At 67.2% G+C, this 52409-nt stretch carries 58 protein-coding genes and 1 pseudogene (1 of these 59 cut by a window edge); 37 read left to right on the top strand and 22 right to left on the bottom strand.

Features of this window, described 5'->3' with window-relative positions; translation table 11 throughout:
• From WC326_12005 to WC326_12030, 6 genes are all read left to right on the top strand, one after another.
• Window positions 1–997, top strand: partial view of a DUF262 domain-containing protein gene (locus tag WC326_12005; GenBank protein ID MFA7331784.1) — the 3' portion only. It extends 74 nt beyond the left edge of the window; 997 of the gene's 1071 nt are visible here — the last part of the coding sequence; the start codon falls outside the window, past its left edge; the stop codon is at window positions 995–997.
• Window positions 998–1389: 392 nt separating this feature from the next.
• The gene (locus tag WC326_12010; protein MFA7331785.1) at window positions 1390–1812 is read left to right on the top strand and encodes a PIN domain-containing protein; all 423 of its coding nucleotides are present in this window, start codon (window positions 1390–1392) and stop codon (window positions 1810–1812) included.
• Window positions 1809–2069, top strand: a complete 261-nt coding sequence (locus tag WC326_12015) for a toxin-antitoxin system HicB family antitoxin (GenBank protein MFA7331786.1) — start codon at window positions 1809–1811, stop codon at window positions 2067–2069. The genes WC326_12010 and WC326_12015 overlap by 4 nt, the downstream gene beginning before the upstream one ends.
• A 206-nt stretch (window positions 2070–2275) precedes the next feature.
• A complete protein-coding gene (locus tag WC326_12020) occupies window positions 2276–2497 on the top strand; it encodes a ribbon-helix-helix domain-containing protein (GenBank protein ID MFA7331787.1) in 222 nt (73 codons plus the stop codon).
• Complete coding sequence (locus WC326_12025) at window positions 2484–2750, top strand: type II toxin-antitoxin system RelE/ParE family toxin (GenBank protein MFA7331788.1); 267 nt, start codon at window positions 2484–2486, stop codon at window positions 2748–2750. The genes WC326_12020 and WC326_12025 overlap by 14 nt, the downstream gene beginning before the upstream one ends.
• 7 nt (window positions 2751–2757) lie before the next feature.
• Window positions 2758–2979, top strand: a complete 222-nt coding sequence (locus tag WC326_12030) for a hypothetical protein (GenBank protein ID MFA7331789.1) — start codon at window positions 2758–2760, stop codon at window positions 2977–2979.
• On the opposite strand, the gene WC326_12035 is transcribed toward WC326_12030, so the two are convergent.
• The 5 genes and pseudogenes from WC326_12035 to WC326_12055 form a co-directional block, all read right to left on the bottom strand.
• Entirely contained in the window at window positions 2895–3200 is a 306-nt protein-coding gene (locus tag WC326_12035) for a CopG family transcriptional regulator (GenBank protein MFA7331790.1), read from the bottom strand. The genes WC326_12030 and WC326_12035 overlap by 85 nt on opposite strands.
• Window positions 3181–3502: pseudogene (locus tag WC326_12040) on the bottom strand (BrnT family toxin). Before WC326_12040 ends, WC326_12035 begins: the two are co-directional and overlap by 20 nt.
• Window positions 3503–3694: 192 nt before the next feature.
• Complete coding sequence (locus WC326_12045) at window positions 3695–4468, bottom strand: hypothetical protein (GenBank protein ID MFA7331791.1); 774 nt, start codon at window positions 4466–4468, stop codon at window positions 3695–3697.
• A 1-nt stretch (window position 4469) separates the two neighbouring features.
• Entirely contained in the window at window positions 4470–4895 is a 426-nt protein-coding gene (locus WC326_12050) for a hypothetical protein (protein MFA7331792.1), read from the bottom strand.
• Entirely contained in the window at window positions 4885–5403 is a 519-nt protein-coding gene (locus tag WC326_12055) for an RNA polymerase sigma factor (protein ID MFA7331793.1), read from the bottom strand. The genes WC326_12050 and WC326_12055 overlap by 11 nt, the downstream gene beginning before the upstream one ends.
• A 261-nt stretch (window positions 5404–5664) precedes the next feature.
• Here WC326_12055 and WC326_12060 point away from each other — a divergent pair, with 261 nt between their 5' ends.
• The 8 genes from WC326_12060 to WC326_12095 all read left to right on the top strand — a co-directional run bounded on the left by WC326_12060 (window position 5665) and on the right by WC326_12095 (window position 12065).
• Complete coding sequence (locus WC326_12060) at window positions 5665–5880, top strand: hypothetical protein (protein MFA7331794.1); 216 nt, start codon at window positions 5665–5667, stop codon at window positions 5878–5880.
• A 103-nt stretch (window positions 5881–5983) separates the two neighbouring features.
• A complete protein-coding gene (locus tag WC326_12065; protein MFA7331795.1) occupies window positions 5984–6481 on the top strand; it encodes a rubrerythrin family protein in 498 nt (165 codons plus the stop codon).
• 4 nt (window positions 6482–6485) lie between these two features.
• Window positions 6486–6947, top strand: a complete 462-nt coding sequence (locus WC326_12070; GenBank protein MFA7331796.1) for a hypothetical protein — start codon at window positions 6486–6488, stop codon at window positions 6945–6947.
• 34 nt (window positions 6948–6981) lie between these two features.
• On the top strand, window positions 6982–8043 hold the full coding sequence (locus tag WC326_12075) for a zinc-binding dehydrogenase (protein ID MFA7331797.1): 1062 nt from the start codon (window positions 6982–6984) through the stop codon (window positions 8041–8043).
• A gap of 121 nt (window positions 8044–8164) precedes the next feature.
• The gene (locus tag WC326_12080) at window positions 8165–9967 is read left to right on the top strand and encodes a peptidylprolyl isomerase (GenBank protein MFA7331798.1); all 1803 of its coding nucleotides are present in this window, start codon (window positions 8165–8167) and stop codon (window positions 9965–9967) included.
• 223 nt (window positions 9968–10190) lie between these two features.
• Window positions 10191–10919 carry a CHRD domain-containing protein gene (locus tag WC326_12085; GenBank protein ID MFA7331799.1) on the top strand — a complete coding sequence of 243 codons (729 nt, stop codon included), beginning with the start codon at window positions 10191–10193 and terminating at the stop codon, window positions 10917–10919.
• Between the two features lie 193 nt (window positions 10920–11112).
• On the top strand, window positions 11113–11685 hold the full coding sequence (locus tag WC326_12090; protein MFA7331800.1) for a hypothetical protein: 573 nt from the start codon (window positions 11113–11115) through the stop codon (window positions 11683–11685).
• 11 nt (window positions 11686–11696) lie between these two features.
• Complete coding sequence (locus WC326_12095; protein MFA7331801.1) at window positions 11697–12065, top strand: hypothetical protein; 369 nt, start codon at window positions 11697–11699, stop codon at window positions 12063–12065.
• A 5-nt stretch (window positions 12066–12070) separates the two neighbouring features.
• Here WC326_12095 and mfd read toward each other — a convergent pair whose 3' ends face one another.
• The 7 genes from mfd to rpmH all read right to left on the bottom strand — a co-directional run bounded on the left by mfd (window position 12071) and on the right by rpmH (window position 21857).
• Window positions 12071–15379, bottom strand: a complete 3309-nt coding sequence (gene mfd / locus WC326_12100; protein MFA7331802.1) for a transcription-repair coupling factor — start codon at window positions 15377–15379, stop codon at window positions 12071–12073.
• The gene (locus tag WC326_12105; GenBank protein ID MFA7331803.1) at window positions 15360–15932 is read right to left on the bottom strand and encodes an RsmG family class I SAM-dependent methyltransferase; all 573 of its coding nucleotides are present in this window, start codon (window positions 15930–15932) and stop codon (window positions 15360–15362) included. Before WC326_12105 ends, mfd begins: the two co-directional genes overlap by 20 nt.
• Before the next feature lie 16 nt (window positions 15933–15948).
• A complete protein-coding gene (gene mnmG / locus WC326_12110; protein ID MFA7331804.1) occupies window positions 15949–17982 on the bottom strand; it encodes a tRNA uridine-5-carboxymethylaminomethyl(34) synthesis enzyme MnmG in 2034 nt (677 codons plus the stop codon).
• Window positions 17979–19316: a tRNA uridine-5-carboxymethylaminomethyl(34) synthesis GTPase MnmE gene (mnmE, locus tag WC326_12115; protein MFA7331805.1), complete on the bottom strand. Its 1338-nt coding sequence runs from the start codon at window positions 19314–19316 to the stop codon at window positions 17979–17981. The genes mnmG and mnmE overlap by 4 nt, the downstream gene beginning before the upstream one ends.
• A gap of 6 nt (window positions 19317–19322) precedes the next feature.
• Entirely contained in the window at window positions 19323–21149 is a 1827-nt protein-coding gene (gene yidC / locus WC326_12120; GenBank protein ID MFA7331806.1) for a membrane protein insertase YidC, read from the bottom strand.
• A 13-nt stretch (window positions 21150–21162) separates the two neighbouring features.
• Window positions 21163–21384: a membrane protein insertion efficiency factor YidD gene (yidD, locus tag WC326_12125; GenBank protein ID MFA7331807.1), complete on the bottom strand. Its 222-nt coding sequence runs from the start codon at window positions 21382–21384 to the stop codon at window positions 21163–21165.
• 326 nt (window positions 21385–21710) lie between these two features.
• Entirely contained in the window at window positions 21711–21857 is a 147-nt protein-coding gene (gene rpmH, locus WC326_12130; GenBank protein MFA7331808.1) for a 50S ribosomal protein L34, read from the bottom strand.
• Window positions 21858–22014: 157 nt separating this feature from the next.
• Here rpmH and hrcA point away from each other — a divergent pair, with 157 nt between their 5' ends.
• From hrcA to WC326_12170, 8 genes are read left to right on the top strand one after another with little or no spacing between them, the layout of a single operon-like run.
• Window positions 22015–23100 (top strand): heat-inducible transcriptional repressor HrcA, encoded by a 1086-nt coding sequence (hrcA, locus tag WC326_12135; GenBank protein ID MFA7331809.1) that lies wholly within the window; start codon window positions 22015–22017, stop codon window positions 23098–23100.
• Window positions 23097–23711: a nucleotide exchange factor GrpE gene (locus tag WC326_12140; GenBank protein ID MFA7331810.1), complete on the top strand. Its 615-nt coding sequence runs from the start codon at window positions 23097–23099 to the stop codon at window positions 23709–23711. The genes hrcA and WC326_12140 overlap by 4 nt, the downstream gene beginning before the upstream one ends.
• Complete coding sequence (dnaJ, locus tag WC326_12145) at window positions 23708–24844, top strand: molecular chaperone DnaJ (GenBank protein ID MFA7331811.1); 1137 nt, start codon at window positions 23708–23710, stop codon at window positions 24842–24844. The genes WC326_12140 and dnaJ overlap by 4 nt, the downstream gene beginning before the upstream one ends.
• 6 nt (window positions 24845–24850) lie before the next feature.
• Entirely contained in the window at window positions 24851–25369 is a 519-nt protein-coding gene (locus WC326_12150) for a helix-hairpin-helix domain-containing protein (protein ID MFA7331812.1), read from the top strand.
• A gap of 11 nt (window positions 25370–25380) precedes the next feature.
• Entirely contained in the window at window positions 25381–26766 is a 1386-nt protein-coding gene (locus tag WC326_12155) for a hypothetical protein (protein ID MFA7331813.1), read from the top strand.
• Window positions 26767–26804: 38 nt separating this feature from the next.
• Window positions 26805–27983, top strand: a complete 1179-nt coding sequence (locus WC326_12160; GenBank protein ID MFA7331814.1) for a hypothetical protein — start codon at window positions 26805–26807, stop codon at window positions 27981–27983.
• Window positions 27983–28555: a 16S rRNA (guanine(966)-N(2))-methyltransferase RsmD gene (gene rsmD, locus WC326_12165; protein ID MFA7331815.1), complete on the top strand. Its 573-nt coding sequence runs from the start codon at window positions 27983–27985 to the stop codon at window positions 28553–28555. The genes WC326_12160 and rsmD overlap by 1 nt, the downstream gene beginning before the upstream one ends.
• Entirely contained in the window at window positions 28485–30044 is a 1560-nt protein-coding gene (locus WC326_12170) for a GGDEF domain-containing protein (protein MFA7331816.1), read from the top strand. Before rsmD ends, WC326_12170 begins: the two co-directional genes overlap by 71 nt.
• Window positions 30045–30099: 55 nt before the next feature.
• On the opposite strand, the gene WC326_12175 is transcribed toward WC326_12170, so the two are convergent.
• From WC326_12175 to WC326_12200, 6 genes are all read right to left on the bottom strand, one after another.
• Window positions 30100–30741: a transposase gene (locus WC326_12175; protein MFA7331817.1), complete on the bottom strand. Its 642-nt coding sequence runs from the start codon at window positions 30739–30741 to the stop codon at window positions 30100–30102.
• 168 nt (window positions 30742–30909) lie between these two features.
• Window positions 30910–31896: a cysteine synthase family protein gene (locus WC326_12180; protein MFA7331818.1), complete on the bottom strand. Its 987-nt coding sequence runs from the start codon at window positions 31894–31896 to the stop codon at window positions 30910–30912.
• On the bottom strand, window positions 31893–33533 hold the full coding sequence (locus WC326_12185; GenBank protein ID MFA7331819.1) for a SpoIID/LytB domain-containing protein: 1641 nt from the start codon (window positions 33531–33533) through the stop codon (window positions 31893–31895). Before WC326_12185 ends, WC326_12180 begins: the two co-directional genes overlap by 4 nt.
• Window positions 33534–33606: 73 nt before the next feature.
• Window positions 33607–34254, bottom strand: a complete 648-nt coding sequence (locus WC326_12190; protein MFA7331820.1) for a type II CAAX endopeptidase family protein — start codon at window positions 34252–34254, stop codon at window positions 33607–33609.
• A complete protein-coding gene (locus WC326_12195; protein MFA7331821.1) occupies window positions 34241–35005 on the bottom strand; it encodes an RNA methyltransferase in 765 nt (254 codons plus the stop codon). Before WC326_12195 ends, WC326_12190 begins: the two co-directional genes overlap by 14 nt.
• A 117-nt stretch (window positions 35006–35122) precedes the next feature.
• Complete coding sequence (locus WC326_12200; protein MFA7331822.1) at window positions 35123–35587, bottom strand: PTS sugar transporter subunit IIA; 465 nt, start codon at window positions 35585–35587, stop codon at window positions 35123–35125.
• 62 nt (window positions 35588–35649) lie between these two features.
• On the opposite strand from WC326_12200, the gene cutA reads away from it, so the two are divergent.
• The 9 genes from cutA to WC326_12245 all read left to right on the top strand — a co-directional run bounded on the left by cutA (window position 35650) and on the right by WC326_12245 (window position 42389).
• Complete coding sequence (gene cutA, locus WC326_12205) at window positions 35650–35976, top strand: divalent-cation tolerance protein CutA (protein ID MFA7331823.1); 327 nt, start codon at window positions 35650–35652, stop codon at window positions 35974–35976.
• A gap of 62 nt (window positions 35977–36038) precedes the next feature.
• Window positions 36039–36719, top strand: coding sequence for a hypothetical protein (locus WC326_12210; GenBank protein ID MFA7331824.1), 681 nt, complete (start codon window positions 36039–36041; stop codon window positions 36717–36719).
• A gap of 8 nt (window positions 36720–36727) precedes the next feature.
• Complete coding sequence (gene trxA, locus WC326_12215; GenBank protein MFA7331825.1) at window positions 36728–37042, top strand: thioredoxin; 315 nt, start codon at window positions 36728–36730, stop codon at window positions 37040–37042.
• Between the two features lie 132 nt (window positions 37043–37174).
• Entirely contained in the window at window positions 37175–38284 is a 1110-nt protein-coding gene (locus WC326_12220) for a DUF6588 family protein (GenBank protein MFA7331826.1), read from the top strand.
• Between the two features lie 121 nt (window positions 38285–38405).
• Window positions 38406–38570 (top strand): hypothetical protein, encoded by a 165-nt coding sequence (locus tag WC326_12225; GenBank protein MFA7331827.1) that lies wholly within the window; start codon window positions 38406–38408, stop codon window positions 38568–38570.
• A 67-nt stretch (window positions 38571–38637) separates the two neighbouring features.
• Window positions 38638–39642 (top strand): WYL domain-containing protein, encoded by a 1005-nt coding sequence (locus tag WC326_12230; protein MFA7331828.1) that lies wholly within the window; start codon window positions 38638–38640, stop codon window positions 39640–39642.
• Window positions 39639–40607 carry a WYL domain-containing protein gene (locus tag WC326_12235; protein ID MFA7331829.1) on the top strand — a complete coding sequence of 323 codons (969 nt, stop codon included), beginning with the start codon at window positions 39639–39641 and terminating at the stop codon, window positions 40605–40607. The genes WC326_12230 and WC326_12235 overlap by 4 nt, the downstream gene beginning before the upstream one ends.
• Before the next feature lie 40 nt (window positions 40608–40647).
• A complete protein-coding gene (locus WC326_12240) occupies window positions 40648–41763 on the top strand; it encodes an acyltransferase (GenBank protein MFA7331830.1) in 1116 nt (371 codons plus the stop codon).
• A gap of 14 nt (window positions 41764–41777) precedes the next feature.
• A complete protein-coding gene (locus tag WC326_12245; GenBank protein ID MFA7331831.1) occupies window positions 41778–42389 on the top strand; it encodes a class I SAM-dependent methyltransferase in 612 nt (203 codons plus the stop codon).
• A 34-nt stretch (window positions 42390–42423) separates the two neighbouring features.
• Here WC326_12245 and WC326_12250 read toward each other — a convergent pair whose 3' ends face one another.
• Window positions 42424–43587, bottom strand: coding sequence for an acyl-CoA dehydrogenase family protein (locus WC326_12250; GenBank protein MFA7331832.1), 1164 nt, complete (start codon window positions 43585–43587; stop codon window positions 42424–42426).
• Window positions 43588–44069: 482 nt separating this feature from the next.
• Between WC326_12250 and WC326_12255 the strand changes: the two genes are divergently transcribed.
• The 4 genes from WC326_12255 to WC326_12270 are packed head-to-tail and all read left to right on the top strand — an operon-like array spanning window position 44070 to window position 48407.
• Window positions 44070–45215, top strand: a complete 1146-nt coding sequence (locus tag WC326_12255) for a HAMP domain-containing sensor histidine kinase (GenBank protein MFA7331833.1) — start codon at window positions 44070–44072, stop codon at window positions 45213–45215.
• Window position 45216: 1 nt separating this feature from the next.
• Window positions 45217–45924, top strand: coding sequence for a response regulator transcription factor (locus tag WC326_12260; protein MFA7331834.1), 708 nt, complete (start codon window positions 45217–45219; stop codon window positions 45922–45924).
• A gap of 8 nt (window positions 45925–45932) precedes the next feature.
• Window positions 45933–47798, top strand: a complete 1866-nt coding sequence (locus WC326_12265) for a cytochrome c biogenesis protein CcdA (protein ID MFA7331835.1) — start codon at window positions 45933–45935, stop codon at window positions 47796–47798.
• Window positions 47799–47801: 3 nt separating this feature from the next.
• Entirely contained in the window at window positions 47802–48407 is a 606-nt protein-coding gene (locus tag WC326_12270) for a DinB family protein (GenBank protein MFA7331836.1), read from the top strand.
• A gap of 5 nt (window positions 48408–48412) precedes the next feature.
• On the opposite strand, the gene WC326_12275 is transcribed toward WC326_12270, so the two are convergent.
• Window positions 48413–48913 carry a hypothetical protein gene (locus WC326_12275; GenBank protein MFA7331837.1) on the bottom strand — a complete coding sequence of 167 codons (501 nt, stop codon included), beginning with the start codon at window positions 48911–48913 and terminating at the stop codon, window positions 48413–48415.
• Window positions 48914–49073: 160 nt separating this feature from the next.
• On the opposite strand from WC326_12275, the gene WC326_12280 reads away from it, so the two are divergent.
• A complete protein-coding gene (locus WC326_12280) occupies window positions 49074–49709 on the top strand; it encodes a radical SAM protein (protein ID MFA7331838.1) in 636 nt (211 codons plus the stop codon).
• Window positions 49706–50401, top strand: a complete 696-nt coding sequence (gene queC / locus WC326_12285) for a 7-cyano-7-deazaguanine synthase QueC (GenBank protein MFA7331839.1) — start codon at window positions 49706–49708, stop codon at window positions 50399–50401. The genes WC326_12280 and queC overlap by 4 nt, the downstream gene beginning before the upstream one ends.
• Before the next feature lie 12 nt (window positions 50402–50413).
• On the opposite strand, the gene WC326_12290 is transcribed toward queC, so the two are convergent.
• Window positions 50414–50680 carry a hypothetical protein gene (locus WC326_12290; GenBank protein ID MFA7331840.1) on the bottom strand — a complete coding sequence of 89 codons (267 nt, stop codon included), beginning with the start codon at window positions 50678–50680 and terminating at the stop codon, window positions 50414–50416.
• A gap of 89 nt (window positions 50681–50769) precedes the next feature.
• Window positions 50770–52409 (bottom strand): C10 family peptidase (locus WC326_12295; protein MFA7331841.1); only part of this gene is annotated, 1640 nt, incomplete at its 5' end.

Consider the following 52409-nt stretch of genomic DNA (forward strand, 5'->3'; position numbering starts at 1 on the left):
TACCAATCCAGAATACCAGAGGGGTAGCGATGTTTGGACACTTGAAAAGAAGCAGCTACTAATTGACTCGATTTTAAATGATTTCGATGTGCCTAAGCTTTATTTCCACGCACACATAAAAGCCGGAGGTACGGAGAAAACGAACTTTGATTACTCAATTGTTGACGGTAGACAACGAATAGAAACTATATGGGCGTTTATCGACGATAGGTTTGCACTATCTGATGACTTTGAATATTTCCAGGACGAGGATATAAAAGCGGCGTCTATGAGGTACTCTGATCTGGCAAAGAGTTTTCCGCGACTAAAAATCAAATTCGATTCCTTTACGCTGCCAATAATCTGCATTGAAACAAGCGACAATGAATTGATAGAGGAGATGTTTTCGAGGCTAAACGAAGCGGTGCCGCTAAATGGCGCAGAGAAGCGAAATGCGCTTGGAGGGCCGATGGCTTCTGCCATTAGGACAATTGCGCAGCACAGATTTTTTGTTCATTTTGTTAGATTTCCAAACCAAAGACAACAACACAGCGAGAGCGCGGCAAAACTAATATTTTTGGAACACACCAAAACGCATGTTGGTCGAATTGTGGACACAAAAAAGCCATATTTGGATGATATGGTTAGAGCATATAGGCTTGGAAAGTTCGCAGACCATGAATTTTTAGTGAGCCGCGTTCAGGCGGTATTGGATGAGATGATAAAGATATTTGACCAAGAAGACCCTTTGCTAAGAGCTCAAGCGAGAGTACCGATATTTTACCTGGTGGTTTCCGCAGCGATGGATTTTGGCCGAATAAATAATGTTCGTCGAGAGAGGCTTGTTGGATTCTACGAGGAAATAAGGGCAAACAAGAGCGCCGCAGAATTAGATCTTGCCGACGCGCGATTTGATTTCCTGGAATATGATCGCCTATCTCAGCAAGGAACAAACGACGCAGCATCAATCATAGAAAGAGTCAAGATTGTAGTAGATTACTTGGGTATTTGCAATTAGTGTTTTTGTGACGACATGGCGGAGTTATAAGATCTCATCCTTATGTGGCCAAGAATTTCGGGCTCTTCCGCAGCCGAAATTGAGCGCAAACTGAATCGCATCAACGAGGTGCGGGCGGCAACATGGCAAGAAGTAGTCCGCCAAGCCAATCGCCAGCTCGAATCCGCAGCGAAAGAATGAGAATCGCGGGAAGGCGCGTAGAATTCCAAGGACGACATGCTGGTGTCGGGCTGTCTGGAGGCAACAAAAAGCCCGCCCAGTTTGGATTTCTTCGCGCCTTCCCGTGCGCCCCACCTCCGGCAGTGCCCGGATTCTTGGACCCGCCGCGCAGTCAGCGCACACAGCAACCATTCCGGGCTTGACTCTCTGGTTGGTATCGCCTATGATACCACATGCACCGAGTCGTCCTCGACACCAACGTGATCGTTTCCGGGTTGCGCTCGCGCGGCAGCGCCTCGCATGAAGTGTTGCGCCGTGTGGCAGACGGTTCGTTCGCGCTGGTCTTGTCCGTGCCGCTGGCCATCGAGTACGAGTCCGTGCTGAAGCGCGACACGGGCGGCTTGGGCTTTCGCGCCCAGGATGTGGATGTCGTGGTGGATTACTTGTGCTCCGTGGCGGAGCATCGCAGCATCTGGTTCCTCTGGCGGCCCATCTTGCCGGACCCCAAGGATGACATGCTGCTGGAGCTGGCCGTGGAGGCGGGTTGCGACACCATCATCACGTTCAACACCCGGCATTTCGGCTTGACCGCGCGGTTCGGCGTCCGCACCGTGACACCCCGGGAATTCCTGACAGCCTTGAGGAGCTCCACATGAGTACCATCAGCCTGCGTCTCTCCGACAGCCTGCACGAACAGGTGAAGCTCATGGCCGCGCGGGACAAGGTGTCCATCAATCAGTTCGTGGCCACGGCGCTGGCCGAAAAGCTCTCTGCCCTGCTCACCGAGGAGTATCTGGGCGCCCGCGCCGCCCGCGGCAATCGTGCCGCCTATGATGAGGTGCTGGGCCGCGTGGCCGAGGCTCCGCCTCCCCCGGGCGACGCCTGGCCTCCGGATCCGGCGGGCAAGGGCTGACCGGCACGGACTCTGCCACGCCGGTCGCCAATTCGATTCCGCATGGACACGTCGCGTCTTCCCGTGAGCCCCGCCCCGCCCGGTTGCGGCCCGGCACCGACCGAAGGGTTGAACACAGCCGGGGGTGATTGTGAGCGTGCACTAAAAACGTCTTGACGTCATGGCGCCCAAGCGCTACTCTGCCGCCTCCAAACTTGGAGAGTGGCATGAAGCGCGCAACCATCTACCTCGATCCCGACCTGCATCAGGCGCTGAAGGTCAAATCCGCCTACACGCGGCAGCCCGTTTCCCTGCTGGTCAATGAGGCCGTCCGCTCCTTTTTGTCCGAGGACGCCGAGGACCTGGCAGCCTTTGAAGAGCGCGCCAGCGAGCCCGTGTTGAGCTACGAGGATCTGCTCAAGGACTTGCAGGCCCATGGCAAGTTATGAGCTGGTGGTGCGCGAATCGGTCGCCAAGGACTTGCGCGCACTGCCCAAAGTCGACGTGGAGCGCGTCCTCCATCGCATCAACGCACTGCGAGAAGATCCTCGGCCCGTGGGCTGCGAGAAGCTCTCCGGCCTGGAGCGCTACCGCATCCGCCAGGGTTCCTACCGGATCATCTACGAGATCGAGGACAGGATTCTGGTGGTGTGCGTTGTCAAGGTGGGCCATCGGCGCGACGTGTATCGCCCGGCGCGTTGATCTGGCCGTGGACGCGAACGGCGACACCATCGTCACGTTCAACACTCGGCATTTCGGCTTGATCGTGCGTTTCGGCGTCCGCGCCGCGACACCCCGGGAATTCCTGACAACCTTGAGGAGCTCCACGCGCGCCAACCGGGCCGCCTATGACGAGGTGCTGGGCCGCGTGGCCGAGGCTCCGCCTCCCCCGGGCGACGCCTGGCCGCCGGATCCGCTGGGCAAGGGCTGAGGAGTGCGCTCCAGCATTTGGGCGATCCACACTTTGATGATCGATTGGCGCGTGACACCCACGCGGCGCGCCTCCTGGTCCAGGGATTCGATCATCCAGACCGGGAAGTCCACGTTCACCCGGCGCAATTCCTGCCCCGGGCGCCGGGCGCGCGTCAGGTCCAGGGCCGGAGCTACGTTTTCACCCCGATCGAATTTCCTGTCAAGCGTTTTCGCCTTCATACCACGCCCTTTCCTCCGCGCGTGCCCTTCGCACGGAAATGATGCGGATTCCTCCGGCGCGGCGCGCATAGATCGCCGCCCAGTGCTTTCCATCTACCTTCGCCACCAGTAGCCAGTGCGCCTCGTCCTCGGTGCGGGCAGGGATTTCCAGCCGCATTTCATCCAGCCACAGATCCTGTGCCCGCAGGAAATCGATCCCGTGCTTCTGGGCATTGGCGATACTCTTGGCGGCATCGAATTCGAACTCCACCTCTCGCCTCGCGTGAGTAAAAATGACACCGAAATGGGGTGGAAACAAGCATTGCATCGACTCAGATGAAAGGGAAGGTTCTGGCAGTTGGAAAAGAAAGACGGTGTCCGTCAAGCCGATTTGACCAACCGAGGCAGATCGCCACGGCGGAGGACGCGGATGACAGTAAGTGAATGAGCGAACAGCGAGCGCCCCGACCGGGGCGCTCGTCATTCGTTATGTCGAAGAAAGAGGTGGTCTACGGTCAGGGCAGACGGTAGACCACGGTCGTCGGAGCAACCTCGCCTTGCCAGTACAGGCGCCGCCACATCAGGTAGGGCGTGCCGTCGTGGTCGAAACGGGCCGTGGGGGCGGGATCCGTGCGCAGGATTTGGGCGCCCTTGGGCAGCCGCACTTTGCGCCAGACCAGGCGATCATCGGGAAAGTCGCCGGCGAAGCTTAAGGAAAGGCCTTCGGCGGTCTTGCGCACGCCCCCCTGGGCGCGGCGGCTGGTCAAGCGCGCCGATTCACCCGGCGCCACCGGCACCGCCAAGGCGATGGTCAGCATGCGCCGCTTGGCCTTGGGGTTTTCGGCCAGCCCGGGCTCGAGCTTGGTCTTCAGGCGATTTCCGAAACCATCCAGGTACTCCACGGCCAGGGCGCCCTCCGCTTCGTGGGGCGCGATGCCGAAGCTCACCTCGGTGAGGGCCTGCGGTCCCGGGTTGCTGATGTCGAAACTATCCCAGGCCAGCACACTACCATCGCTGCGCACCTCTTCGTACTTGTGCAGACTGCGCAGATTCTCCGGCTTCGTGGCTGCGCTCAGGTCGCCCTTGCGGCCGTCCACGGTCTGGATCTCATCCTCGCCGAGTTCCAGCAGTTCGGCCCCGGACTGAAGCAGGTAGCTACCCGGCGTGATCCGCACCAGTTGGCCCTTAATGGTCTTGCCGCTCGCGAGTTGCACACTGTGCTGCGGGGGCGTCGCCAGCGCCAGCGTTGCCGCCAGCGCCAGCATCAGGCTCATCGACAAATACCGCATTTCACTCTCCTCCCATGTTGAAATAGCCATCGGGCAGCTCCAGTCGGCCGGGAGCCAGCTCGCGCACCACGCCCACCCGCTCGCCCAGGCGCGGGGCGGTCACCAACCCGCGGGACCCGGCGGGACGGATCAGGCCCGTCTCGTCCGCGCCGGGTCCACTTAGCCGGAACACCATCAGCGCCAGCACGGCCGCGGCTGCCAGGGCCAGCCAGCGGCGCCGCCTCGGCCGGGCCAGCGGAATGGACAATCCCGCGGGCAGCTCGCCCAGCGCGGCCCGGGCCAATTCGCGCAGGGCCAGCCGCTGCTCCTGCAAGTGGCGCAGTTCCGGATCCGCCGCACATTCTTGTCGGAAAGCCTCGGCTGCCGCCGGCTCCAGCTCGCCATCCAGGTAGGCCTCCAGCTCGATGGGCCAGTTTTCACGCGCCATGACCGCGTCTCCTCAGTTCGATTTGCAGCCGCCGGACGGCGTGGTGCTTGCGCGAGGCCACGGTGCCGACGCTGATTCCCAGCACAGCGGCCACCTCCAGGTAGCGCAACCCTTCGATTTCCGTCAGGTGGAAGACCGTGCGCTGTTCCTCCGACAAGCCGGCCAGCGCCGCGCGCAGGTCCGCCCGCAGGTCCTTCGCCTCCAGTCGCCGATCCGGCCACTCTGCCTCCGGCGCCAACGCTGTTTCAGCCAGATCCTGATTCTCGCCCAGCGCCATCACCACGCGTTGCCGGACAGTCCGGTGCCGCAAGTGGGACAAGCCAAGGTTCCGCGCGACGGTGAACACCAGCGCCAGGCCCGCGCCGGGCTGGTCGTGCAGCTTGAGCAGGAGGTCCTGGGTCAGGTCGCGTGCCGCGTCGGCGTCCCCCACCAACGAGCGCAGGTAGCGATAGACCCGTCCGGCAAGCTGGACCGTGCTCGGCGCGCGGGGCTCGGAATTCTCTGGCAAAACGACGACCTCACTTGCTTGCTCATAGGAAAGGACGCGGGTCGGCGGATTTTCTTCAATCCGCGGGGCAGGGTCGGCGCCCGCGGGCCCGCGCAGGGGCCTCCCGTGTCCAGCGCTCTTGACAAGATCCTCGCATCTACCGAAACTGCAATCACTTCCAGGCGCCGGGTTCCGCCAAGTCCCCGCCGCCCCGCGCCAGGTCCCCGCTGGCGGCACTTCGAACAACCAGCGCGACAGGCATCCAAGGGTCGGGAGGCTCAGGTGTCGTGGTTCAACGTCAACCGTCCCAAGACGGTGAAGCCGGGCCGGAAGGAGCGCCCTTCCGGCAAGGGCGGCTCGGCCTTTATCCGTGCCAAGGAGCCGCGCACACTGCCCGGATTCCCGGACGCCCCGGATGACCGACAGGCCCCCGCGCGCGAGCCCCGCCCCCCGGCGCAATCGCCCCCCGACGCCCCCGACGGCAACGTGTTCCGCTGATCCTCCTCCCGCAGTGCTTCCGCCCGCTCTTCCGCGCCCCTGCTTTGCCACATTTCCGCGGCCGCGGGAACCCCTGTCCGTGGCCCATCCAACAGGAGACAGCATGAGCGACACCACCCACGACCTGAAGGAGGCCTTCGGCGGCGAGAGCCAGGCCAACCAGAAGTACCGGGCCTTCGCCCGGCAGGCGGACAAGGACGGTTTCCCCAACGTGGCCCGGCTGTTCCGCACCACGGCGGAGGCGGAGCGCATCCACGCGGAAGGCCACCTGGCCTCCCTGGGCGGCATCCAGGGCACGGCGGAAAACCTGCAGGTCGCCATCGACGGCGAGACCTTTGAGTTCGAGAGCATGTATCCGCCCATGCTGGAGCGCGCGTTGGCGGCTGGCCACAAGGCCGCGCGGATGTTCAAGTTCGCCGTGGAGGCGGAGGCCGTGCACGCCCGGCTCTACCAGGCGGCGCTGGAGGCCGTGCGCCAGGGCCGGGACCTGGAGGCCAGCGAGTTCTATCTCTGCCCGGTCTGCGGCCACATCGAGTTCGGCAAGCCCGACGCCTCCTGTCCGATCTGCGGCGCCAAGGCCGCGGCCTACGTCCAGGTCTAGCCGCGTGACACAAGCACGCGACGCGGATCCCGGACGGCTCTGGCAGGACGAGTTCTGTCGTGTCACAGCCGCGGACTTTTGCGCCTGGCCGGGCTATCTGATTCTGCGCCTGGTCGGGCCGGAGCGGTCGCTGGGCGGGCTCTCCGCCGCCGAGGCCGCCGCGCTGGGTGCCACACTGGCCCGCACGGCGCGCGCACTGGAGCGGGCCACGGGCGCCGAGCGGGTCTACTTGTTGTCCTTCGCGGAGGTGGATCGGCAGCTGCATTTCCACCTGTTGCCCCGGACGCGCCTGCTGGCGAACTGGTGGGCTGCCTCGTGCGGGCAGGACCCGGCGGCGGCCGTGGATGGGCCGGCCCTGTTCCAGTGGGTGCGCGCCACTTGTCTCACGGCGGCGGATCTGCCCGCCGGCGCGCCGGCGCGGGATGAGATCCTGGCGGATTTGCGGCGCGAGTTGGCCTCTTTGTGATACACGAATGGCGGGCAGCAAATCGGAGGAGCCCATGAGGGCCGTCGTCATTCCCCGCCACGGCGGACCGGAAGTGCTTGAGCTGCGCGAATGGCCGCGACCGGCGGCGCCGGGTCCGGGTCAGGTGCGCGTGTCCGTCCGGGCCGTGGGCCTGAATCACCTGGACCTCTGGGTGCGCCGCGGCCATCCGGGGCTCCACGTGGAGCTGCCCTTCATTCCGGGCAGCGATCTGGCCGGCGTGGTGGAGTCCGTGGGCGAGGGCGTGACCCGTGTGCGGGCCGGGCAATCCGTGGTGGCCTATCCGGCCCTCTTCTGCCATCAGTGCGCGGCCTGTCTGGCCGGACGCCAGAACCACTGCCGCAGCTACGCCATCCTGGGCGAGAACACCCCCGGCGGCCTGTGCGACGAGATCGTGCTGCCCGAACGCAACCTCTTTGCCCTGCCCGAGGGCCTGAGCTTCGCCCAGGGCGCGGCCTTTCCCCTGGCCTGGCTCACCAGTTGGCACATGCTGACTCGCAAGGTCGTCCTGAAGCCCGGCGACTGGGTGCTGATCCAGGCCGCGGCCAGCGGCACGGGCGTGGCCGCCCTGCAAATCGCCCGGCTCTTCGGCGCGCGGGTGATCGCCACGGCGGGCAGCGACGAGAAGTGCCGGCGCCTGCTCGAGTTGGGCGCCGAACACGTGGTCAACCTTCGCTCCGGCGAGTTGCGGGCCCGGGTCAAGGCGGTCACCGGCGGGCTGGGTTGCGCCGTGGTGCTGGACCACCTGGGGGCCGAGACTTTCACCCAGTCCCTGGGCTGCCTGGCCCGCGAAGGCAGCTACCTGACCTGCGGCGGCACCACGGGGCCGGAGCTGCGCTTCGACGTGCGCCACCTTTTCATCAAACACCAGCGGATCATCGGGTCCACCATGGGCGACGTGGGGGATTTCCAGTCCGTGTTGGCGCACATGGGCCCGCCGCCGGCCGCGGGCGCCCCGCTCCGCGGGCTCTGGCCCGTCGTGCACCGGGAGTTTTCGCTGGCCCAGGTGTCCCAGGCCCACGCCGAACTGGAAAACCGGCAGGCCAGTGGAAAGATTGTCGTGAACTTGGAACTCTGAATCGCCGAGACGGCAGTTCTGTGATGAGACATTTCTCTTTGCCCAAGCCGCTCATTAACTTGAGCGGCTTTTTTCATGCAAGCCATGGTTCTATAGATGGATGGATAGGAGGGTACCGACCATGAGGGGAACCAAGTTGATGACCGTCCGGGCCACGCTCTTGACGCTCATCATCTTCACCCTGGCCACGGGCTGTGGCAAGAATCTGGAGAGCGCGGTCGCCACCGTGGGCGACGAGACGATCACCCTGCAGGACCTGCGCGACGAGATGGTGCGCCAGTTCCGCACGGAGCGCGAAGCCGCACGCAAGCCGCTGGAAGTCCGGGAAAAGGCCCTGGAATCCCTGGTGGAGCGGCGCCTGAAGGTGGCCGGCGCCCGGGCCGACGGCTATTTCGACAAGCCCGAGATCAAGGAGCGCGAGGAAAGCCTGCTCTCCGAGGCAATGATCAACCGGCTCTTCGAGATCGAGATCCTGGACAAGGTGATCACGGAATCGGTGCTCAAGGAGACCTACGACAAGCAGGGAACGGAAGTCCAGGCCGCGCACATCCTGTTGCGCTGGACGCCGGACAGCGCGGCCGTGCGCCAGCGGGCCCAGGAGATCGCCCAGGAGATCAAGGGCGGACTGGCCTTCGATCAGGCGGCGGAGAAGTACACCGAAGAGCCAAACGGCAAGGAGCGCAAGGGCGACCTGGGCTGGTTCAGCTGGGGCCGGATGGTCACCTCCTTCCAGGACGCCTGCTGGGCCTTGAAGGAAGGCGAAGTGTCCGCGCCGGTGGAGACCAACTTCGGCGTGCACCTGATCCACTTGACGGGACGGCGCCAGGTGGAGAACCGGCCGCCCTTCGAGGAGCAGAAAGAGACGCTGAAGGAGATGTGCCGCAACGCCATGGGCGAACAGGTCATGGCGTCCGGCAACGCCTATCTCGACGCGCTGAAGGCGGATTTGAAGTACACGCGCGACGAGGCCAAGGCCCAGCGCCTGCTGACCGACATCCAGGCCAACATGCAGCCGGAGCGCAAGCTGCAGGAAATCCTGACCAGCTTGGCGGACGGCGCCTGGAAGGGCCAGGAGCTGGCCACCTGGAAGGGCGGCGCGCTGGATCTGCCCGCCCTGGCCAAGGGCCTGGAGCGCAACTTCCGGCCGGCCTCTTCGCTGACCACGGCCAAGGACGTGCTGGACATGATCGACAACGCGGCCATCGTCCCCATGCTGACCCTGCGCGCCAAGGACAAGAACCTGGACGCCGACAAGGACGTCAAGAAGAACGTCAAGCAGCAGATCGAGAACATGGTGGTGATGACCTACGAGCGCGAGAAGATCAAGGGCACCATCAACATCACCGAGGAGCAGATCGCGGCCTGGTTCACGGGTCATCCCGAGGACTACATGCATCCGCAGAAGGTCGTGGTGCAGGAAATCCTGGTGGCCGACAAGCAGTTGGCCGATGATCTGGCCGCCCGCGCCAAGAAGGGCGAAAACTTCGGCAAACTGGCCAAGCAGTACACCGAGCGCCCGGACCGCAAGGGCACGGACGGCACCCTGGAGCCCTTCCAGGCGGGCCGCTACGGCAAGATGGGCGAGGCGGCGTTCTCCATGAAGCCCGGCGACATCAGCGACCCCTTGCCCATCGGTCGCAATTGGTCGGTGATCAAGATCGTGGAAATCCAGGCCCCCACGGCCAAGACCCTGGACGAGGCCCGGACCTCCATCCGCATGAAGCTGGAGCGCGAGGAGCGCACCACGCGGCACGACCAGTGGCGCGCGGAGATCGAGAAGAAGGTCAAGGTGGTCCTCTACAAGGAGAAGCTCACCCAGCTGTTCGCCGACATTGAGACCGAGGGCGACCAGCAGGCGGACGGCGGCGTGCCCGCCGGCAAGAAGAGCAAGAACGGCCGGCCCAAGCTGCCCGACGACTATTGATCCCTCGCCGGACAACCGACTCCCTCCAGCCCTCGCCCCGCGGCGGGGGCTTTTTTTACGCCGCCTGTGGCCACCCGGGGGAGGGTTGGTTAGAACGGTTCAAATTTCCACCCCAATAGCTTGCGTGATCAGGCGCCGCGTGGTATGTTTATAGAGGACTAAAAAAGTCCACAAAAACACACAGTCGAACACGAACCGCACACCGCGCAACCCGGAGGGAATCATGAAGAGTCTTCGCGCCCACATGTTTGGCGGCATGCTGGCCCTGTTGCTGGCGACGTCGTCCGCCCTGGCCCAGGTTTTCACCGCCACCCTGGAAGGAACCCAGGAGGTTCCGCCCAACGCCTCGCCCGCCACGGGCAGCATTCAGGCCGTGCTGACGGGAACCCAGCTGGTCGTCACGGGCTCCTTCGCCGGCCTGCTCGCCAACTACACGGCGTCCCACATCCACAATGCGCCCGCGGGCAGCAATGGATCCGTGGTGGTGGGCCTGACGCCGCAGCTGTCGTCCACCACGTCGGGAGATTATCTGGCGGCGTCCAACACCTTCACCCTGACGCCGGCCCAAGTGACCAACCTGTTTGCCGGCAACTACTACGTCAACGTGCACTCCACCGTGCTGCCCGGCGGCGAGATCCGTGGCCAGCTGCGCATTCACGACGAGCCCGTCGGCGCTCACGAGGAGCCCGCCCGCTTCACGTTGCAGGCCAATGCGCCCAACCCCTTCAATCCGTCCACGCTCATCCGCCTGAGCCTGGACGAGACGGGTCCGGCCCGCCTGGTGGTGCACAATCTGCTGGGCCAGCAGGTGGCCGTGCTGCTGAACGGCTTGCTGGAGCGGGGCGAACACGCCGTGACCTTTGACGCGGGCACCCTGCCCAGCGGCATGTACATCTACACATTGGAAGCCGGCGGGACGCGCGAGTCCCGTCGCATGTTGCTCGTTCGCTAGTGGTCTGTCGCTGATCGACAGACGCTGGTGGCGGGTTGTTGGGGGGGATGGGCCGGTCCGCATGGTGGACCGGCCCTTTTTTTGTCCGTCCCGGGGCTGCGGACGGGCGGAGTGCGCGAAAGCTCTTGCAAACCCGCCCGGCGATCGGCACCATCACACACGCGCCGATCACCTACGCCAGCCTCGAGGAAACATGAAGACACGTCGATGGGGATTGGGGCCGGGCCTCGCGGTGCTGGCTCTGCTGATCTTGCTGGGCTGTGGCGGGAAGGTGGACGAGCGGGCGGCCAAGGAGTTGGCGGCGCTGGGCCGGGATGTGTCCCTCACGGTCCTGCCGCCGGCGATCCGCAAAGGCGAGGAGCTCGGGTACTCGCCCCGGGAGGGTGCCCGGGTGATGGCTGGCCTGGTGGATCAGGGCCTGTTGTCGACCCGGCTGGGCGACGGCGAGGTCAGCCTGAGCCCTGGCTGGAAGGCCAGCCAGCGCGCCCTTTGGAAGCGGACCGTGCGCCAGTGCCGGGCCTGGTTGAAAAACCATCCGCAAAGCACGCCCCATGTGTTGTTCACCGAGTACCTGATGGGCACGCGGATGGTGGCCGCCGTGCACGTGCTGATCCTGGACAGCAACGGTCGGCTGGCCTATGGCCGCGCCCTGCACTCCAATGATCCGCTTTATGCCGAGATGGCGCCCATCGGCGAAGGCGACTGCACGAATCTGGTGTTGAGCGCCCTCCGGGCGGGCTTGAACCTGTCCGGCAACGCTCGCTGACGGGAGCTCCCATGACGACCCAAACCCGCATCCGCCTCGCCCCGGTGATCCTCTGTGCGCTCTACGCCGTGTTCCTGGCCGTGTTCGCGCTGGACGCCTTTGATCCGGACAAAGGCCGCTGGGCGCAATGGCTGGCCTTCGGCGTTCACCTGCTCCCCAGTGCGTTCATTTTGTTGGTGCTGATCCTGGCCTGGCGGCGCGAATGGGTGGGCAGCACGGTCTACGCCGGATTGGGGTTGGGCTACGTGTTCATGTGGAAGGGGCACTGGCTGAGCGAGGTGCTGGTGGCCGGTCCGCTCTTCCTGATCAGCCTGCTCTTCCTGTGGTCCTGGAGGTTGCGCCGGCGGGAAGCGCGGCGCACCATCGCCAGCCAGCCCTAACGCCCTCAGGTGCTGCGTCCGAGTTCCCGCAGCAGCAGGCGCGCCTGTTCCAGCTTGATGCCCCAGTCCATGCCCCGCTGATTCAAGACCAGCGCGACCCCGCCGGCCGTGGAGACCTGCACGGGCCAGTCCGGGCCCAGGTGGCGCAGCCCGGCCAGCCAGGCCTGCGCCGCGGTCTCGTCTTCCGCCGCCGGCTTGATGGTCAGGCGCTCGTGGCGCAGGTCCACCAGCGCGCAGCCCGCCGCCCGCCCCAGGGCCTGCAGCTCCACCAACTGGAACAGCATCCAGGCTTCCCGGGGCAGGTTGCCGAAGCGGTCGGCCACCTCGCCGCGCAGCCCCGCCACCTCGTCCACGTTCTGCACCTGCTGCAGCCGGCGGTAGAGATTGACGCGCTCGCCGGAATCCTCCACGTAGGTCGCGGGCAGCAGGGCGTCCACGGGCAGTTCCACCTGGCACTCCAGCCGCTGGGGCCGCTCCGTGGGCTCCAGCTCTTCCTTCATCTCCAGGATGGCCTCTTCCAGCAGGCGGTTGTAGAGCTCGTAGCCCACGGCGGAGATGTGGCCGCTCTGTTCCGCGCCCAGGATGTTGCCCGCCCCGCGGATCTCCAAGTCCCGCATGGCGATCTTGAAGCCCGAACCCAAGTCCGTGAACTCGCCGATGGTGTGCAGGCGCTTCTTGGCGTCCGGCGTCATGTCGAAAGCGGATGGCGTCAGCAGATAAGCGTAGGCTTGGCGGTGGCTGCGCCCGATACGGCCGCGCAGCTGGTAGAGCTGGGAAAGGCCGAAGGTATCGGCGCGGTTGACGATCATCGTGTTCACGTTGGGAATGTCCAGGCCGGTTTCGATGATCATTGTCGAGACCAGCACGTCGAAGTCCCGGCGCATGAACTGGTACATGACCTTTTCCAGCTGGGGCCCGCTCATCTGCCCATGGGCCACGGCGAAGCGGCCTTCGGGCACCAGCTCGCGCAGCTGGGTGATGATGGTGTCGATGGACTGGACCCGGTTGTGGACGAAATAAACCTGCCCGTTGCGGTCCAGCTCGCGCAGGATGGCGCTGCGGATCGCCTTGGGGTTGTAGGGCAGGATCTCCGTCTCGATGGGCAGGCGGTTGGAAGGCGGGACGTTCACCAGGCTCAGGTCGCGGATTCCCAGCATGGCCATGTCCAGTGTGCGGGGAATGGGCGTGGCCGTCATGGTGATCACGTCCAGGTTGGCCTTGAGCTGCTTGATGCGCTCCTTATGCAGCACGCCGAAGCGCTGCTCCTCGTCCACCACCAGCAGGCCCAGCCGGTGGAACTCCACGTCCTTGGAGAGCAGGCGGTGCGTGCCGATCAGCACGTCCACCTTGCCCTGTTTCAGCTCCGCCAGCACCTGGTGCTGTTCCTTGGCGGTGCGGAAGCGGCTCAGCACCTCCACGCGCGCGGGGAATTCTGCATAACGCGCACTGAAGGTGTTGTAGTGCTGTTGGGCCAAGATGGTGGTGGGCACCAGGATCGCTGCCTGGTAGCCGTTGTTCACGGCCTTGAAGGCGGCCCGGACGGCCACCTCGGTCTTGCCGAAGCCCACGTCGCCGCAGATCAGCCGATCCATCGGCCAGGAGGCTTCCATGTCCTCCTTCACGGCGGCGATGGCCGTCAACTGATCGCTGGTCTCCTCGAATTCAAAGGCCGCCTCCATCTCCCGCTGCCAGACTGTGTCGCCGCCAAAGGCCACGCCCTGACTCATCCGCCGGCGGGCGTAGAGCTCGAGCAACTCCTTGGCGATGCTCTGGATCGAGGCCTTGGTCTTGCGCTGGGTGCGCTCCCACTCGCCGCTGCCCAACTTGGACAGCTTGGCCGCCACGCCCTCGCCCGCCGAGTACTTCTCCACGTCGCGGAAATTCTCCAGCCGCACGTAGATCCGGTCGTTGTTGGCGTAGCGGATCTTCAACACCTCGCGCTCGTGGCCGTTGACCTTGAGCGTGGTCAGGCCCTCGAAGACACCGATGCCGAAGCGCACGTGCACGACGGTGTCGCCGGGCTCCAGGTTCTCGATCCTCCGCAGGGCGGTGGCCCGGCGAAAGCGCTTGATGTGCCGGCGCATGCGCGGGCGGCCGAAGATCTCGTGGTCCGTGTAGACCGCCAGCAGGGCGTCGTGGGACACGAAGCCCCGGTGCAGCGAGCCCACAGCCAGCGGCACGCGCGCGCGCGGCAGCTCCATCTCCTCCAGGATCTCGCTCAGCCGCTCCAGCTGCCCGTGGTTGTCGCAGAGGATGATGGTCTGGTAGCCTTCGTCGTGCAGCCCGCGCAGGTTGGCGGCCAGCAGGCTCAGGTTGCGCATGAAGGCTTCCTGGCTGCGGCTGCGGAAGTTGAGAACCTGCTCGTCGTCCGGGCGCCGGCTTTCGTGGAAGACCAGTCGGGGCCGGCGCAGCAGCTGTTCCACCAACTGGGCCGGCGTCACGTAGCGCCGCTCGGGCGGGGCCGTGTGGGCATGGTCGGGCAGCGCTTTCCAGGCTTGCAGAACTTCCTTGGCACCGTGATCCAGTTGCGCGCGCAGCACGTCCAGGGCCGGTCCGGCCACCAGCGCGTCTGCCCGCAGGAGCTGGAAGATGTCCTGGCCATCTTCGGGCGGCGCCTCATGGTGCAGGGCCAGGGTGACGCTGGCCAGCGGCTCGGTGCTGGTCTGCATGCCGGGGTCGAAGGCGCGGATGGACTCGATCTCGTCCCCGAAGAATTCCAGGCGGATGGGGAATTCCTGCCCCCATGGATAGAGGTCCAGGATGCCGCCGCGCACCGAGTACTGGGCGATGTCCTCCACCACGGACACGCGCTCGAAGCCGGCGGCTTCCAGCGACTCCAGCAGGGCCTCGCGGTCCAGCGCCATGCCGGGTTCCAGCAGGTGCAGGCCGCTGTCCAGTTCGCGCGGGTCCGGGTGGCGCTGGAGCAGTTGGCGCAGTCCGGCCACCAGCACCAGGGGGTCGCCCAGCCGCAGGCGGCGGTAGATCTCCACCTGCGCCGAGCGCTTTTCCAGCGGCAGCTGCTTTTCGTCGTAAGGGGCCAGCTCCACCTGGGGGAGCGCGAAGACGCGGTCCTGACCCAGTAGGAGGATCAGGTCGTCCGCCAGCTCCTCGGCCTCGCCCATGTCTTCCACCAGGATCAAGCCCGGCCGATCCTGCAGAAGGTGGGCCAGACAGAGCGCGCGCAGACTGCCGGAGACTCCGCCGGCTTCCACCAGGTGATGGGCGGCCAGGGATTCCTGCAGGGAAGAGAAAGGGCTCGAAGCGGCCAGTCGCAGCTGGAGGGCCTGTAGCGGATTAGCCGGCAAGGTATTCAAGGGCCACCTTTCCTGCGGAGAGCGGATGGGATCCCTGCAGGGTCAAGTCGTAGACGGCAGGCTGGGGCGACTCTTCCTGACCGGCAACCACCAGGTAGCGGGTTCCGGCGACGCGCCAGTGGCGAGTCCAGGCTGCCATCAAGCGCAAGTCTTTGAAAAACCTGCAGATAAACAAATCGGGCGGGGCCTCGGCGCGTACCTTCTCCACCCGGGCGTGCAGCACGCGGACGTGCTCCAGCTCCAAGGCCGCGGCGACGTCCGTCAAAAACTGACAGCGCTTGAGCCGGCTGTCCACCAGCAGCACGGGCTTGTCCGGGTGGAGAATGGCGACGGGAATTCCCGGCAAGCCGTTGCCCGAACCCAGGTCCACGATGTTGCGGGCCGCGCAAAGCGCAGGGAGTTCCCCCATGCGCAGGCAGGGGTCCAGTAATAGGGTGGCGAAGTTCTCCAGACCGGCGGTCGACACGAGGCCCAGCCGCTCGGATTGGTCGCGAAGTCGCTCTTCATAAAGGGCCAGGCGCTGGGTGGCCAGCCCGGGGGTATCGAGTTCCACGTGGAACGCTCCTTGTTCAGTCTGCCGGGGTGACGGCGTCTTCCTGGTGCTCGGGCGACGATGACGCCGGCGGACGGCGTTGCAAATGGACCCAAAGGGCCTGGATGTCCGTCGGGTTCACGCCCCCCACCCGCGAGGCCTGACCCAGGTTGCGCGGGCGGACCAGGCTCAACCGCTCGCGCGCCTCGGTGGACAGCGAGGCCAGCGACTTGTAGTCCAGCTCTTCGGGCAGCGGCACCTGTTCATTGCGGCGGAAGCTTTCCACGGCGCGGTGCTGGCGCTCCACGTAGCCCGCGTACTTGATGTCCACCTCGACACCGGCGATCAGGTCGTCATCCACTTCAGCGAACCAGGGCTCCGGCGCCGCCTGAAGCAGGGCGCTCAAACCCAACTCGGGTCGCTTCAGCCATTCTTGGGCCCGTTGCGTCGTGGAAGCTGTGAGATCTGGAGTCACAGCTGCTTGATCCTGCGAGCGCCCATTGGCTGGCGACGACGACGCCGCTAAAACCTGGGATTCCAGAGCGCGCCCGTTGATGGATGTCCGGGACAGCCATTCCAGCAACCGAGTCCGGACTTCCTGGCGTTGCAGGAAGCGCTCCCAACGCCACTGCTCCAGCAGGCCCAGTCGATGGGCAAGGGGCATCAACCGCTGATCCGCGTTGTCTTGCCGCAAGAGGAGGCGAAACTCAGCCCGACTTGTGAACATCCGGTAGGGTTCCGGCAATGGTTTATTGACCAAGTCGTCCAGCAGGACCCCGATGTAGGCCTGATCCCGCCCCAGCACCACGGGGTCCTTCTGGTCCAGCTGGGCGGCAGCATTGAGGGCGGCCAGCAGACCTTGGGCCGCCGCCTCCTCATAGCCGGAGGTGCCGTTCTGCTGTCCGGCAAAGAACAGGTTGCTTAGCCCGCGCAGACGCAGCGTGGCGTCCAGCTGCCAGGCCGGGAAGTAGTCGTATTCGATGGCATAGCCGGGCCGCGTGAAACGAACCTGCTCAAACCCGGGCACGCTGCGCAGGGCGGCCAGTTGCACATCTTCGGGCATGGAGGTGGAAAAGCCGTTGACGTACATCTCGCGGCCGGCCTGGCTCTCGGGCTCCAGAAACAGCTGGTGGCGTTCCTTGTCCGCAAAGCGCACCACCTTGTCTTCCACGGAAGGACAGTAGCGTGGACCCGTGCCCTCGATGCGGCCGGAAAAGAGGGGCGAACGGTGCAGGTTGTCGCTGAGGATCTCATGGGTGCGCGGGGTGGTCCAGGTCGCGTAGCAACACTGCTGGGGCAGGGAAATCAGGTTTTCGTAGAAGCGAAAGGGCGCCGGCTTGGCGTCACCCTGCTGCGCGTCGAATGCCTCGAAGCGGATGCTGGCGCGATCCACCCGGGGCGGCGTGCCGGTTTTGTAACGGCGCACCTCGATCCCTCGGCGGGCCAGCGCTTCGCTGAGCCCCAGTGCCGGCGGCTCGCCCGCGCGACCACCGGGAGAACGTGACTCTCCGACGTGTAGCAGGCCGTTCAAGAAAGTCCCGGCGCAGACGATGACCGCGCCGGCGCGGATCCGGACGCCGCCCGCCAATTCCACGGCCGTCACCCGATCGTGTTGCAGGATCAGGTCGGTCACCAAGCCTTGGCGCAGGTCCAGCCCGGGCTGATCCGACAAGGTCTGGGTGGCCAGTTGGGCGTAACGAAGCTTGTCGCTTTGGGCTCGGGGCGACCAGACCGCCGGCCCCTTGGAGCGGTTGAGCATGCGAAACTGGAGCCCCGCCCGATCAGCCAGCCGCCCCATCTCGCCGCCCAGGGCGTCGATCTCGCGCACCAACTGCCCTTTGCCCACGCCACCGATGGCCGGATTGCAGGACATCTGCCCAATGGTTTGCAGGGACATGCTGACGAGCAGGGTGCGCAGGCCCAGTCGGGCACCGGCCAGTGCGGCCTCGATGCCGGCATGTCCGGCGCCGGCCACGACCAGATCGTAGGCCGGGTCCGGCAAGTTCCACGTGGAACGACCCGGCTCAGTGGCGCCAGGATTGGCGCCCGGAGTGTCGGGGATGTGACTCATTTGCCCACGCAAAAGCGGGAGAAGATCAACGGGTACAAGTCGTCGAAATCCGCGCCGCCCACGATGGCGCCGACGGCCTCCGCTGCCTCGCGCAGGTCTGTGGCCGCCAGCGGACGATCCAGCCCCGCCGCGAGTGCCGCACAGAAGCGCCGCAGACACTGGGCCGCCAGGTCCACCAATTGCACGTGGCGGGCCTCCGTCAGCACCAGGTCCAGCGAGTGCAAATCCTCCGTCACCAGCCGCTGGTGTAGCGCGGCTTTCAGCTCTGTCAACCCGGCGCTGGTGAGGGCAGAGACGGCCAGTTCGCCCGGGCGCCGGTCCGTTTCCGCATTTGCCAGATCGGATTTGGTCAGCACGGGCAGACAGCTTGCCCGCTCCGTCAATTCGGGGATGCCGGACTGATGGGGGGCTCGCAGCAGCAGGATGACGTCCGCGGTTTCCAGCAGTTCGCGCGTCCGGGCGACCCCCTGGCGCTCCACCCGACTTTCGCTGTCCCGCAGCCCGGCGGTGTCCCAGAGGGTGACAGAGAGGTCCCCCAGGCGCAACTCCTGCGCTATGGCGTCGCGCGTGGTGCCTGGGTCTTCGTCCACCAGGACCCGGGAATCTTCCAGCAGCGCGTTCATCAGCGTGGATTTTCCGGCGTTGGGTTCGCCGGCCAGCACCACTTGGGCGCCGTGGCTGAGCCGGCCCAGTCGCCAACTGGCGCGCCAGGCTTCCAGCCGCTCGATGGCCGCGCCGGCGCGGCTTCGCAAGACAGCAACAGGGGTTGGATCAATCTCGTGCTCGGCGAAATCCAGCTCCGCTTCCACTAGGCTGAGCAGGTCCAACAGCTCCTGCAGGAGGACCTGCACGCGCCGGCCGGCGTCCCCCGACAGGCTGCGTAGCGCCAGGTTGTGGGCCAGTCCGCTGCGGGCCTCCACCAGTGCCCGTACCCCTTCGGCCTGGGAGAGGTTCAGGCGACCGTGTTCCACGGCGCGGCGGGTGAACTCGCCCGGTTCCGCCACCGCGGCCTCCTGGCGCAGGTCCGCCAGAAGCTCCTCCACCAGCCACGGCGAACCGTGCAGTTGGAATTCCACCACATCTTCGCCCGTGTAACTGTGGGGAGCATGAAAGGCGAGAACCACGGCCTGATCCAGTCGCCGGCCATCGGCGCGAGTCAGCCAGCGCCGACGCGCCCGCGCGTGCGGCAGGACGGCGTCGGAGGCGCCGCGCGATTCCAGGCGGCGCTGGGCCAGGGAAAGGGCTCGCGGACCGCTGAGCCGCACGATGGAGACCGCACCCACGCCAGGCGGCGTGGAGAGGGCCACGATGGTGTCACGCGCTTCGGACAGCATGGCACCTCAGGCCAGTTTGAGTTTCTTCCCCTTGGGGCTCTCCGGCGTGGGGGCGACGGGAGGCAGCGGGCCACCGGTCAACCACTGCTGCTGGACCGCCGAAAGGATGTTAAACAGCGTATAATACAGAGTCAGCCCTGAGGGCAACTGGTTGAAAATGAAGAGCATCATGATGGGCATCATGTACATCATGGCCTTTTGGTTCGGATCCGTCATGGACATCTTCATCATCACGTAGTTCGAGATGGCAAAGACGATGGCCAGCAGCGAGACGGTGTTGCCGTAAAGCGGCAGGCTGAAGGGCAGGGTGAAGATTGAATCCGGCACCGACAAGTCGGTGATCCAGCCCACGAAACTGGCGCCGCGCAGCTCGAAGGCGCCTCGGAACACGAAGTACAGCGAGAAGAGCAGGGGCATCTGCAGCAGGTTGGGCAGGCAGCCGCCGAAGGGGTTCACCTTGTGCTCGCGGAAGAGCTTCATCGTCTCTTCCTGCATCTTCTGCGGGTTCTTGGCATACTTGCGCTTGAGCTCCTCCTGGAGCGGGCGGATGCGCTGCATCTCCTTCATGCTGCGGTGGCTCTTGGAGGTCAGCGGCCAGACGGCCACCTTCACCAGAACCGAGAAAATCAGGATGATCACGCCGTAGTTGCTGATCACCAGATGCAGCTTGGTGAACACCCAGAGCACCAGCGCTGCGAAGGGTTTGATCAGCGGCCACATGAAGCCCATGAAGCCCAGGCTGGTTTTGGTCATGATGCTCTGCTGCAGCGAGGGGTCCATGTCGGCCAGGGCGTGCTTCTGCAGCGGACCCAGATACAGTGCGAAGCGCGAGTTAAGGGTCTGCTCCGCTGTCAGGGGCAGCTCCAGGGTGAACGCGTAGTGGCCGTGGGCCGTCGCGTCGCCGGGGTTGTCCTGGCGGCCCGTGAAGGTCACCTCGTCGGCCTTCTGGTCCAGCGGCACCAGGGCCAGCTCGAAGTACTTGTTGCGCGTGGCCACCCAGTGCACGGTCCCCTTGCGGGTCTCCGAGGCCTCGGCCTCCTTGCGGCCCAGCCGATAGCCTTCCAGCTCGCTGCCCACCAGGGCCAGCGCCTCGGTGTACATGTTGTCCTGGACGGGGCTGGACTCCGTCAGCGCCAGGCCGCTGTTCCAGTGCAGGCCCCAGCTGTGGTGCCGCAAGGGCTCGCTCAGGCCCGTCAGGGCGATGCCCACGTCCATGCGGTAACTGGAGCCGCGCAGCAGGTAGCGCTTGACCAGCTGTCCGCCGTCGCGCCCCGTGTAGGTGAAGACCAACTCCTGCTGCTGGTCCCCGTTCAGCGAGATCTGGTCCGGCGCGTCGCAGGCGAACAGGTAGTCCGTGGTTTCCACTTGGCGGCCGTTCAGGTTGAATTCGGCGCTCAAGTTGCCGGAGCCCTGCTGCAGCAGGACCACGGTGTCGCCCCGGTAGCTTTTCAAGCCCTTCAGCTCGTGGCTGACCAGGCTCGCGCCCCGGGTGCTGAAGACCGCCACGTATTGGTCGGTCTCCACGCGAATGGTTCGCTCGGGCCATTCCTGGGCCGGTGCTTCGAACACGGCGGCCAGCGGAGCGACGGCACTGTCCCGGTCGGCCACGGCGGGTGTGGGGGCGGACAGCGCGCTGCTGTCCGAGACGGCCGTCGAGGCGATCGGCGGGGCCTTCGCGGGCGGGGCCTCTTGCACCGTGGCTTGCTTGGCAGCCAACTCTTCGCTGGTGGGCATTCCCACCAGGCGGCGCCAGGTGTCGGTGCTCATGAAGAGAACCAGCAGGCCGATGATGATGAAGGCCAGGATGGTGCGCTTGTCGAGGCCCGGTTCCATGCGAACTCCTTGTTCAGGGCCGGTCGATGCCGCCCTGGGAAAATGGATTGCAGCGCAGGATGCGCCAGACTGTCTTGCCTAATGCTCGCAGAAAGCCGTACTTCTCGAAGGCTTCCAGTGCGTATTGAGAACAAGTAGGGGAGAATCGGCAACTGCTGGGAAAGAGGGGGGAGAGACTAGACTGATAGACGCGGATCAGGCCGCGGGCCACCAGTTTCAGCGGGGAAAATCCCATCCAAATCCCTTAGCAGATCCCGCCATTCGGGCCGCGCCGGGCGCGCGGAAACCGGATCTCCCCGCCGTCCGGCCCGCAGGAAGAGCAGGATGTCCGAGCCCGCCGGAAAACGCTCCCGATGGCGACGGTACAATTCCCTCAAGCGGCGCTTCTGCAGGTTTCGGGCCACGGCGTTGCCGAACCGCTTGGGAACAATGAAAGCGGCCCGGGGCCGCTCGGATGGAGACAAATAGACCGTAAGGTGGCGTCCGTTGCGGCGGCGTCCCGACTGGAGCAGTTCGCGAATCCGGTTGGCGTCCTTGAGGACCCGGCTTCGCGGCAAATGCTCATCGAGAGACACTGACCGTCAAACGCTTGCGCCCCTTGCGACGACGGGCGGAAAGCACCGCGCGACCGCCCGGGGTGGCCATGCGGGCACGGAAGCCGTGCTTGTTGCGGCGCTTGCGGTTGCTGGGCTGAAAAGTGCGCTTCATGACTCTGCTCCGAATCCGGATTTTCCGTTGACAAAGGCCCTGAGTTTACCAACCTGAGTCTGGGAATGCAAGGTGCTCAGCCTCAACAAGTTCCGGCGGGCTTGACTGCCTTGGGCCATTCCTCTATAATCGTGGTCCGAGGAGGACGAATTCGCCCATGTTGCGTGGCCCCTTGCCCGTGTTATCCGCCCTGCAGGTTCCCGGTCTGACGGAACGGGAAGCCCTGGTGCTTCGGCATGTCATCCACAGCTTTGTGATGACGGCCAATCCCGTGGGGAGCCGCACGCTCTCCAAGCTGGATGGGCTGGATCTCAGCGCGGCCACCATTCGCAACGCCATGGCGGATCTCGAAGACAAGGGCTTGCTGGCCCATCCCCACACCAGCGCCGGGCGCATTCCCACGGACGTGGGGTATCGCGTCTACGTGAACTATCTGATGATCCACGAGCAGATCTCCCACGAAGAGCGGCAACTGATCCAGCAAAACGTGGACGAGCTGATGCCCGACGTGGAGGCCATCCTGGATCGGACGGCCCACTTGCTTTCGCGCATCGGGCGCAACCTGGGCGTGGTGCTGGCGCCGGCCTTCGAGGAAGGCGTGCTGGAAAGCCTGGACCTGGTACCGCTGGGCGGGACGCGCGTGCTGGTGGTGATCACCGTCGCTTCGGGCCTGGCCCGCACGGTCACGCTGGAGATCGAGAGTCGCGTGGATCCGCCCAACCTGCAGCGCGTGGGTCGGCTGATCCAGCAGCGGCTGGTGGGGCTCACCTTCCGCCAGATCCGCGAAACCATCCAGGACCGGCTAGGCGACTTGAAGGACGCCGCCGGCATCGCCCGGCTCTTCCTGGATTCCACCGAGCGGCTCTTCGCCCCCAGCGCCACCCACGGCGTGATCCTCGACGGTGCCCGCAATCTGCCGGACATCCCGGAATTCCGCGAAGACGGCTTCCGGGGCATTCTTGAGATCTACGAAGACCGCGACATCATCATGCACCTGTTGAACAGCCAGGTGGGAGAAGACCTGAGCGTGCGCATCGGCCGGGAACATACCGAGGAGCGCGCCGCGGATTGCAGCCTGATCACCGCGTCCTATCGCCTGGGCAGCCTGACGGGAGCCCTGGGCATCATCGGACCACGCCGGATGAACTACTCGCGCCTGATGCACCTGGTGCGGTACACGGCGGACCTGATCAGCAGCCGCTTTCCCCGCGAGACAGACAAGGAGCCGGACACCAGCGAATGAGCAAAGCGAAGAAAACCCATCCCCTGGACCCCTCCGCGGGCCTGAACGAGTCGCAGTCCGGTGGCGCCGGGCCGACGGGCACGGAGGTCGGCGCGAACACCAACGGCACGGCCGAGGCCTGGACGGAAGAGACGCCCTCCCTGGAGGAACCTGCGCGCCCCGAGGCGGGCCCGTGGCGGGACGAGCTGGCCCAGAGCCAGGATCGGCTGCTGCGCCTGCGGGCGGAATTCGACAACTACCGACGCCGCACCCTGCAGGACGCCCTGCGCGTGCGCGAACAAGCCGTGGACCGGGTGGTGCTGGCCCTGTTGCCGGCCCTGGACGATCTGGAGCGCGTGAGTGCCCAGGCCGCCACCGGCGCGGCCGATCCCGAAGCCTTGCGTCGCGGGGTGGACCTGGTACTGGCCAAATTCCATGCCCAGCTGGAGCAGGTGGACGTGCGCGTCTTCGAATCCAAGGGGCAGCCCTTCGACCCCCTGCAACACGAGGCGCTGACCACGCGCCAGGATCCCGCCCAGTCCGAGGACGTCGTGCTGGATGAATTGGTGCGCGGCTACCGGCGCGGCGAGGCGGTGATCCGCCACGCCCAAGTTGTCGTGAACAAGCCGTGAACACGACCAAGCGCGACTACTACGAGGTGCTGGGCGTCGCCCGGGACAGCTCGGTGGCCGACATCAAGAAGGCCTACCGCAAGCTGGCGCTCAACTTCCACCCCGACCGGAGCAAGGACCCCGAGGCCGAGCAGAAGTTCAAGGAAGTCTCCGAGGCGTACTCGGTGCTGTCCGACGAACAGAAGCGGGCCCAATACGATCGCTTCGGGCATGCCGGCCCCCAGAACATGGGCGGGCCGGGCGCTGGCGGCCAGGACTTCGATCCCTTCGACCTGTTCCGCTCCTTCTTTTCCCAAGGCGGCGGTGGCGGCTTCGAGGAGTTGTTCCGCGGCGGCCGGCAGGGGCCGGAACGCGGCCGGGATGTGCAGCTCACGCTGCCCCTCACCCTGGAAGAAATTGCTCTGGGCGTGGAAAAGCGCCTGAAGATCAAGATCCAGACGCCCTGCGCCACCTGCGGGGGCAGCGGCGCGGCCGACAACACCAAGCCCGAGGCCTGTCCGGTCTGTCACGGCCAGGGCCGGGTGCGCCAGGTGACGCGCAGCTTCCTGGGCATGATCGAGAACATCGTCATGTGCCAGAATTGCCACGGCGAAGGCAAGGTGGTGCGCAACCCCTGCCGCACCTGCCACGGCACGGGACTGGAAAAGGGCGAGACCACGGTGGTGATCAAGGTTCCCGCCGGCGTGGAGGAAGGGAATTACATCCGCCTGCGCGGCCAGGGCAATCACGGCCCACGGGGGACCGCGCGCGGGGACATCGTGGTGGTTCTCAAGGAGATCGAGCACGATCAGTTTGAGCGCCAGGGGGACGACATCCTGCTGGAGTTCGCCATCCCCATCCCGCTGGCGGCCCTGGGTGGCGAGCTGCGGGTGCCCACTCTGGGCGGCGAAGTCAACCTGAAAGTGCCGGCGGGCACCCAGAGCGGCACCACGTTGCGCCTGCGCGGCCAGGGCGTGCCGGGTCGGGGCGGGCGCAAGGGCGACCAGTTGGTGCGCGTGCACCTGTACACTCCGCAGACCTTGGGGACCGAAGCGCGCACGCTGTTCGAGAAACTGGCCGGCCTGCCGGAAATTTCGCCCACCGGCTCGGGCAAGGGCTTTTTCAAAAAGGTGATGAGCCACATCTTCGGCTGACAGCGCATGTTCAAGCCGGGATTGGTAGTTTTGAAACCGTTGTTGACACCTGCGGAACGCTCCAGTCTGGCCGTGCTTTTTTCTCTGATTGCGGCCGGTTATCTGGTGCTTGGCTGGCGCTATTGGCGCGAGCCGGAACGTCCGGTGACGCTGAACCGCCAGGACGTTGCCTTCGTCCAGCAGGGCGTGCGCGTCTTCCAGAGCGCGCCGGCGGACAGCGGTCAACCCGCAGCTGCCGGACCCAAGCCGGTGCTTCGTACGGGCCCGCTGGATTTGAACCGGGCGGACAGCCTGGCGCTGCTGGATCTGCCCGGCATCGGCCCCACCAAAGTGGGCGCCATGCTGGAATGGCGTCGCCGGCACGGGCGCTTCCGGCAGGTGGACGACTTGTTGAAAGTCAAGGGAATCGGCCCCGGAACCCTCAAGCGGCTGCGGGACCAGGTGCGGGTTGCGGATGACAGCAGTGTGCCCGGGAAGGAGCGGGGGCCAGGAGAGACCCCTGCCGCCGAACCCGGCGCCAAATGATAGGAGCGCCCATGGCGTCCGTGCAGAAGCCCTCAAGCGGCAGTTGGGTCCTCAAGGGGATCATCGCCGCCCTCATCGTGATCCTGATCTACTCCATCTATTCCCCCAACCAGCAATGGAAGCAGCAGGGGCGCGATGAGGTCCTCGCGCGGCAGCGCATGGAGAACCTGTACAACGCGGGCAATCTCTACTTCTTCCTCACGAAGCACTTTCCCAAGTCCATCGAAGAGATCGTCGCCGTGCTGGACACGGCCCGCGTGGACGCCGAGCCCGCGCACTTCGAAATCGAACCCAAGCAGAACATGAACCTGCTGGCGGAGCGCGAGGATCTGCTGAAGGTCGAGTACCGCTCGGCCCAGGAAGAGGCACGGCTGGTCCAGCTGCAGACCCTGATCCGGGACAGCCTGCTGATCACGCTGGAAGACACCATGCGGATCGCCAGCTTCGAGGTGAAGGATCTGGGCTCCCGGCAGGCGCTGGGCGCCGACGGCACGGCCAAGACCATCTATCAATACCGGATCTGGGGTCAGATGAAGCCCCTGTTCGCTGGCATCGGCTCGGACACCCTCTGCCTGGATTCGGAATTTCCCATCACGGTGATCAAGCGCAAGGCCGGCGAGTTGAGTCGCGATTTGTGGGCCTCCACCCAGGGCACCTTCATTCCGCGCGCGGACGGCAGCTTCTTTGCGCCGGGCCAAACCGTCAAGCAGCCCGTCAAATCCTACAGCCTGAGCTTGCCCTTGACCGAGATTGGCGTTTGTCCCACGACGGGCAAGCCCTTCGTTCTCAAGCATGTGGGCAAGTTCAAATACAAGGGCAGCTACGGCTTCACCGTGGACGGCGCGGGCGAGCCGCTGACCACACTGGCGCAGAAGCAGGCCTTCCTGGGCGCCCTGCGCGATCAGGCCTCCGGCGCCTTGGGCGCGATCTTCGGCGCCATGGCGGACAGCGCCATGAAGGCCGGCGACACCCAATACCGCATTCCCGACGACGTGAAGACCAGCATCACCGTGCGCGAAACCCTGGCCGTGCTGCCGAAAATCAAGCCCGGGATGGCGCTGGCCGCCGCGGCGGAGCAGAGCCAGATCGCCGGGTTGGACTCCCTCGACTTCTACACCTCCGATGCCAAGCGCGGGGAAATCCTCTTCCCCGAATTCCAGGGCCACGCGGCGGACGCCTTCAGCAAGCTGCTGGAGGACGCCGGCGTCCAGGGCCTGGTCCAGCGCGTGAAACTGCAGGGTGCATTTGAGCCCGTGCAAATCGACACCGTGGGCATGGCCGTGGTCAGCCCGATCACCGGCACCGAGACCTTCCAGAGCGGTTGGAAGCGGATCTTCGAAGTGAATCCGCCCGCGAACCACGGGCAAATCTACAACGGCACCAAATCGTGGGAGTGATCAACCAATTGGTTGATGCTACCCTGCTTGAAGACCGCATGTTGCTCCACGGCCCCGATGGGGTCGTGGAGCTTCCTCTTGCCTACCAGGTTCACTCCCGCCTGATTCAAACCGGCGAACTGGCCCGCCTGCTGGCCGAACACCTGCGCGAAGAGGCGGGTCCGGCCCTGCCGGCAGCCGGCAGCCGGGTCCGACTGGCCCTGCCGCTGAATTGGGGACTGGTCTGCCTGCGCCTGCCCCACACAGGGCTGGAAGAACTGGCGCAGCCTCTGCACCAGGTGGCCTGGGAGATCGACAACAACGCTCCCGAAGCCGTGGAGCAGTACTACTTCGACTTCCACGAGACGGCGGGAAACGAGGGTTCCGAGACGCTCATCGTGGCCGTCCGCCAGAGCCTGGTCCACTTTTGCCGGACTCTATTGGACGAGTTGGGCCTGATTCTGGCGGAAGTGGTGCCGGCCGGCGAGAGCGGCGCGGGCTTCCGGCTGGAACTGGCGCGGGCCCAGGCCCACCTGGAGGCCCTTTCCCTGGAACGCTATGAGCCCGTGACGCCCTGGAAGCGCTTCTTCGTTCTGGGCGGGGTGGGATTGATTCTGGCGGCCGCCGGGATCCTGTTCACGCTCACCCGGCCGGCCCCGGAGCCACAAGTCCGGATTCCAGCGCCAGCGGCCGCGGGGACGGACAGCCTGCGCGCGGCGCTGCAGCCGACGGTGGCGGACAGTCTGCCCGCAGGTCGCGCATCGATGGTCACGCCTGCGGCGGGCCCGGCGCTGGCCGCCTGGACCGCGTTGTTGGGCGAGTTGGGCGCCGGCGAGGAGCGCCTGCCCGACTATCTGGTGCTGGACGCCGCCGGCGCCCTGGTGCGGACGGAACGGCGCGGGGAAGTCAATTTGCGCGACGTGCTGACCCGACCCGCCCGGGCCACGCGCGTAGGCCGGAGCGGCTATTGGCTGCAACTGGACGAGCCGCTGAGCGGCGGCCTGCTGGCCGAGGATCCGACCCGGCCGGTGCTGCGCCTGACTCTGGCCCGCTTGGGTGACCTGGCGCCCCGCCTGCGCGAAGCCCCGGCGCGCTTGATGTTGCAGCGGCGGCGGACGGACGACTCCGGCCAGACCACGCGTTGGCATTTCGGAGCGCAGGACAGCCGGGGCGCAGCCACGGGCTGGCTGGTGACCGTCTTTCCCGCCCGGCCAGCCGGGCCGGGGAGCGTGCGCTGATGCAGATCCTCTTCGGGCGGCACAAGGGGCGCCAGCTCAAGACTCCGCCGGACGAACGCATCCGGCCCACCACGGGACGCATGCGCGACTGGCTGGGCAACGTCCTGCGCGAGCGCTTTCCCGAGGCGGAGGTCCTGGATCTCTACGCGGGCTGCGGCGGGCTCGGGCTGTTGGCGCTGAGCATGGGCGCCGGCCACGTGACCTTCGTGGATCAGGCGCCCGGGGCCATCCGCTTGGTGGAACACAACTTGAAGCTGCTGGGAGAGAGCTCGGCGGGGACCGTATTGCGGCTGGACGTGTTCGCGTTCCTCAAGCGCCGGCACCTGCGCCGCTGGAATCTGGTCTTCGTGGATCCCCCTTATGACAGCACGGACTACATTCGATTGATGAGCGCCCTCGCAGGTGCCGATATCCTGGAAGAGGCGGGCCTGCTGGCGGTGGAACACCCCCGCCACGTGAAGCCGCTTGCCGAGGGGTTGATCTTGTTGAGGGAAAAGGCTTTTGGACGCAGCACAATCAGCCTCTTTCAACCCGCGCCACAACAGGACGACGGATCCCCATGTCCTGATTGACCGGATTGACGACCTGCCCACCCTGACCCCGGTGGTGGCGTCCATCATGCAGTTGATCGAGGGCGGCTCCACCCAGGCCGACCAGATCGGGGACCTGCTCAGCGCCGACCCCGCCCTTTCCTCGCGCATCCTCAAAGTGGTCAACTCGGCCTTCTACGGCCTGCCCCACCAAGTGACCAACATCCACAAGGCTGTGGTCATGCTGGGATTCGACACGGTGCAGACCCTGGTGCTCTCCGCCAGCGTGGTGGACGTGATGGTCCACGCCGGCGAAGCACTGCGCGATCTGCGCCTGATCTGGGAGCGCAGCCTGTTCTCCGCGGTGACGGCCCGCAAAATCGCCCAGGTGCTGAAGAACCGGCATCTGGAAGAGAGCTTCATGGCGGCCCTGTTGATGGACATCGGCATGCTGGCCCAGCTCAAGCTCCACGGCGATCCCTATGCCCGGGTGATCCGCGAGGAGCTGGAAAAAGGCCAGGACATCGTGCTCAGCGAGGTCACGGACTTCGAGGTGTCCCACGAACGGCTGGGTCAGTGCCTGCTGGAGCGCTGGGACATTCCCGACCTGCTGTCGCGGCCGGTGTTGTATCACCACGACCTGGCTGGCAGCGAGGAGGAGCCCGAAGACATCCGGGCGATCTGCGAGATCACGCACCTGGCCCGCCAGGCGGCCGGTATCTTCTACAGCCCCAACAAGGGCGTTGCGATCCAGGACTTCAAGGTGGAAGCCGGTCGGCTGATCGACATGAACGCCAGCGAGGTGGACCGCTTCTTCCGCTCCATCCGCGACGAAGTGATGGACGTGGCCCAGCAGTACGGGCTGGAGATTCGTGGGCTGAAGAGCTACACCGAAATCCTCGACATGGCCAATCAGGAGCTGACCCAACTCAACAAGACCTATGAACAGCTCAACCGGGAACTGTTGGCGGCCCAGAAGCGGGCCGAGCAGCTGGCCCACGGGCTCAAGCAGGCCAACGAGAAGTTGCAGCGCATGGCCAGCATCGACGAGTTGACCGGCCTCTACAACCGCCATTACTTCGAGGATTTCTTCGCCCGGGAGTTCAGCCGCTGCCGGCGCTACAAGCGGCCCATGTCCTGCATCATCATCGATATCGACCACTTCAAGAAGGTCAACGATACCTACGGCCACCTGCAGGGGGACAGCATCCTGCGCGAACTGGGCGAGCGGCTGCAAAACCTGTTGCGCGGGTCGGACGTGGCCGTGCGCTACGGCGGCGAGGAGTTCGTCGTGCTGCTGCCGGAAACCGGGCTCTACGCCGCGCGGATCGCAGCCGAAAAGATCCGGCGCGCCATCGCCGTGGAGTCCTTCCGCTACAAACCAAACCAGGGGCTGGACATCACCATCAGCCTGGGTCTGGCGGCTTTCGATGGAACGCGCGGAGCCGACTCGCCCCAGGACCTGCTCAAGCAGGCGGACACGCTGCTCTACAAGGCCAAGGAGAGTGGCCGCAATCGCTGCTGCTTTTGACCCTTGTCGAATCTCGCCACAGGTCGAGCCTTAGGTTCAGCCGGGTCCGCCAGGCTTAGCCTGGCGGACCGCCAAGCCCCGCCCCCGCACTTCCCCATGGCCAATCCCCGGCTCGCTCCACCAGCCCCGCCCGCACGGGGTCACGCTGGACGTGCCACACGGTTCGGGCCAGGTCTTCTTCCGTGCGCATGGCACGGTCCCAATACTCCCGCGCCCACACCCGGTTGGCAGGGCCCAGAGCGCCGGCCCGCCCCTGGCTGCGAGCCAGGGCCGCCAGGCGACTTCCCGTCCACGCTTTCCAAGATGCGACGGTCTTGGCCAAGGACCACGGCGGCAGGGTGCGCAACACCACGTGGACGTGGTTGGGCATGACTGTCCAGGCCAGCAGCTGAACCCTCGTCCCGTCATGGTAGAGGAGGGCGTCCCGCACCAGGCCGGCGGCCCGGGGATCGGCCAACAGGCAACAGCCGAGGCCTTGATCCAGCAGGTCCTGCCAGGGGCGCGACGTGGCCAAATGGCGGGAGTAGCTGGGCGACAACGCCATGTCCGAAGCCAGCGCCGCCCAAATCTCGCCGGGGACGGCGTCCGCCAAATGAAAGACCACGTGTTGGATCAGCGCGTGGGACTCCAGGTGGGGCAGGTAGCCTCTGGAGCGCCACAGAGGCTCACCGGATGTGGATTCTTCGACCTGTGTCACGCGGCCACCCTTTCCCAATTGCGGGGACCAAGGTGGAGTGCGGGTGGGTGGGAAGGTGGGCCCGGCGGGGGCGGAGGGGAGGAATAGAATCCTCGTGTTCGGGGTGGGTGACAACCAAACGCGCGGGACCGCCAGGCTCAGCCTGGCGGTCCCGCGCGCCTGACGAGATCAATCAAAGGTGGCGTCCAGGTCGTAGCCGTTGGCCCGCATCCAGCCGTCGTCCAGGAACTTGCTCAGGTAGCGCTCGCCCGAATCGCACAGCTCCACCACGATCACCTGGTCGCGGGTCATTCCGCGGGCCACGCGGCGTGCCGCGGCCAGGATCGTGCCGCTGCTGCCGCCCACCAGAATGCCCTCCTCGCGGACGATCCGGCGCGCCCAGTAGAAGCTCTCGGCGTCGCTGACGTAGTGCATCTCGTCCACCACGCCCAGGTTCAGGGTCTGGGGCACATAGTCGTTGCCGATGCCTTCCACCTGGTAGATCTCGCCCTCGATCATCTCGCCCGTGTCGAAGAAGCACTTGAGGCTGCTGCCCTGGGGTTCCGCGCCCACGATGCGGACGGCCGGGTTCCGCTCCTTGAGGAAGCGGCCGGCGCCGCTGATGGAGCCTCCCGTGCCCATGCCCATCACGAAGGCGTCCACCCGGCCCTCCGTGTCCCGCCAGATCTCGGACCCCGTCAGGCGGTAGTGGCAATCCGGATTGGCCGGACTGGTGAACTGGCCGGCCAGGGCTCCGCCCGGTGTCTCCCGGGCGATGCGCTCGGCTACGCCTGCGTAACTCTCGGGATGGTCGTGCGGCAGGTCCGTGCGCGTGCGGATCACCGTCGCGCCAAAGGCCCGCAGCATCAACTCGCGCTCCATGCTCATCTTCTCCGGCATGGCGATGACGCACTTGTAGCCGCGCTGGGCGCAGACCATGGCCAGGCCGATGCCCGTGTTGCCGCTGGTTCCCTCCACCACGGTTCCGCCTGGTTTCAGGCGGCCCGTGCGCTCCAGTTCCTCCACCAGGGCCACGGCCACCCGGTCCTTGATGCTGCCCGTGGGGCTGACGCGTTCCACTTTGGCCAGGAAGGTGGGTGCCAGATCGGCGCAGACCCGGTTCAGCCGGACAAGCGGCGTGTTGGCCGTCAGGGACAGGATGTTCTCGTGTATCACAGGATCTCCTCGGAAACGATGAACACCAGTCGGGTGCCCGGATAGTAGTGGACCAGAATCTCGCGCCAGTCGCGGCCCTCCAGGGCCATGCGCGTGGCGCCCAGCTGGCAGAGGCCCACCCCGTGGCCCCAGCCCTTGCCGTGGATGAGCAGACGCTCGCCCCGCCACTCGAAACAGATCAACGCGCTGTAGAGGCAACTGGGCGAGAGGGCCAGCCGGATGGCCAGCTCCTTGCCCAGCACGAACTCGCCCTGGTCCGTCACCACGCGCAGGGCCTTCAGGCGCCCGGAGGCGCCGCGCTCCAGCGGAACCAGCTCCAGCAGCTGCCCAAAGGCGCGCCCCGTGGCCCGGCGGATGTGGCTGGCGGCCTCCTCGCGCCCCAGTTCCACGGTCCAGCGATAGAAGCCGTCGCTGAACGCGAGGCCCGCGGGCAGGGAGAACTCTTCGGTGTTGCACCAGACGGCTTCAGGTGTCTGGATCCACTCACGCCAGTCGGCCTCCGTCCGCGGCGCGCGGAAGTCCGGGTCCGGCCGGCAGGTGTCGCGGAAGCTGGGCAGGTAGGGGATGGCCTGGTCTTCCCAGACGTGCTCGTAGGCCTCCACGATGCCGCCACAGCTCTTGGAGTAGCGGGCGTCGCAGATCTGGCCCGCGTGGACCAGCACCTGGTGGGCCGTGTCACGGGCGGCGGCCAGGGATGTGTCACGCAGCGTGCGCGAGCCGCGGAAGCATTGGCAGTGATCGTCGGCACAGATGTCGAAGGGTTCGCCCGCGTGGTGCCGGCCGCGGGTGGCCAGCAGCGTGCTGCGGGCGGCCACGGTCTGGGCGCGCAGCAGGGCGGGGGGCGAATCCGCCGTCATCTCCGAGGAGTTGACGCTGGCCAGGTAGCGTTCCAGCGGCAGTTCGTTCACCACTCCCAGGCGGCCGTCCGGCTCCAGGACGATCTCCAGCGTGTCCTCGTAGGCCAGGCTCTCCGTGTGGTCCCAGTGGAAGCCGATGCCCACGCGCACGTCCGCCACGTCGGCCAGATCGCCGGGTGCCAGCGAGAGACGCAGCGGCGCGGACGTGAGTCGCTCCACCGCCTCGCCCTCCACCTGCAGGGCCAGACCGCCGGCGGGGGGCGTCACCGTCCAGCGACAGCGCACGGGCACGCGCAGGTGCCAGAGCGCGGGAGGTCCCAGCTGCGACGCGCGGCCCGCGAGCTCGCCCAGGGCCAGCCGGGCGCGCGCCAGGATGGCGTGATCCTCGGGCTGGGCCAGTTCGCGCAACATGTGCGCGCCCGCGTCCGCCGGGACCGGCGGTCCCAGGGGCAGGGAGAGCAGCCGGGTGGGCCAGGCGCGCGCCGCGCCCCATTGGCCGCCGGGCGCGTGATCCCGCAGGACGGGTTCAAGTCCGGCCGCGTCCAGGGCGCTCCGCGCTGCCTCAAGCAAGTTGCCGTCGGCGCACTCCAGCACCTTCAGCGCGGGCTGGACCGTGCCGGGCCGGACAGCCGCCGGCCGCACACGCAGCCCGCCCTCCAGCCGCAGCGTTTGGTCGCCGAGCCGAGCCTGACAACCTGCCGGCACCCGCAGGAGAACTTCGTCCCGCTGATGCAGGAAGCCGATGCGCACGCGCTCCAAGGTCCGCGCCTCCGCTTGCATGAATCTGGCCGCCCCGTGCGGCCTGCCCAAGGTAGCGATTGAGACGACCGGCCGGCCGGTGTCGCGGCGCTCGTCAACCGGCGCCCAGACCGTGGCGCCAGGCCAGCCAACCCGTCAGATTGACCGCCAGGTGCAGGGCCATTCCCGGCCAGAGTGAACCGCTGCGCTCCCGAGCCCAGCCCAGCGCCAGGCCCAGCAGCCAGAGCGAGGGCAGGGCCCGCAGGCTGCCGTGGGAGGCGGCGAAGAGCAGGGCCGGCCCCCAAAGCGCGCCCGGCGTCCCCAGGTGGCGGCGCCAGAGCCAGGGCAGCAGGCCGCGGTAGAGGATCTCCTCCATCACCGGTGCCAGCCCCAGCAGGCTCAACCCAATCAGCGCGCCTTCCAGCGGGCTGCCCGGGGTCAGCAGGTCGCGCAGCGTCGCCTCCGCGGCGGGATCCGGCGGGAGCAGGCCCTGAACGCCCAGGTGCAGGACCTGGTAGAGGACGGCCAGCGGCAGCGGCGCCAGCCAGAGGGCCCGGCGCCAGGCTGGTGTCAGGGCACGGTTGGGCAGGATGCCCGGCCGCAGCTCCTGAGGAGTGCCCAGCAGGATGGGCAAACCCAGCAGCAGTTCCGTGAACAGCACGGCCAGCCGGGTGCCGATGGGGCCCTGGCCCATGGAAGGCAGGATCAGCAGAGCGAGAAGGGGAATCAGCCAGACCGCCGGCGGCGGATCAGCGCGCCGCATGGCGGAACCGTTCCCAGGCGCAGACCGCCAGCGCGTGGCCCACGTTGAGGCTCTCCGCGCGCCCGGCGCCCGGAATGCGCAGGCGGGCGTCCAACCGGGCCGCCGGGAGGCGCAGACCGTGACTCTCGCTGCCCAGCACCAGCACGTCGTCGGGGCGGAAGTCGAATTGGCCCAGCGGCGTGCCGGCGTGGGCGTCCAGGCCCACCAGCCGGGCCGGCGCCAAATCCCCCAGCGCGCCCTCGTCCTCCAGCATGCGACAGGCGGCCAGCTGAAACACGGCGCCCATGGAGGCGCGGATGCCCCGCGGACTCCAGGGGTCGGCGCAGGGAGCCAGCAGCCAGATCCGGTCGAAGCCGAACCAGAGGGCCGTGCGCAGCATGGCGCCCACGTTGCCCGGATCCTGCACGCCGTCCAGCAGGATGTGCGGGGAGTGGGCGGAGCGACCCGCGGGCGGCGGACCGGCCAGCAGGATGCCCTCCGGACTGGGCTGGTCCGCCAGCCGGGCCAGCTCGTGGGACCGCAGGGTGCGCAGGTGGGCGGAGGCGAGACCCGTGCCTTCGCCACCTAAAGGGTTCAGCAGTTCCTCCGCCCGCTCGGCCTCCACCAGCGCCCACTCCGGCCGGCCCCCGGCGCGCAGGTATTCCTGGCAGCACTTCGGACCGGGGATCAGCACCAGACCGGCGGCTTGGCGTCCCGCCGGCCGCAGCAGGCTGACCAGGTCGCGGAATTCGTCGCGGGTTAGACGGGTCATGGACGGGTCCTGTGGCATTGGGCCGCGCCTCGGTGGGCGGATCGGAGTTCAGGTTGCGGCGCCGCGGGTGTATGTTGCCTGCCGGGAAGACGCACCGGGGCCAGCTCCACCCGGTGGCTACAAGTCGACGAAGTCCTGCTCGGCCTCCTGCAGGCCCTGCAGCAGATCCGCCGCCGTGCGGCGGGGCCGCAGCCGGGCGCAGAGATCGTGACGGGCGAGCCGGGAGATCCGCGCCAGCAACTTGAGGTGCCCGCCGGAATTGCCGGACGGGCTGAGAAGCAGGAAGACCAGGAATGCCGGGCCGTCCGGCGCCTGGAAATCCAGGCCGGGATCGAACAGGCCCAGCGCCACCACCGGTTCGCTCTGGTCCAGGCAGTTGCAGTGGGGAATGGCCACCCCGGATCCGATGCCCGTGGGATACTCGCGTTCGCGCTCCAGCACCAGCTCCAGGGCCCGGGCCGGATCGCGCACGGCCCCACTGGCGGCCAGCAGCCCCACCAGCTGCTCGATCCCGTCGCGCGCGTCCCGCGCCTGGCCCACGGCCAGCACATGACGGGTGTCCAACAGGTGGGAAAGCTTCATGACCGCGCTCCAGTGCTTGCTGCGGGAAAAATAGGAAACGCCAATCCGGATTGGAGGGAAAGATGAGCGACCTGCGACTTGTGATGTCCACCGTGGGCAGCGCCCGCCAGGCCAAGGAACTGGGCCGGCAGCTGGTCGAGGAGGGACTGGCCGCCTGCGTGACCCTGTTGCCCGGCTGCGTCTCGGTCTACCGCTGGGAGGGGGAGATGCAGGAGGAGCCCGAGTGCCTGCTGCTCATCAAAACGCTGGACGAGCGCCTGGACGACCTGGAGCTCCGGCTGGGCCAGCTGCATCCCTACGAACTGCCCGAGTTCCTGGCCCTGGAGCCCGCCGCGGTCAGCGACGGCTATCTGGGCTGGGTCCAGGCCGCCTGTGGAAAATCCAGCTGAAAAGTGGCCCGGCGGGCCGACCCTTCATTGGATCAACAATTCCAGTTCGTCATATTTCACCCATGAAAACAATTTCCCCCGCACCGGAACGGCTGGAGGCGTACCAGCGCTTGATGGACCAGTTCGGCCTGCTCACGGACCGCACCAACTTCATTCGCCAGAAGTGCAGCGGACTGGGTCGGATGGAGTGCCAGACTCTGCAGCTGCTGGAGCAATACCGCCAGCAGAAGCCGCTGATTCGCCTGCGCATCGCCAACCGCCAGCTGAGCGAGGCCGAGGTGGCCCTCTACCTGCCGCGCTGCATGCGGCCGTCCTACTACGACGGCACCCTGCGCAAGGAGCAGTTGGACGCGCTGCCCCGCGACCCATCCATGAAGACCCTGGCCGACGAGATCGGCGTGGCCTGCAGCCGCATGACGCGCATCGGCGACACGCTCTCCGACGAGATCGACTCCGCCAGCGGACAGATGCGCGGCAAGGGCCTGATCCACCGCGAACCGTCCCCCGACGACCGGCGCGTGATCCTGATCCGGATCACCGAGGCCGGTTCCCAGCGCGTGCACACGCAGAACGGCCACGCCAACCGGATCACCCAGCGGCTGCTGGAGCAGATTCCGCAGGAGGAGCAGGACCTGATCCTGCGCGGCATGGCCGGCTACCTGGCCGCCCTGGAGCGCGTCCTGCCCGGGCTGGTGGAAGAGGAACACGACAACCGTGATTGCAACACAATCCAATTCGCATAGGAGAGACCATGAGCATCCTCAAGTTGGACCAGGGCAGCTTCCAGAGCACCATTGACGACGGACTCACGCTGGTGGATTTCTGGGCCGAGTGGTGCGGACCTTGCCGCATGCTGGCGCCCGTGCTGGAAAAGGTGGCGGCGCAGCCCGAGCTGGGCGCGAAGATCGGCAAGGTGAACGTGGACGAGAACCAGGCCCTGGCGGCCCGCTTCAATGTCCGCGGCATTCCCACCATGATCCTGTTTAAGAGCGGCCAGCCCGTCGACCAGCTGGTGGGCCTGACCAACGAGCAGAGCATCCTGGCACTGATCGCCCGCCACAAATAGCGACGGCACGGCGCGGCAGCAGACATTGGAAGGGACCCGGCAACGGGTCCCTTTTCTGTGGTCCCGATTCGGCACGACTCCACTTCGCCCCTCCAACCTGCCGATATGGAAGGAAAGTCATCAGGAGGACCCATGCGATCTGACCTTGGCACCAAGCTCGCGGCACTTGCCCTGCTCTGTTTCGTACTGCCCAGCCCCTCTGCCGCCCAGGAGGAGGCCAGCCTGGAGGAAACCCTCAACCAGCTGTCCGGCGATGCGGCCGCGCAGTACCTGGCCCCGGTCTCCTCTTCCTTCGGCGCCAACCTCAACAGCGGCTGGTTCCACCGAGCGCCCAAAGCCGTCAAACTGGGCTTCAACTTCGAAGCCGGCTTCGTGGCGATGGGCTCCTTCTTCCCGGACGACGCCACCCATTTCGACGTGGAGGGCTCCTTCCGCTTCAGTGACGACGAGGCGGCCATGATCCTGGACTACTGGGCCGATCAGCCCGACAGCCCGGATTTCGAGAGCATCCCGGGCCTCGAGGACTACCTGATCGACCAGATCACGGCGGACGCCTACCGGGTGGGAATCTCCGGGGCCACGGTCATCGGCGCGGCCACGGACAGCGTGACGGTCGCGTACGGCGGCGACACCCTGTCCTACCTGAGCGAGGAATACGTGGTGCCGGCCACCGACGTCAAGCTGCCCTTCGGCGGCTTCGGCGACCTGGCGGACATCAACCTCATGCCGCTGATGGCCCCGCAGCTGACCCTGGGCACGGTCTACGGCACCCAGTTCACGCTGCGCTATCTGCCGGCGGTGGAGATCGACCAGGACCTGGGCGAATTCAAGTACCTGGGCTTCGGCATCCAGCACAACCCCATGGTTTGGCTGGACATGAAACTGCCCGTGGACGTCTCGGCCAGCTTCTTCACCCAGAACATGAAGGTGGGCGACTTGTTCGAGTGCTCGTCCACGGCCTTCGGCGTCAACGCCAGCAAGACCCTGGGCTGGCGCTTCCTCAACCTGACGCCTTACGCCGGCTTCATGCTGGAGAACGCCAGCATGAAGGTCTCCTACGATTTCATCGTGGACACGCCCGCCGGACCCGTGACCCAGCCCATCAGCCTGGACCTGGAGAGCGAGAATACCTCGCGCCTGACCCTGGGCCTGAACGCGCGGCTGGGCATCGTCAACTGGAACATCGACTACAGTCTGGCGGCCTATCCGGCCATCAGCACGGGAGTCAACCTGGCCTTCTAGCTGGACCCGCATCCGACATGATGAAAGACGGCGCTGCGGCGCCGTCTTTCGTTGGGGCCCACCGGGAATGGAAATGTCCCACCCCCCCGGCTACTTGCCGGCGTTCAACCCGGAGGAGCCGATGTTTCCGCAACCCGAACTGTGGGTGCCCGCCACCAAGAAAGAGTTGGTGCGCAGCCTGTCCAGCGTCTATCTTGGCCAAGAGGACAAGTTCGCCCGCATGCCCAAGCAACAGCTCATGGCCATCTTCTTCTACCTGCGCCGGCGGCACGGGATGTTCTCTTGAAGACGGTCGGCGCACGGGTCGACGGCAGGGGAATCCCACGCCCGACAGGCCGCAACCAGGTGGAGCGATGAAGCCCCAGGAACGACAACTCACCCTGACCGCCTACCTCCACGCCCATCATTTCGGGCGCACGCTGGAGGAGATCCAGGCGGACATTCCGGATTACGGCCGGGGGGAATCCGGCCGCAAGAAGTTCCAGCGCGATCGCGCCGTGCTGCGCGAGCTGGGCTTGCCGCTGCGCTGCGTGGAACAGGAGGGCCTGACCGACGACGGCAACCTGCGCTACGTCTACCTGCTGGACCGCCGGGAGGTCTTCGCCCGCGGCCTGCGCCTGAGCCCCGCCGAGCAGCGCGGCCTGCTGGCGGTCTGCGACACGCTGATGGACCGGCCGGAGTTTCCCTTCGGCGACTGGGTGCGCTCCGCCCGCGACAAGCTGCTCTCCGCCCGCAGCGGCGCCCCGGTGGAGGAGGCCGTCAGCCGGCGCTTGCCGCCCCTTCCCGCATTGGGCGAAAAGGACGACCTCAGCGCGCTGGAGCCTGTGCTCAGCGCCCTGGAGCGCGGCGTCTGCCTGCGCTTCGAGTACCAGGGTCTGCACCACGACCGGCCGGAGCCGCGCACCGTGCATCCCTGGCGCCTGCTGGCCTGGCGCGGCACCTGGCTGCTGCGCGCCCACTGCGAGTTGCGCGGCGAACCGCGCAGTTTCCTCTTGCGGCGCATGCGCCGGCTCGAGCTGACCGCGGTACCGGCCCGCCCGGCGCCGGCGGAGATCGAATCCACGGGGCTCGCGGCCTGGGAGGTGGGGTTGGGCGAAGGGCCGGACGCCGTGGTGGACTTTGAGCCGGCGGTGGCCGAACTGGTGGAGCGCGGGCTGCTCAGCGTCACGCCCCCCTGCCGGTTGGAGCGCTTGGTGGACGGCCGTCTGCGCGCGACCCTGCCCGTGGAGGATCCGGCGGCCTTTTTCCGCTGGCTGCTGGGCTGGGGCCGCCAGGCCTGGCTGCGGGGGCCGGCGGCGCTGCAGGAGAAGTTGGCGGACTGGCTGGACCAGTCTCGGGGCGCGGGGAGGTCCGCATGAGCGCGAATCTGGATCTGCGGCAGATCCTCAACCTGCTGCCCCGCCTGGCCAAGCTGGACGGCCGGCCCGTGGAAGAGGCCTGCGCCGAGCTGGAGTTGAGCCGCGCGCAGCTCTTCCAGCTGGTGCAGAGCGCCAGCGCCCTGGCCTGGGGCGATCACGACGAGGGCGAGCTGCTGGACATCTGGGAGGAGGGCGGCCGGCTCTGGGTGCACACGGGCGGGCTCTTCGAACAGGTGGTGCGGCTGCTTCCGCCGGAACTGCTGGCATTGCGATTGGGCGCCGCGCAATTGGCGGCCGCCGGGCTGGGTCGCGAACTGGATCTGGACGCCCTGCTGACGCGCATCGAGGGTGGCCTGGCGGGGGCGGAGCCCGGCGTGGCCGAGCGGCTGCGGCAACAGGTGGGCGCCCAGGCGGATCCGGCGCTGGACCCCGCCCTGCTGGAGCGCGTGCTGCTGGCCAGCCGGGAGCGGCGTCTGCTGCGCATCTGGTATTACAGCCGCAATTCCGATCGGCTACGGCCGCGGCTGGTGGAACCCTGGCGGCCCTTCCAGGAGGGCGGGCTCTGGTATCTGCAGGCGCTGGACCGCGACCTGAACGCCGAGCGGATCTTTCGGCTGGACCGGATCGCCGAACTGCTGGTGCAGGACGAGAGCTTCGCCGAACCCCCGGCCGAGCGGTTGGCCCGGGCGAGCATCTACCCAGAGGACGGGGCCCGGCGCACCACGGCCCGCCTGACCGGCCCGCTGGCCCGCCTGGCCCGGGAGCACGCATGGCCGGACACGCGCGAAGAGCCCGACGGCACCCTGCTGATGGAGATTGCCTACGCCGACAGCGACCCGCTGCTGCGCTACCTGCTGACCTGGGTGCCCAACGTGGTGGTGGAGGGCGCCGAGCTGCGCAGGGACTGGCTGGCCCTGCTGGACGAAATGCGCGTGCGGCACGGTGCGCCCGCGGGGGCGCCGTGAGCCCCGGCGCCCCCCGCCCGGCCCGGGCCTCGGCCGCCCCATGATGCGGTCCTTGGACAGCTTCCGGTTCTTCGCCTTCCTGGCGGTCTTCCTGTTTCATGCCGGCTGGCTGGACTGCGGCTATCTGGGCGTGCTGGCCTTCTTCGTGCTGTCCGGCTTCCTGCTCACGCCGATCCTGTTGAAGATGAAGGCGGGGCTGCCACGCCGCGAGTACTTCCTGCACTTCTACGGCCGGCGCGCCCTGCGGATCTTCCCGCTCTACTACGCCTACCTGGGGTTGGCCGGACTGGCCGCGCTGCTGCTGCTGGGGCTGGGTCTGAGCCGGGACGCGGCCCTGCCGCTCTTCCTGCGCGAGTGGCCCTGGGCGGCGGGCTACGCCTACAACTTCTTCCACGCCGCCGCCAGCGCCGACGTGATTCCGCACTCCACCATCCTCTCGCACTTCTGGTCCCTTGCAGTGGAGGAGCAGTTCTATCTGGTCTGGCCCCTCTTCCTCTGGTGGGTGCCTGCCCGGCACACGCGCCGCGCGCTTTTGGGTATCGTGCTGGCCGGCCCCCTGCTGCGGGGTCTGACCTGGGCGCTGGCGAGCGCGGGCTGGCTGGGGGGACCCGGCGGCCGGCCGGATCTGGTGGTCTACCTGCTGCCCTGGTCCTCCCTGGACGCCTTCGCCATCGGCGGTTGGCTGGCCTTGCGCCGGGAGGCGCTGCCCAGCTGGTCTCCCTGGGCCGGGCTGGGCGCCGTGCTGGGCCTGGGTCTGCTCGCCGGGGTGCCCGCAGGATTCCCCGCCTGGACCAGCCTGGGGTATCCGGCCTTCATGGGCCAGGCCGGCCAGGCCGTCTGGGGCTACTCGGCGCTGGCCGTCGCCTGCGGCCTGGTGCTGCACGCCCTGCGCCGCGGGGCCTTCCTGCCGCGCCTGTTCGCGCTGGCGCCGCTGCAGTACCTGGGGAAGATCAGCTACGGGCTCTACGTCTTCCACTACCCGCTGATGGCCTTGACCAACCGCGCCTGCGGACACAGCGCGCCCGGACCCGGCCGGATCCTGCTCATGCTGGCGCTGACCATCGCCGTCAGCGCCGCCAGCTACGAGTGGTTTGAGAAGCGCTTCCTGGCACTCAAGGATCGCTGGTTTCCCACGCGCGCCGGCGCACAGAGTTGAGAAAGGACCCTGGCATGAAGTCGGAGTTTGACGAGCAGGCCCGGGACTGGGATGAGGATCTCCAGCGCCAGGCGCGCACCCGGGCCGTGGCGGAGGCCCTGCGGCCCCACCTGGGGACGGGAGCCGGTTTGCGGGCGCTGGAACTGGGCTGCGGCACGGGCGCGCTCAGTTTCGCCCTGTTACCGCTTTTGGGCGAGGTCACGCTGGCGGACAATTCCGCCGGCATGCTTGAAGTCTTGCAGGAAAAGATCGGGCAACTCGGCGCGGGCGGGCGGATGCGCGTGCTGCCGCTGGACCTGGAGCACGAAGCGCCGCCGGCTGCGGCCTTCGACCTGCTCTACACGCAGATGACGCTGCATCATCTCGTGGACGTGCCCGCTGCCCTGGGCCGCTGCCACGCGGCCCTCCGCCCGGGCGGCCGGCTGTTCATCGTGGATCTGGATTCCGAGGACGGTGGCTTTCATGGTCCCGAATTCACGGGCCATCAGGGCTTTGAACGCCGGGAGCTCGAGCAATGGGCTCGGCAGGCGGGCTTTGTCCAGGCCGAGTTCAGCACGGTCTTCATCATGCACAAAGGCGGGCGCGAGTACCCGCTCTTCCTGGCTGTCCTGACCCGGGCGACCTGATCCGCCACCGCCTGCGGAGCTGCTGGCGCGGCGGTCAGGAGTAGCTGGCGATTCCCGTCACCGCCTGACCCAGCACCAGCGTGTGGATGTCGTGTGTGCCCTCGTAGGTGTAGACGCTCTCCAGATTCAGCATGTGCCGCCCCGTCTGGTACTCCAGGCTGATGCCGTTGGCCCCCAGCATGGCCCGACAGCTGCGCGCCACGTCCAGCGCCATAGCCACGTTGTGGCGCTTGGCCAGGCTGATCTGCGCGGGCGTCACCTTGCCCTCGTCCTTGAGCTGACCCAGCCGCAGCGCGATGGCCTGGGCCGCCGTGATGGCCGTCAGCATCTCGGCGAACTTGGCCTGCTGCAGCTGGAAGGAGGCCAGCGGCCGGTCGAACTGGCGGCGCTCCTGCTGGTACTGCAGGGCCTCGTCGAAGCAGGCCTGGGCGGCGCCCACGGCTCCCCAGGCGATGCCGTAGCGCGCCTGGTTGAGGCACGAGAGGGGACCCTTCAGCCCTTCCACGCCGGGCAAGAGGGCCGACTTGGGCAGGCGCACATCCTGGAAGACCAGTTCGCTGGTGACGCTGGCCCGCAGGCTGAATTTGTGCTTCTGCAGCGGCGCCGTGAAGCCCGGCGTGCCGCGCTCCACCAGAAAGCCGCGCACCGCGCCGTCCAGCTTGGCCCAGACCACGGCCACGTCGGCCACACTGCCGTTGGTGATCCACATCTTGGCGCCGTTGAGCAGATAGTGGTCGCCTTTGTCCTCGGCCCGGGTTTCCATCCCGCCAGGATCGCTGCCATGGTCGGGCTCCGTCAGCCCGAAGCAGCCGATGGCCTCGCCCCGAGCCAGGCGCGGCAGCCAGTGATCCTGCTGCTCGCGGCTGCCGAAGCGCCAGATCGGGTACATGACCAGCCCGCTCTGCACGGAGAGGAAACTGCGCAGGCCGCTGTCGCCGCGCTCCAGTTCGCGATTGATCAGGCCGTAGGCCGTGTGGCTCAGGCCCGCGCAGCCCCAGCCGTCCAGCGTGGCGCCGAACAGCCCCAGCGCGCCCATCTCCCGGGCGAGTTCCAGCGGGAAGCGGTCCTGCTCAAAGCAGTCGGACACCAGCGGCAGGAAGCGCTCGCCCACCCAGCGGCGCACCTCCAGGGCCACGGCCAGCTCCTCCTCGCGGAGCAGTGAATCGAAGGAATAGAAGTCGAGGGCCTTGTAGGACATGGTGTCTCCCGGGTTGGACAGGGGGCGCAATCTATCAACCAAGGCAGGAAGCTCCACCTCGGGCGCCCCGGCGATTGTGTCCCCGGCGGTGGACAATCCCCGTCCGCGTTGGATCTGGAACGGGCGGGTGGGTGGACGGCTGGACGGTGCTCTGACACCGGCCTGGCACCGGTCTGGCACTGGTCTGGCACCGGCCTGGCACCGGCCTGGCACTGGCCTGGCACCGGTCTGGCACCGGTCTGGCACTGGCCTGGCACTGGCCTGGCACTGGTCTGGCACCGGCCTGGCACCGGCCTGGCACTAGCCTGGCACTGGCCTGGCACTGGCCTGGCACCGGTCTGGCACCGGTCTGGCACTGGCCTGGCACCGGCCTGGCACTGGCCTGGCACCGGCCTGGCACTGGTCTGGCACCGGCCTGGCACCGGGCGGTCTTGCCCCATCCCGTTGCAGGTGATATGCTTCCAGCAGAAGAGGAGGCGGTCTTGATCAAGAGTGGGCGGGTCCGGCAGCGCATTCCCCTGGTGATCTCCGTGGGCATCATGGTGCTGGCTCTGGCTCAGTCCGTCTGGTGGATGGTGTACCAGGTGGGGGAGGGCGGGCGCCGCCGGGACCTGGAGTTGCGCGTCCTGGAGGAGCGGGCCAGCCTGGCCGAGCGCGAACTGCAGGCCGTGGGCCGGCCGCTCAGCCCGGCGGAACAGACCCGGCTGCTGGCGCGCTTTCCCGGACTCTCGCTGATGGCCGCCGAGGAGTCCGTCACGGGCCTGAGCCCGGTCGTAGGCAGCGCGGCCATTCGTCTGGCCTGGGCGGAGCACAACCGCCGCACACGCATGTTCCTGCTGGAGGGCGCCTTTTTCACGCTGCTGCTGCTGGCCGGAATTTGGGTGCAGATCAACACGCACCAGCGACTCAGCGAGGCTGTGCGCCAGCAGTCCAACTTCATCAGCGGCGTGACCCACGAGCTGAAATCTCCCCTCACCTCCATCCGCCTCTATGCCGAGCTGCTGGAGAACGAGACCATCAAGCCCGAGGCCCGGCTGCGCGGGGCGGCGGTGATCCGCGAGGAGACGGACCGCCTGTCCAATCTGGTGGAGCAGATCCTGCGCGCCCGGGCGCTGGAAGCCCGCGACATGCGCCTGGAACCCCAGCAGCTGGAGCTGGGCGCCTGGCTGGGAGAGCGGGTGGAGGCGTTGCGGGCCCGCCTGCGCGCCCACGACCGCGAGTTGATCCTGGAAGAGGGGCTGGACGGCGCCCTCCCGCCCGGCTGGGTGCTGGCCGACCCCGAGGCCCTGGACCTGGTGTTGGGCAACCTGCTGGACAACGCCGTCAAGTATTCGCCCAAGGCCAGCGCCGTGCGGTTGGGGCTGCGCATGCAGCGCCACTGGGCCGAGTTCTGGGTCGCCGACCAGGGCGTGGGCTTTCACGCCGAAGAGAGCCGCCGGCTCTTCGACCGCTTCTACCGCGGCGGCAACGAGCTCACCCGCCGCACCAAGGGGACGGGCCTGGGTCTGTACCTTGTGCGGGAATTCGTGGAGGCCATGGCGGGCCGGGTGATCGCCGAGAGCGACGGTCCCGGCCGCGGAGCCCGCTTCACCGTGGTGCTGCCCCTGCAGCGCAAGCGAAAGGCCTGAGATGGCGCGCATACTCATCGTGGAGGACGAGGAGCACATCGCCGAGGCACTGCAGTTGAACCTGGAGGCCGCCGGGCACGAGTGCCGCGTGGTGGACAACGGAGACACGGCGCTGCGCGTGATCCTCGAGGCCGGCTCCGAGCTGGTGCTGCTGGACGTGATGCTGCCGGGGCTGGACGGCTTCGAGGTCTGCCGCCGAGCCCGCGAGCAGGGCGCCCGGCTGCCCATCCTCTTCCTCACGGCCAAGGACCTGGAGAGCGACCGCCTGTTGGGCCTGGAACTGGGCGGCGACGACTACCTCACCAAACCTTTCAGCATGCGCGAACTGCTGGCCCGCATCGACGTGATGCTGCGCCGGCAGTCCTGGTACCTGGCGCCGCCGCCCTCGGGTGACACGCTGACCTTCGGCGGGCACGAGGTGAACTTCGACAGCTACGAGGCGCGCCTGGCCGGCGGCGAGCGCGTGCGCCTGACCCAGAAGGAATGCATGCTGCTCAAGCTGCTGGCCGAGAAGGACGGACTGGTGGTGGAGCGCGCCGAGATCCTGGACCGCATCTGGGGCTACGAGAACTACCCCTCCACGCGCACCGTGGACAACCTGGTGCTCCATCTGCGCAAGTACTTCGAGCCGGATCCCTCGGAGCCCCGACACTTCCTCTCCGTCTACCGCGTGGGCTATCGCTTCATCCGCAACCCTGACCAAGCCTAGGAGACGCCATGCGTCAGCATCCATTCGGGCGGTTTGTCCGCCTCCTCGTCGGACTCGGGGCCCTGTTGCCGATCCTGGCGCTGGCCGGACCCAGCCCGGCTGCGCCCGCCGCCTTCGATCCGGCCAAAGCCGTGGAGGTGGAGGCCCTGCTCTCCCATGACCGGGTGGCGCCCGGGCAGGAGGTCCGGGTGGCCGTGGTCTTCCACGTGCCCAAGGGCTACCACATCACGGACCGCAAGTACGAGATGTTCTACGTCGAGGCGGACACCACCGAGTTCCTGCGGCTGGACAAGCTGGTCTATCCCAAAGGCGTGACGGAGCACGAAGAGCAGGTCTATCGCGGTGACGTGACCGTGACCGGGCTGCTGAACCTCAAGCCCGGCGCCGCCGACACCCTGGAGTGGAAGATCCGCGCCGGCTACCAGATCTGCAGCGAGACCGGCGACCTGACCTGCTACATGCCGGTGGACAAGGAGCTGACGCTGCGCGTCCCCGTGGGCACGGCGCCCGCGGAGGCCGCCCCGCAGAATGCCGAAGTCTTCGGCGCGCCGGCGGCCACGGCGGCGGCGGGATCGGCTGCGGATTCCGCCCAGGCGGTGGCCGCGCCCCGCGCGGGCCTGGAGGGCCGCCTGCAGGACGCGCTGGAGAAGGGCAGCTGGATGGCCTTTCTGCTGGTCTTTCTGGGGGGCGTGCTCTCCAGCCTGACGCCCTGCGTCTACCCGGTCATCCCCATCACCATCTCCTTCATCGGCGCACGCAGCAAGGGCCGCCTGCACGGCTTCGTGCAGTCGCTGTTCTTCGTGGCCGGCATGGCGCTGGTCTACTCGGCGCTGGGCCTGGCGGCCGCGCTGGGCGGCGGCTCCTTCGGCGCCATCGGGCAGTCGCCCGTGGTCCAGGCGGTCATCGCGGGGATCTTCCTGATCTTCGCCGCCAGCATGTTCGGCGCCTTCGAGATGCAGCTGCCCTCTTCGATTTCCGCCAAGCTCCAAAGTGGCGACAAGTCCGGCCCGCTGGGCGCCGTCCTGATGGGCGCGATCACGGGCTTCATCGCCGCCCCCTGCGTCGGCCCGATCATCGTCACGCTGCTGGTGTTCATCGCCGCCACGCAAAATCTGATGCTCGGCTTCTTCCTCATGTTGAGCTACGCGCTGGGCATGGGCGTGCTTTTCTTGCTGATTGGAACCTTCGCCGGGGCGCTCAACAGCCTGCCCGGCGCCGGCAGCTGGATGGAGACCGTGAAGAAGTTCTTCGGCGTTGTGATGGTGGCCATGGCCGTCTATTTCCTGCGCGATCTGCTCCCGGGCAGCTGGCTGCCCTGGCTCGCCGGCGCCGGGCTGGTGATCTTCGGCGTGTTCACGGGTGCCTTTGATCCGGTGGACGAGGACAGCGAGACCCCGCGCAAGTTGTTCAAGGCGCTGGGCTGGGTGGCCCTGCTCATCGGCGCGCGCTTCCTGCTCTTCGGGTTCGGCGCGGCGCTGCCAGCGGGCAGCGTGGCTCCGCAGGCAAAGGCGGAACTCAGCTGGGAGGTCAGCTCGCCGGACGCGGATCGCCACGCGGATCTGCTGGCCGCGGCGGCCGCGGAGGGCAAGCCGGTCATCGTCGATTTCTGGGCCACCTGGTGCGCCCAGTGCAAGGAATTGGACCACAAGACGTGGACAGATCCCGCGGTTTTCGAGGCCGGGCAGCGCTTCCAGCGCGTGAAGATGGACATGACCCAGTCGGAGACGGAGTGGGCCAAGGCGCAGAACACGGCCTTCGGCGTGGTGGGCATGCCCACGGTGATTTTCTACGACAGCCAGGGCCAGGAAGTGACGCGCTTCGTGGGGTTCCAGGAACCGGCCAAGGTGCTGGAAATCCTGCAGGGCGTGCAGTAGGGCATGCAAGCGGGCATCCACGGACGGGAGCTGCCGCGCTGCCGCAGCAGGACGTGTGCCGGTGGGCCGCCGGATCCACTGGAGAACCTGGCCCGGGCCTTCGAGGTCGCGGGCGTCCGGCTGGAGGGGCTGCGTGCCGGAACGGACGACGCGGCCTGGTGCGCCGCGCCGGGGCCGGGGCGCTGGAGCGCGGCCCAGTGTCTGGCGCATCTGGTGTTGACCTCCGAGGCGCTGCTGCCCGGGTTACGGCGCGGGCTTGAACAGGCTCGCGAACTGGGTCTTACGGAGGACCGTCCGCGACAGGATTTGTGGGGCTGGCTGCTGGCCAAGGGCAGCGGTCCCGGCGCGCGCTGGAAGATCAGAACCCCGCCGGCTTTCGATCCGCCGCCCGTGCTGGAGGTCGCGCCGCTTCTCGAGCGCTTCCTGGACCTCCAGCGGGACCAGGCGCAGCTGGCCCGGGCGGCGCGGGATCTGCCCCTGACCCGCGTGAAGATTCCTTCCCCGTTCCAGCCGCGCATCCGCTACAACCTGTTCTCCGCGCTGGTGCTGCTGGCCGTCCACCAGGAGCGGCATCTGGCGCAGGTCGAGCGGGCGCTGAACGGCAAGTAGCCGGCTCACCAGTGGTCCCGGTCGCACAGGCGGTGCCACAACAGATTGTCCCGCACGAAACAGCGCAGGCCGGCCAGCTCCTGGCGTGAACGGATGACCCGCTCCAGGTAGCGGCTCTGCCAGATGCGACCGACGGGTTCGGATCCGCGGCGGCGCCAGTCCCGTGTGCAGGCTGCCTTGAATCCCCGCACCAGTGTGGACAGGGAGTTTGGCACCGGCCGGCCGAAGGCTTCCGGGCGGCCGGGTTGGCTCTGCGTGGTGATGAACAGGATCCCGTGGATGTGGGTGGGCAGGACCTGAAACGCATCCAGCCGAACCTGGGGATGGTGAACGGGCAGGCTGCTCCACAGCCCTTCGACGAACAGGCCCAAGTCGCTCAGGACCACCTGCTGGCCCTGGATGCGGCCCAGCAGGGGCCGGGATTCGTGGGTCCCGATGGAGAGGTAGTAGGCGCCGGTCTGGCTGTAGTCGAAATCCTGCAGGCGGATGGTGTGACGGTCGTGCATGGGCCCTGTACGCGGGGGCACGGCGCCAGGTTCTGCCGATTGCCTCGAGGTGGGCCCAGGCAGGAGCAACCGTCACTCCAATGGGACACCCCGGCGTAGGGACACGATGCATCGTGTCCCTACGACCACTCCGCGCGACACCGGTGTTACCTTGGGCGCCATGCAACTCAGCGAGATCTTCCTTTCCCTGCAGGGCGAGGGCCCCTTCCAGGGCCTGCCCACCGTCTTTGCCCGGTTCACCGGCTGCGACCTGCGCTGCGTCTGGTGCGACACGGCCCACGCCTTCCACGGCGGCCGCCCCGTCACCCTCGCCGAGCTCCTGCTGGAGCTGGGCGCCCTGCCCTGTCGGCGAATCTGTCTCACGGGGGGCGAACCCCTGCTCCAAAAGCAGCTGCCCGAACTCATGCGGCGGCTGCTGGCCGAGGGCTGGAGTGTTTCGCTGGAGACCGGCGGGCACCGCAGTCTGGCCGAGGTTCCCGCCGCCGTGACCCGGGTGGTGGACGTGAAGTGTCCGGGCTCCGGCGCGGGCGGGAGCTTCCTGCCCGCCAACCTGGCCTGCCTGCACCCCGGCGACGAGCTGAAATTCGTGGTGGCGGACTGGGCGGACGTGGACTTCGCGCTGGACTTCGTGCGCACGCAGCCGCTGCCCACGGGCGTGCGCTGTCGCATCAGCCCGGCCTGGGGCGCGCTGGATCTGCCAGAGTTGGCCCGGCGCATCCTGGAGAGCGGGCTGGACGTGGCGCTGGCCCTGCAGCTGCACAAACAGATTTGGGGAGCGGAGGCCCAAGGCGTATGAAGCGGAACTTGGCCGTGGTGCTGGCCTCGGGCGGAATGGATTCCTGTGTCACGCTGGCCGAGGCCGTGGCCGGCGGACTGGAGCCCGCGCTGATGCACGTGCAATATGGGCAGCGCACCCAGCGCCGCGAGCGCCTCGCCTTCACGTACATCGCCGACCATTACTGCGTGCCCGCCGAGCGCCGCCTGGTGGTGGACATCTCGCACCTGGCCGCCATCGGCGGCTCCTCGCTCACCGATCCGGCCGAACCCGTGGCGGACGGCCACCTGGACGCACCCGGCGTGCCGCGCACCTACGTGCCCTTCCGCAACGGCAACCTGATCAGCATCGCCGCCAGCTGGGCCGAGGTGCTGGGGGCGGAGTCCATCTGGCTGGGCGTGGTGGAGGAGGATGGCTCGGGCTATCCCGACTGCCGTGCCGGGTTCATCCGCGCCATGGAGCTGGCCCTGCGCCTGGGCTCGGCGGGCGGCGGCGAACTGCGGATCGAGACGCCGCTCATCGCCCTGGACAAGGCCGGCATCGTCCGGCGCGGCCTGGAGCTGGAGGCGCCCTTCGCCCTCACCTGGAGCTGCTACCGCGAGGAGGAGCGCGCCTGTGGCACCTGCGACTCCTGCCTGCTGCGGCTGCGCGGCTTCCAGCGCGCCGGGGCGACGGACCCCATTCCCTATCGCCAGGATTCGGCCGGCCGCTAGTTCGGCGGACTTCTACTGCAGCAGCCGCGGATTGAGCAGCGGGCCCTGGGCCAGGAGCCAGAGCGCCTGGGCCTGGCCACCCTGCTCCAGGCTATCCGGCCAGGCGTCCCGCAGAGCTCCCAGGGTCTCCGCCAGCCGGCGTGCCTGGGGCAGCAGCAGCGGGCCCGAGTCCCGCAACAGGCTCGTCAGCAGTTCGGCGGCCCGCTCCGGTTGCGCCGACAGCAGGGCCAGCCGGATCTCCTCCACCCGTCGGGTCTCGCTCGCGTGGGTCCCGCGCATCTCAGCCTCCGTGTGTGACAGCGGCCGCCCCCCGGAGCGACGGACCCGCGACTGGGCGCGGGTCCGACAGGGGAGGGCTGCAAACTTCTCTACTTCACCAGGTGCAGGATCTGCGTGCTCAGGCCGGCGGAACTCTCCAGCACGGCCAGGTAGGCGCCGCTGGCCAGCTGGCCGGCGGACCAGCGCAGCTCGTGCCGACCGGCTTCCAGGGTGCCGTCCAGCAGCACGGCCACGCGCTGGCCGGCCACGTTGTAGATGCTCAGCCGCACGTGGCCGCTCTGCGCCAGCTCGATGGGCAGGGCCGTGCTCGGATTGAAGGGGTTCGGGTAGGCCGGGCGCAGGCTGGTGCCCACGGGCAGCTCGCCGGCCAGGCCGTCGTTCAGGCCGCTGCGGTTGCTGAAGTTGGTCTCCTCGACGTACTCCTTGCCCGGGCCCTTGGGGGCGAAGGTCACGATGATGCTCATCGTGTCGGACACCGCCTGGCCGTCGTTCACGTAGTAGTGGAAGGTGTGGTCCAGGCCCGGCAGGATCTCCACCGTGAAGATGTCCTCGGTCTGCGCCACACCGTCGATCACGTAGGTCAGGCTGTCGGAGTCCACGTCCCAACCCGCCAGCTGGATGTGCTGCACACCGCCCTCCAGGATGTGCGCCAGAACGGGGCTGGCCTGGGGCGCGTCGTTCACCGGCAGCACGTGCACCAGCAGCAGGGCGGTCTCGCCGCAGCCGGCGGCGTCGCAGGCCGTGTAGGTAAAGCTGTAGTCGCCCGCCGCGTTGGCCGGCGGCGTCCAGTTGAAGGTGTCGCCCGCGATCAGCTGGCCGTTGACCAGATACTGCAGGGTGTCCGCATCCGCGTCGAAGCCCGCCAGCTGGATGGCCAGGGCCTCGTCCTCCAGGCTCTCCAGCTCCAGGCCGGCCACCACGGGCAGCTGGTTGACGCTGTGCACGACCACGATCAGGTCGGCGGGCTGGCTGCAGCCGCTCTGGTCGCAGGCCTGGTAGGTGAAGGAGAAGGTGCCGTGGGCGTTGGGGGCCGGCGTCCAGCTCCAGGTGTCGCCCGTGATGGTCTGTCCGCCCACGGAGTAGGTCAGCTCGTCGCCGTCCACGTCGTAGCCGTTGAAGGTCGTGCTGGCCGTCTCGTTCTCGTTGATCTCCAGGTAGACGGCCGGGACCAGGGGCTGGTGGTTGACCGGCATGCCGTCGGGGGCGATGCCGATCACGGCGCCCTGCACGTCGCCGAAGTAGTAGTTGCCGGGGCTCAGGTCGTCCAGCAGGAAGTAACCGTTGTAGCTCCCGCTCCAGCCCCAGTTGATGTGGAACCAAGTGCTGTCCTGCACGCCGTCCACGTCGAAAGCGTGGCCGCCGTTGGGGCCCTGGCCGCGGTAGATCACCGGGCGGCCGGCGCTCAGCTCGGCGTGCAGCATGGTGCGCCAGGTCTCGGCCGAGTAGCTGCTGCGCCAGACCATGCGGGCGGCGTCCTGATAGCGGAAGTAGCTGCGCAGCGCCGTGGAGATCATCGAGCTCTGGGCCGAGGAGGAATTGGGGCCGTAGTTCATGCGGACGGAGACGCCGGCGTGATACAACAGCTCCTTGACGTCCGCGTTGACCGTGGTGGGCGAGATGGCGTCCCAGTTGTAGAACTCCTGGTTGAAGTCCACGCTGATCTCGCCGTAGGTCTCGTGGTAGTAGCTCTGGATGAACTCGCCCTGCTGGGGCCAATTCCAATACTCGA

The organism is Candidatus Delongbacteria bacterium (assembly GCA_041675285.1).
GTDB lineage: Bacteria > CAIWAD01 > CAIWAD01 > CAIWAD01 > CAIWAD01 > CAIWAD01.

Excerpts from the sequence above, each read along its gene's own strand:
- WC326_12010 (MFA7331785.1), top strand. The coding sequence starts at position 1,390 with ATGCACCGAGTCGTCCTCGACACCAACGTGATCGTTTCCGGGTTGCGC.
- WC326_12210 (MFA7331824.1), top strand. The coding sequence starts at position 36,039 with ATGAAAACAATTTCCCCCGCACCGGAACGGCTGGAGGCGTACCAGCGC.
- WC326_12250 (MFA7331832.1), bottom strand. The coding sequence starts at position 43,587 with ATGTCCTACAAGGCCCTCGACTTCTATTCCTTCGATTCACTGCTCCGC.
- WC326_12200 (MFA7331822.1), bottom strand. The coding sequence starts at position 35,587 with ATGAAGCTTTCCCACCTGTTGGACACCCGTCATGTGCTGGCCGTGGGC.
- WC326_12195 (MFA7331821.1), bottom strand. The coding sequence starts at position 35,005 with ATGACCCGTCTAACCCGCGACGAATTCCGCGACCTGGTCAGCCTGCTG.
- WC326_12160 (MFA7331814.1), top strand. The coding sequence starts at position 26,805 with ATGTTGCTCCACGGCCCCGATGGGGTCGTGGAGCTTCCTCTTGCCTAC.
- WC326_12235 (MFA7331829.1), top strand. The coding sequence starts at position 39,639 with ATGAGCGCGAATCTGGATCTGCGGCAGATCCTCAACCTGCTGCCCCGC.
- WC326_12290 (MFA7331840.1), bottom strand. The coding sequence starts at position 50,680 with ATGCGCGGGACCCACGCGAGCGAGACCCGACGGGTGGAGGAGATCCGG.
- WC326_12220 (MFA7331826.1), top strand. The coding sequence starts at position 37,175 with ATGCGATCTGACCTTGGCACCAAGCTCGCGGCACTTGCCCTGCTCTGT.
- WC326_12230 (MFA7331828.1), top strand. The coding sequence starts at position 38,638 with ATGAAGCCCCAGGAACGACAACTCACCCTGACCGCCTACCTCCACGCC.
- yidD (MFA7331807.1), bottom strand. The coding sequence starts at position 21,384 with ATGGGATTTTCCCCGCTGAAACTGGTGGCCCGCGGCCTGATCCGCGTC.
- WC326_12155 (MFA7331813.1), top strand. The coding sequence starts at position 25,381 with ATGGCGTCCGTGCAGAAGCCCTCAAGCGGCAGTTGGGTCCTCAAGGGG.
- WC326_12015 (MFA7331786.1), top strand. The coding sequence starts at position 1,809 with ATGAGTACCATCAGCCTGCGTCTCTCCGACAGCCTGCACGAACAGGTG.
- WC326_12140 (MFA7331810.1), top strand. The coding sequence starts at position 23,097 with ATGAGCAAAGCGAAGAAAACCCATCCCCTGGACCCCTCCGCGGGCCTG.
- WC326_12275 (MFA7331837.1), bottom strand. The coding sequence starts at position 48,913 with ATGCACGACCGTCACACCATCCGCCTGCAGGATTTCGACTACAGCCAG.
- WC326_12035 (MFA7331790.1), bottom strand. The coding sequence starts at position 3,200 with ATGAAGGCGAAAACGCTTGACAGGAAATTCGATCGGGGTGAAAACGTA.
- WC326_12270 (MFA7331836.1), top strand. The coding sequence starts at position 47,802 with ATGCAAGCGGGCATCCACGGACGGGAGCTGCCGCGCTGCCGCAGCAGG.
- yidC (MFA7331806.1), bottom strand. The coding sequence starts at position 21,149 with ATGGAACCGGGCCTCGACAAGCGCACCATCCTGGCCTTCATCATCATC.
- WC326_12245 (MFA7331831.1), top strand. The coding sequence starts at position 41,778 with ATGAAGTCGGAGTTTGACGAGCAGGCCCGGGACTGGGATGAGGATCTC.
- WC326_12150 (MFA7331812.1), top strand. The coding sequence starts at position 24,851 with ATGTTCAAGCCGGGATTGGTAGTTTTGAAACCGTTGTTGACACCTGCG.
- WC326_12225 (MFA7331827.1), top strand. The coding sequence starts at position 38,406 with ATGTTTCCGCAACCCGAACTGTGGGTGCCCGCCACCAAGAAAGAGTTG.
- rpmH (MFA7331808.1), bottom strand. The coding sequence starts at position 21,857 with ATGAAGCGCACTTTTCAGCCCAGCAACCGCAAGCGCCGCAACAAGCAC.
- WC326_12090 (MFA7331800.1), top strand. The coding sequence starts at position 11,113 with ATGAAGACACGTCGATGGGGATTGGGGCCGGGCCTCGCGGTGCTGGCT.
- rsmD (MFA7331815.1), top strand. The coding sequence starts at position 27,983 with ATGCAGATCCTCTTCGGGCGGCACAAGGGGCGCCAGCTCAAGACTCCG.
- WC326_12025 (MFA7331788.1), top strand. The coding sequence starts at position 2,484 with ATGGCAAGTTATGAGCTGGTGGTGCGCGAATCGGTCGCCAAGGACTTG.
- WC326_12050 (MFA7331792.1), bottom strand. The coding sequence starts at position 4,895 with ATGGCGCGTGAAAACTGGCCCATCGAGCTGGAGGCCTACCTGGATGGC.
- mnmE (MFA7331805.1), bottom strand. The coding sequence starts at position 19,316 with ATGCTGTCCGAAGCGCGTGACACCATCGTGGCCCTCTCCACGCCGCCT.
- cutA (MFA7331823.1), top strand. The coding sequence starts at position 35,650 with ATGAGCGACCTGCGACTTGTGATGTCCACCGTGGGCAGCGCCCGCCAG.
- WC326_12080 (MFA7331798.1), top strand. The coding sequence starts at position 8,165 with ATGAGGGGAACCAAGTTGATGACCGTCCGGGCCACGCTCTTGACGCTC.
- hrcA (MFA7331809.1), top strand. The coding sequence starts at position 22,015 with ATGTTGCGTGGCCCCTTGCCCGTGTTATCCGCCCTGCAGGTTCCCGGT.
- WC326_12190 (MFA7331820.1), bottom strand. The coding sequence starts at position 34,254 with ATGCGGCGCGCTGATCCGCCGCCGGCGGTCTGGCTGATTCCCCTTCTC.
- trxA (MFA7331825.1), top strand. The coding sequence starts at position 36,728 with ATGAGCATCCTCAAGTTGGACCAGGGCAGCTTCCAGAGCACCATTGAC.
- WC326_12185 (MFA7331819.1), bottom strand. The coding sequence starts at position 33,533 with ATGCAAGCGGAGGCGCGGACCTTGGAGCGCGTGCGCATCGGCTTCCTG.
- WC326_12265 (MFA7331835.1), top strand. The coding sequence starts at position 45,933 with ATGCGTCAGCATCCATTCGGGCGGTTTGTCCGCCTCCTCGTCGGACTC.
- WC326_12020 (MFA7331787.1), top strand. The coding sequence starts at position 2,276 with ATGAAGCGCGCAACCATCTACCTCGATCCCGACCTGCATCAGGCGCTG.
- WC326_12045 (MFA7331791.1), bottom strand. The coding sequence starts at position 4,468 with ATGCGGTATTTGTCGATGAGCCTGATGCTGGCGCTGGCGGCAACGCTG.
- WC326_12085 (MFA7331799.1), top strand. The coding sequence starts at position 10,191 with ATGAAGAGTCTTCGCGCCCACATGTTTGGCGGCATGCTGGCCCTGTTG.
- WC326_12280 (MFA7331838.1), top strand. The coding sequence starts at position 49,074 with ATGCAACTCAGCGAGATCTTCCTTTCCCTGCAGGGCGAGGGCCCCTTC.
- WC326_12075 (MFA7331797.1), top strand. The coding sequence starts at position 6,982 with ATGAGGGCCGTCGTCATTCCCCGCCACGGCGGACCGGAAGTGCTTGAG.
- WC326_12065 (MFA7331795.1), top strand. The coding sequence starts at position 5,984 with ATGAGCGACACCACCCACGACCTGAAGGAGGCCTTCGGCGGCGAGAGC.
- WC326_12095 (MFA7331801.1), top strand. The coding sequence starts at position 11,697 with ATGACGACCCAAACCCGCATCCGCCTCGCCCCGGTGATCCTCTGTGCG.
- queC (MFA7331839.1), top strand. The coding sequence starts at position 49,706 with ATGAAGCGGAACTTGGCCGTGGTGCTGGCCTCGGGCGGAATGGATTCC.
- mnmG (MFA7331804.1), bottom strand. The coding sequence starts at position 17,982 with ATGAGTCACATCCCCGACACTCCGGGCGCCAATCCTGGCGCCACTGAG.
- WC326_12240 (MFA7331830.1), top strand. The coding sequence starts at position 40,648 with ATGATGCGGTCCTTGGACAGCTTCCGGTTCTTCGCCTTCCTGGCGGTC.
- WC326_12260 (MFA7331834.1), top strand. The coding sequence starts at position 45,217 with ATGGCGCGCATACTCATCGTGGAGGACGAGGAGCACATCGCCGAGGCA.